Source organism: Pantoea sp. WMus005, from assembly GCF_013415305.1.
In the GTDB taxonomy this organism is placed as follows: Bacteria; Pseudomonadota; Gammaproteobacteria; order Enterobacterales; family Enterobacteriaceae; genus Pantoea; species Pantoea rara.
In genome coordinates this window covers 517,994-575,664 of sequence record NZ_JACBXU010000001.1, presented here as the reverse complement: position 1 = coordinate 575,664, position 57,671 = coordinate 517,994, and the positions used below count along the sequence as shown (strand labels likewise).

At 53.1% G+C, this 57,671-nt stretch carries 53 protein-coding genes, 1 tRNA gene and 1 other annotated feature (2 of these 55 running past the window's edge); of the genes, 27 read left to right on the top strand and 27 right to left on the bottom strand.

Annotated elements, in window-relative coordinates; translation table 11 throughout:
- The 3 genes from HZZ01_RS02500 to HZZ01_RS02490 all read left to right on the top strand — a co-directional run.
- On the top strand, window positions 1–162 hold the 3' portion of the coding sequence (locus HZZ01_RS02500) for a TetR family transcriptional regulator (RefSeq protein WP_179895367.1). Its footprint begins 471 nt before the window's first position; only the last 162 of its 633 coding nucleotides appear in the window; its start codon lies off the left edge, out of view; its stop codon occupies window positions 160–162.
- Window positions 163–245: 83 nt separating this feature from the next.
- Window positions 246–1,628 (top strand): D-arabinono-1,4-lactone oxidase, encoded by a 1,383-nt coding sequence (locus tag HZZ01_RS02495; protein WP_179895366.1) that lies wholly within the window; start codon window positions 246–248, stop codon window positions 1,626–1,628.
- Between the two features lie 12 nt (window positions 1,629–1,640).
- Complete coding sequence (locus HZZ01_RS02490; protein WP_179895365.1) at window positions 1,641–2,471, top strand: glycosyltransferase family 8 protein; 831 nt, start codon at window positions 1,641–1,643, stop codon at window positions 2,469–2,471.
- Between the two features lie 87 nt (window positions 2,472–2,558).
- Here HZZ01_RS02490 and HZZ01_RS02485 read toward each other — a convergent pair whose 3' ends face one another.
- Window positions 2,559–3,680, bottom strand: a complete 1,122-nt coding sequence (locus tag HZZ01_RS02485; RefSeq protein WP_179895364.1) for a Gfo/Idh/MocA family protein — start codon at window positions 3,678–3,680, stop codon at window positions 2,559–2,561.
- Between the two features lie 333 nt (window positions 3,681–4,013).
- Here HZZ01_RS02485 and HZZ01_RS02480 point away from each other — a divergent pair.
- From HZZ01_RS02480 to HZZ01_RS02465, 4 genes are all read left to right on the top strand, one after another.
- Window positions 4,014–4,089, top strand: a tRNA-Asn gene (locus tag HZZ01_RS02480).
- Between the two features lie 366 nt (window positions 4,090–4,455).
- Complete coding sequence (locus HZZ01_RS02475) at window positions 4,456–4,800, top strand: XRE family transcriptional regulator (protein ID WP_179895363.1); 345 nt, start codon at window positions 4,456–4,458, stop codon at window positions 4,798–4,800.
- Window positions 4,785–5,096, top strand: a complete 312-nt coding sequence (locus HZZ01_RS02470; RefSeq protein ID WP_179895362.1) for a HipA N-terminal domain-containing protein — start codon at window positions 4,785–4,787, stop codon at window positions 5,094–5,096. The genes HZZ01_RS02475 and HZZ01_RS02470 overlap by 16 nt, the downstream gene beginning before the upstream one ends.
- Window positions 5,093–6,115, top strand: coding sequence for a type II toxin-antitoxin system HipA family toxin (locus HZZ01_RS02465; protein ID WP_179895361.1), 1,023 nt, complete (start codon window positions 5,093–5,095; stop codon window positions 6,113–6,115). The genes HZZ01_RS02470 and HZZ01_RS02465 overlap by 4 nt, the downstream gene beginning before the upstream one ends.
- An 81-nt stretch (window positions 6,116–6,196) precedes the next feature.
- Here HZZ01_RS02465 and katG read toward each other — a convergent pair whose 3' ends face one another.
- Both katG and HZZ01_RS02455 read right to left on the bottom strand, forming a co-directional pair.
- Window positions 6,197–8,416 carry a catalase/peroxidase HPI gene (gene katG, locus HZZ01_RS02460; RefSeq protein WP_218928046.1) on the bottom strand — a complete coding sequence of 740 codons (2,220 nt, stop codon included), beginning with the start codon at window positions 8,414–8,416 and terminating at the stop codon, window positions 6,197–6,199.
- Between the two features lie 465 nt (window positions 8,417–8,881).
- The gene (locus HZZ01_RS02455; protein WP_179895360.1) at window positions 8,882–9,904 is read right to left on the bottom strand and encodes an LLM class flavin-dependent oxidoreductase; all 1,023 of its coding nucleotides are present in this window, start codon (window positions 9,902–9,904) and stop codon (window positions 8,882–8,884) included.
- 296 nt (window positions 9,905–10,200) lie between these two features.
- On the opposite strand from HZZ01_RS02455, the gene HZZ01_RS02450 reads away from it, so the two are divergent.
- The 3 genes from HZZ01_RS02450 (at window position 10,201) to HZZ01_RS02440 (ending at window position 13,204) form a co-directional block, all read left to right on the top strand.
- Window positions 10,201–10,974, top strand: a complete 774-nt coding sequence (locus tag HZZ01_RS02450) for a phosphate/phosphite/phosphonate ABC transporter substrate-binding protein (protein ID WP_179895359.1) — start codon at window positions 10,201–10,203, stop codon at window positions 10,972–10,974.
- Between the two features lie 126 nt (window positions 10,975–11,100).
- Window positions 11,101–12,015, top strand: a complete 915-nt coding sequence (locus tag HZZ01_RS02445; RefSeq protein ID WP_179895358.1) for a ketopantoate reductase family protein — start codon at window positions 11,101–11,103, stop codon at window positions 12,013–12,015.
- Window positions 12,016–12,142: 127 nt separating this feature from the next.
- Window positions 12,143–13,204 carry a LacI family DNA-binding transcriptional regulator gene (locus tag HZZ01_RS02440; protein WP_179895357.1) on the top strand — a complete coding sequence of 354 codons (1,062 nt, stop codon included), beginning with the start codon at window positions 12,143–12,145 and terminating at the stop codon, window positions 13,202–13,204.
- Window positions 13,205–13,292: 88 nt separating this feature from the next.
- Here the strand turns inward: HZZ01_RS02440 and tmaR are convergent, their stop codons facing one another.
- The 3 genes from tmaR to dacD all read right to left on the bottom strand — a co-directional run bounded on the left by tmaR (window position 13,293) and on the right by dacD (window position 16,256).
- Window positions 13,293–13,616, bottom strand: a complete 324-nt coding sequence (gene tmaR, locus HZZ01_RS02435) for a PTS system regulator TmaR (protein WP_179895356.1) — start codon at window positions 13,614–13,616, stop codon at window positions 13,293–13,295.
- A gap of 160 nt (window positions 13,617–13,776) precedes the next feature.
- Entirely contained in the window at window positions 13,777–14,835 is a 1,059-nt protein-coding gene (locus tag HZZ01_RS02430; RefSeq protein WP_179895355.1) for an FUSC family protein, read from the bottom strand.
- 257 nt (window positions 14,836–15,092) lie between these two features.
- Window positions 15,093–16,256, bottom strand: coding sequence for a serine-type D-Ala-D-Ala carboxypeptidase DacD (dacD, locus tag HZZ01_RS02425; protein ID WP_179895354.1), 1,164 nt, complete (start codon window positions 16,254–16,256; stop codon window positions 15,093–15,095).
- Window positions 16,257–16,836: 580 nt separating this feature from the next.
- Between dacD and sbcB the strand changes: the two genes are divergently transcribed.
- Window positions 16,837–18,264 carry an exodeoxyribonuclease I gene (gene sbcB / locus HZZ01_RS02420; RefSeq protein ID WP_179895353.1) on the top strand — a complete coding sequence of 476 codons (1,428 nt, stop codon included), beginning with the start codon at window positions 16,837–16,839 and terminating at the stop codon, window positions 18,262–18,264.
- A 60-nt stretch (window positions 18,265–18,324) separates the two neighbouring features.
- Here sbcB and HZZ01_RS02415 read toward each other — a convergent pair whose 3' ends face one another.
- From HZZ01_RS02415 to ltnD, 5 genes are all read right to left on the bottom strand, one after another.
- Window positions 18,325–19,680 carry a GntP family transporter gene (locus HZZ01_RS02415; RefSeq protein WP_179895352.1) on the bottom strand — a complete coding sequence of 452 codons (1,356 nt, stop codon included), beginning with the start codon at window positions 19,678–19,680 and terminating at the stop codon, window positions 18,325–18,327.
- Window positions 19,681–19,804: 124 nt separating this feature from the next.
- The gene (locus HZZ01_RS02410) at window positions 19,805–20,590 is read right to left on the bottom strand and encodes an HPr family phosphocarrier protein (protein WP_179895351.1); all 786 of its coding nucleotides are present in this window, start codon (window positions 20,588–20,590) and stop codon (window positions 19,805–19,807) included.
- Complete coding sequence (locus HZZ01_RS02405; protein WP_179895350.1) at window positions 20,590–21,234, bottom strand: aldolase; 645 nt, start codon at window positions 21,232–21,234, stop codon at window positions 20,590–20,592. Before HZZ01_RS02405 ends, HZZ01_RS02410 begins: the two co-directional genes overlap by 1 nt.
- Window positions 21,227–22,489 carry a 3-oxo-tetronate kinase gene (gene otnK, locus HZZ01_RS02400; RefSeq protein ID WP_179895349.1) on the bottom strand — a complete coding sequence of 421 codons (1,263 nt, stop codon included), beginning with the start codon at window positions 22,487–22,489 and terminating at the stop codon, window positions 21,227–21,229. The genes HZZ01_RS02405 and otnK overlap by 8 nt, the downstream gene beginning before the upstream one ends.
- Window positions 22,489–23,394 carry an L-threonate dehydrogenase gene (gene ltnD / locus HZZ01_RS02395; protein ID WP_179895348.1) on the bottom strand — a complete coding sequence of 302 codons (906 nt, stop codon included), beginning with the start codon at window positions 23,392–23,394 and terminating at the stop codon, window positions 22,489–22,491. Before ltnD ends, otnK begins: the two co-directional genes overlap by 1 nt.
- A gap of 267 nt (window positions 23,395–23,661) precedes the next feature.
- On the opposite strand from ltnD, the gene ygbI reads away from it, so the two are divergent.
- Entirely contained in the window at window positions 23,662–24,423 is a 762-nt protein-coding gene (ygbI, locus tag HZZ01_RS02390; RefSeq protein WP_179895347.1) for a DNA-binding transcriptional repressor YgbI, read from the top strand.
- Between the two features lie 49 nt (window positions 24,424–24,472).
- Here ygbI and HZZ01_RS02385 read toward each other — a convergent pair whose 3' ends face one another.
- Both HZZ01_RS02385 and HZZ01_RS02380 read right to left on the bottom strand, forming a co-directional pair.
- A complete protein-coding gene (locus HZZ01_RS02385) occupies window positions 24,473–25,831 on the bottom strand; it encodes an APC family permease (protein ID WP_179895346.1) in 1,359 nt (452 codons plus the stop codon).
- A 402-nt stretch (window positions 25,832–26,233) separates the two neighbouring features.
- A complete protein-coding gene (locus tag HZZ01_RS02380) occupies window positions 26,234–27,649 on the bottom strand; it encodes a glutamine synthetase family protein (protein WP_218928045.1) in 1,416 nt (471 codons plus the stop codon).
- Between the two features lie 204 nt (window positions 27,650–27,853).
- Between HZZ01_RS02380 and puuD the strand changes: the two genes are divergently transcribed.
- Genes puuD through HZZ01_RS02365 form a run of 3 tightly spaced genes read left to right on the top strand, consistent with a single transcriptional unit; the run spans window position 27,854 to window position 30,468 of the window.
- Complete coding sequence (gene puuD, locus HZZ01_RS02375) at window positions 27,854–28,621, top strand: gamma-glutamyl-gamma-aminobutyrate hydrolase (protein WP_179895345.1); 768 nt, start codon at window positions 27,854–27,856, stop codon at window positions 28,619–28,621.
- Window positions 28,614–29,171, top strand: coding sequence for an HTH-type transcriptional regulator PuuR (gene puuR / locus HZZ01_RS02370; protein ID WP_179895344.1), 558 nt, complete (start codon window positions 28,614–28,616; stop codon window positions 29,169–29,171). The genes puuD and puuR overlap by 8 nt, the downstream gene beginning before the upstream one ends.
- 19 nt (window positions 29,172–29,190) lie before the next feature.
- The gene (locus tag HZZ01_RS02365) at window positions 29,191–30,468 is read left to right on the top strand and encodes an FAD-binding oxidoreductase (RefSeq protein WP_179895343.1); all 1,278 of its coding nucleotides are present in this window, start codon (window positions 29,191–29,193) and stop codon (window positions 30,466–30,468) included.
- Window positions 30,469–30,637: 169 nt separating this feature from the next.
- Here the strand turns inward: HZZ01_RS02365 and HZZ01_RS02360 are convergent, their stop codons facing one another.
- On the bottom strand, window positions 30,638–31,465 hold the full coding sequence (locus tag HZZ01_RS02360; RefSeq protein WP_179895342.1) for an SDR family oxidoreductase: 828 nt from the start codon (window positions 31,463–31,465) through the stop codon (window positions 30,638–30,640).
- 179 nt (window positions 31,466–31,644) lie between these two features.
- On the opposite strand from HZZ01_RS02360, the gene hisL reads away from it, so the two are divergent.
- From hisL to HZZ01_RS02300, 12 genes are all read left to right on the top strand, one after another.
- A complete protein-coding gene (hisL, locus tag HZZ01_RS02355; RefSeq protein ID WP_100396937.1) occupies window positions 31,645–31,692 on the top strand; it encodes a his operon leader peptide in 48 nt (15 codons plus the stop codon).
- Window positions 31,668–31,788 (top strand) — a sequence feature (His leader region). It overlaps the preceding gene by 25 nt.
- 48 nt (window positions 31,789–31,836) lie before the next feature.
- Entirely contained in the window at window positions 31,837–32,736 is a 900-nt protein-coding gene (gene hisG / locus HZZ01_RS02350; RefSeq protein WP_179895341.1) for an ATP phosphoribosyltransferase, read from the top strand.
- 3 nt (window positions 32,737–32,739) lie between these two features.
- Window positions 32,740–34,044, top strand: coding sequence for a histidinol dehydrogenase (gene hisD, locus HZZ01_RS02345; protein ID WP_179895340.1), 1,305 nt, complete (start codon window positions 32,740–32,742; stop codon window positions 34,042–34,044).
- Complete coding sequence (hisC, locus tag HZZ01_RS02340) at window positions 34,041–35,117, top strand: histidinol-phosphate transaminase (protein ID WP_179895339.1); 1,077 nt, start codon at window positions 34,041–34,043, stop codon at window positions 35,115–35,117. The genes hisD and hisC overlap by 4 nt, the downstream gene beginning before the upstream one ends.
- A complete protein-coding gene (gene hisB / locus HZZ01_RS02335) occupies window positions 35,114–36,181 on the top strand; it encodes a bifunctional histidinol-phosphatase/imidazoleglycerol-phosphate dehydratase HisB (protein WP_179895338.1) in 1,068 nt (355 codons plus the stop codon). The genes hisC and hisB overlap by 4 nt, the downstream gene beginning before the upstream one ends.
- Complete coding sequence (gene hisH, locus HZZ01_RS02330) at window positions 36,181–36,771, top strand: imidazole glycerol phosphate synthase subunit HisH (RefSeq protein WP_008926061.1); 591 nt, start codon at window positions 36,181–36,183, stop codon at window positions 36,769–36,771. The genes hisB and hisH overlap by 1 nt, the downstream gene beginning before the upstream one ends.
- On the top strand, window positions 36,771–37,508 hold the full coding sequence (hisA, locus tag HZZ01_RS02325; protein ID WP_179895337.1) for a 1-(5-phosphoribosyl)-5-[(5-phosphoribosylamino)methylideneamino]imidazole-4-carboxamide isomerase: 738 nt from the start codon (window positions 36,771–36,773) through the stop codon (window positions 37,506–37,508). The genes hisH and hisA overlap by 1 nt, the downstream gene beginning before the upstream one ends.
- Complete coding sequence (hisF, locus tag HZZ01_RS02320) at window positions 37,490–38,266, top strand: imidazole glycerol phosphate synthase subunit HisF (protein ID WP_004571310.1); 777 nt, start codon at window positions 37,490–37,492, stop codon at window positions 38,264–38,266. The genes hisA and hisF overlap by 19 nt, the downstream gene beginning before the upstream one ends.
- Complete coding sequence (hisIE, locus tag HZZ01_RS02315) at window positions 38,260–38,871, top strand: bifunctional phosphoribosyl-AMP cyclohydrolase/phosphoribosyl-ATP diphosphatase HisIE (protein ID WP_179895336.1); 612 nt, start codon at window positions 38,260–38,262, stop codon at window positions 38,869–38,871. The genes hisF and hisIE overlap by 7 nt, the downstream gene beginning before the upstream one ends.
- A 114-nt stretch (window positions 38,872–38,985) precedes the next feature.
- Complete coding sequence (locus tag HZZ01_RS02310; protein ID WP_179895335.1) at window positions 38,986–39,462, top strand: YbaK/prolyl-tRNA synthetase associated domain-containing protein; 477 nt, start codon at window positions 38,986–38,988, stop codon at window positions 39,460–39,462.
- Window positions 39,463–39,528: 66 nt separating this feature from the next.
- Window positions 39,529–40,320, top strand: a complete 792-nt coding sequence (locus tag HZZ01_RS02305) for an ABC transporter substrate-binding protein (protein WP_179895334.1) — start codon at window positions 39,529–39,531, stop codon at window positions 40,318–40,320.
- A 106-nt stretch (window positions 40,321–40,426) separates the two neighbouring features.
- Window positions 40,427–41,725, top strand: a complete 1,299-nt coding sequence (locus HZZ01_RS02300; protein WP_179895333.1) for a succinylglutamate desuccinylase/aspartoacylase family protein — start codon at window positions 40,427–40,429, stop codon at window positions 41,723–41,725.
- Between the two features lie 35 nt (window positions 41,726–41,760).
- Here HZZ01_RS02300 and gndA read toward each other — a convergent pair whose 3' ends face one another.
- The 13 genes from gndA to HZZ01_RS02235 form a co-directional block, all read right to left on the bottom strand.
- Window positions 41,761–43,170 carry an NADP-dependent phosphogluconate dehydrogenase gene (gene gndA / locus HZZ01_RS02295; RefSeq protein ID WP_179895332.1) on the bottom strand — a complete coding sequence of 470 codons (1,410 nt, stop codon included), beginning with the start codon at window positions 43,168–43,170 and terminating at the stop codon, window positions 41,761–41,763.
- Between the two features lie 253 nt (window positions 43,171–43,423).
- Window positions 43,424–45,571 carry a glycoside hydrolase family 99-like domain-containing protein gene (locus tag HZZ01_RS02290; RefSeq protein ID WP_179895331.1) on the bottom strand — a complete coding sequence of 716 codons (2,148 nt, stop codon included), beginning with the start codon at window positions 45,569–45,571 and terminating at the stop codon, window positions 43,424–43,426.
- A gap of 34 nt (window positions 45,572–45,605) precedes the next feature.
- Window positions 45,606–47,624, bottom strand: coding sequence for a class I SAM-dependent methyltransferase (locus HZZ01_RS02285; protein ID WP_179895330.1), 2,019 nt, complete (start codon window positions 47,622–47,624; stop codon window positions 45,606–45,608).
- Window positions 47,617–48,990 (bottom strand): ABC transporter ATP-binding protein, encoded by a 1,374-nt coding sequence (locus HZZ01_RS02280; RefSeq protein ID WP_179895329.1) that lies wholly within the window; start codon window positions 48,988–48,990, stop codon window positions 47,617–47,619. Before HZZ01_RS02280 ends, HZZ01_RS02285 begins: the two co-directional genes overlap by 8 nt.
- Window positions 48,980–49,732 (bottom strand): ABC transporter permease, encoded by a 753-nt coding sequence (locus tag HZZ01_RS02275; protein WP_255434176.1) that lies wholly within the window; start codon window positions 49,730–49,732, stop codon window positions 48,980–48,982. Before HZZ01_RS02275 ends, HZZ01_RS02280 begins: the two co-directional genes overlap by 11 nt.
- Before the next feature lie 116 nt (window positions 49,733–49,848).
- Window positions 49,849–50,778 (bottom strand): glycosyltransferase family 2 protein, encoded by a 930-nt coding sequence (locus HZZ01_RS02270; protein ID WP_179895328.1) that lies wholly within the window; start codon window positions 50,776–50,778, stop codon window positions 49,849–49,851.
- A 1-nt stretch (window position 50,779) separates the two neighbouring features.
- Window positions 50,780–51,328, bottom strand: coding sequence for a dTDP-4-dehydrorhamnose 3,5-epimerase (gene rfbC, locus HZZ01_RS02265; protein ID WP_115764906.1), 549 nt, complete (start codon window positions 51,326–51,328; stop codon window positions 50,780–50,782).
- Window positions 51,328–52,209 carry a glucose-1-phosphate thymidylyltransferase RfbA gene (gene rfbA / locus HZZ01_RS02260; RefSeq protein WP_115764907.1) on the bottom strand — a complete coding sequence of 294 codons (882 nt, stop codon included), beginning with the start codon at window positions 52,207–52,209 and terminating at the stop codon, window positions 51,328–51,330. Before rfbA ends, rfbC begins: the two co-directional genes overlap by 1 nt.
- A gap of 44 nt (window positions 52,210–52,253) precedes the next feature.
- Window positions 52,254–53,141 carry a dTDP-4-dehydrorhamnose reductase gene (gene rfbD, locus HZZ01_RS02255; protein ID WP_179895327.1) on the bottom strand — a complete coding sequence of 296 codons (888 nt, stop codon included), beginning with the start codon at window positions 53,139–53,141 and terminating at the stop codon, window positions 52,254–52,256.
- A complete protein-coding gene (rfbB, locus tag HZZ01_RS02250; protein ID WP_179895326.1) occupies window positions 53,141–54,220 on the bottom strand; it encodes a dTDP-glucose 4,6-dehydratase in 1,080 nt (359 codons plus the stop codon). Before rfbB ends, rfbD begins: the two co-directional genes overlap by 1 nt.
- A gap of 432 nt (window positions 54,221–54,652) precedes the next feature.
- Entirely contained in the window at window positions 54,653–55,666 is a 1,014-nt protein-coding gene (gene galE, locus HZZ01_RS02245) for a UDP-glucose 4-epimerase GalE (protein ID WP_179895325.1), read from the bottom strand.
- 42 nt (window positions 55,667–55,708) lie between these two features.
- Window positions 55,709–56,611: a UTP--glucose-1-phosphate uridylyltransferase GalF gene (galF, locus tag HZZ01_RS02240; RefSeq protein WP_179895324.1), complete on the bottom strand. Its 903-nt coding sequence runs from the start codon at window positions 56,609–56,611 to the stop codon at window positions 55,709–55,711.
- 278 nt (window positions 56,612–56,889) lie between these two features.
- On the bottom strand, window positions 56,890–57,671 hold the 3' portion of the coding sequence (locus HZZ01_RS02235) for a lipopolysaccharide biosynthesis protein (protein ID WP_031591354.1). Its footprint extends 559 nt past the window's final position; the window shows 782 of its 1,341 coding nt (coding positions 560–1,341); its start codon lies off the right edge, out of view; its stop codon occupies window positions 56,890–56,892.

Sequence of the window (57,671 nt, the reverse complement as noted above, 5' to 3'; positions counted from 1 at the left end):
ACCATCGATGTCCATCGCCTTATCAGCAGTATCTGTGTTCATCACGTCTCAAACCGCTACACCTTCAATGCCCTGTTCAGCCCTGACAACAGCGAAGAAGAGAGTATCCGCCGCAATCGTCAGCTGGCTGTCACCGCAACCTTACGCTATATCCGCAAATAAATGCCCGCCAGTCGGGCTCCGCTTTTCCATAGTCTACGCTTAGTGATACTTGTCTTTTAAATGCAATAATAAGGAATGCTGTTGTGAGCAGAGATGCACGCCTCTATCCGCTTCGCCAGACACATATAAGACCCGATGATGATGCGCTGTGGAACTGGGCGCAGAACGCGCAGATCGGCCGTCGTCAGCAGGTTCAGCGTCCTGCCAGTGAAGCGGAATTACAGAGACTTATCCGGGAGTCACACGGCCAGATACGGGTGATCGGCAGCAAGCTGTCGCCAGGCCGGATGCTGCATGTCGCGGATGACGATGTGCTGCTCGATCTCAGCGCTCTGAGTGGCCAGCTCGCCAGTGATGAAGAGAGTGTGACCTTTGGTGGCGCGACCCCGCTTGAGCAGGTTTATTGCAGCCTGACCGAAATGAACCGCATGCTGGCTTCATCGCCAGGCGTGATTGCCATTCAGACGCTGGCGGGCGCGATGGCGACGGGCACGCACGGTCAGGGTTTGCAGCAGAGTTCGATTGCTGATGAAGCGCTGGCAATCAGAATGGTGCTGGCCGACGGCAGCGTGCGCGAGTTTGTCCGTGGCGACGCTGACTTCCCGGCGGCACAGGTTTCACTGGGGGCACTGGGTATTGTGACCGCGGTCACCCTGCGTACCCAGCCGTTTCAGATCTTCACCTGCCACAAAAATGCCGTGTCAGCCGATACGCTGGAAGACGATCTTCTGCGCTGGAACAACGACTATCCGCTGAGCAAAGCCTGGTGGTTTGTTGACGATAATCTGATGCACGTCTGGAACGCTCATGAGGCAAGTGACGAAGAGCGTCAGCGCTATGAAGCAGAGGGCCGCCAGGTGGTCGAGCATGACGGCGACGTTGATGAAAGTCTTAACGATACCATCGACCAGACGCTGGCGCATATGCACCGCGACACCCAGATCCAGGGAAAAGGTGGAAAACAATTTCGTACGGTTACTCGCTTTCGCGACTTCACCGATGTTACCGGTGACATTTACCAGCTCTTCTGTCGCGGCATTGCGGTGCCGCAGATCAATGTGGAAATCGGCGTGCCGCTGGCAAAAACCCCGGCGATCATTCGCCGCATCAAGCAATGGTATGCCGAAAGCCGTCCGCATATGCACTATCCGATTATCCTGCGCTGCACCGGCGCCTCGTCGGCCTGGCTCAGTCCGGCTGCCGGGCAGCCAACCTGCTTTTTCGGCTTTGTGGTCTATTACGCCGACGATGGTTCTCTGTCACAGGATGGACTGCACTTCCTGACCGAAGTGGAAAAACTGCTGGCCGAAGAGGGTGGACGCCCGCACTGGGGCAAGTATTACGACGAACAACGCTACAACTGGCGTGAAATCTATCCGCAGTGGGATGCCTTCCGCGCCCTGCGCAGCCAGCTCGACCCGAAGGGCCGACTGGGTAACGACTACATCACGCCACTTTTTGACTGATTGAGGAAAACTATGTTTGCCTGGGTAACGCTGTTAACACAACCCGATTATCTGGTGGGCGTGAAAGCGCTGCACCGTTCGCTGAAAGAGAGCCAGAGCCAGTGGCCGCTGGTGGTGATGACCACCTCGGCGATTTCAGACGCTGATTGTCAGATTCTGCAGAATGAAGGCTGTGTGATTAAACCGGTCGACCCCCTCTATCCGCGCGACGATCTGGATCAGCATTACGCCTCGGCGCAGTTCGGTGAAGTCTGGACCAAGCTGCGCGCCTGGCAGCTTACCGATTATCAGCGCGTGGTGTTTCTGGATGCCGATATGCTGGTGCTGCAGAACATGGACGAGCTGTTTACCCTGGATCTGGGTGATAACCCGCTGGCTGCCTGTCACGCCTGCCGCTGTAACCCCAACCAGATTGCTTCTTATCCGCCAGAATGGCAGCCTGAGCAGTGTCACTACACCTGGCAGGCACGGGGTGAGCAGGCTCCGGAAAGCGTCGACTATTATCTGAACGGCGGTTTTCTGGTGCTGAAGCCTGACAATGCCACGTTCGACGCACTGGAAAAGCGTATTGCCGCGATTGATGATCTCAGCGCTTATCCTTTCTCTGAACAGGATCTGCTGAATGAAGTGTTCGCGGAACGCTGGAAACCGCTCTCTTATATCTACAATGCGTTAAAAACGCTGCCCTTCCAGCACCGGGGACTCTGGCAGGATGAGGAGGTCAAGAACCTGCACTACATTCTGGCGAAACCGTGGAAGCGCGATCTCAACCAGCCCGAGAGCCAGCGCGATCGCTTTTATGCGCTGGATAAGTTGTGGTGGGAAAAAAGCGGCCTGATCTGATTCGGTCCGGGCGGGAAACCCGTGTTCCCGCCCTGCCCGCCTGCGTTAATCAAGAGAGCAGCAACAGTCTCTGCCTTTGCTTCTGCATTACACCTCAATCCAGCGTCGCTGCTCTGCTGAGTGGGCAATCGCTTCAAGCACCTTCTGCACCTGTAATCCCTCTGAGAAATCGGGCCACATGCGGTCACCTGCCGCGATACCATTAATCAGGTCACGGATCTCTACCGTTTTCTGATCGTTAAACCCGATGCCGTGTCCGGCAGAAACACAGAAGTTCGCGTAGTCCGGATGGGCCGGTCCGGTCAGGATTGTTTTGAAACCCTGCCGTCCGGAGGGATCGTCATGCAGATAAAGCGCCAGCTCCGCCATGCGCTCCTGGGTGTAGCGCAGCGTACCTTTGGTGCCGGTGACGACGTAGGTCAGCCCCATCTTTGCACCACAGGCGATGCGAGAGGTTTCAATGACGCCATGCGCGCCATTCGAGAAGCGTAGCAGCGCGCTGGCCTGATCTTCGTTCTCTACAGGTAACTGCCGGGCAGGCTCTTTCGGGTCGGGCCGTGAAGTGATGACCGTCATCATATCGCCACTCACTTCTGCAATGTCCCCCACCAGGTAGTGCGCCATATTGACGATGTGCGCTGCCAAATCGCCCAATGCACCAAGACCGGCCAGCGCTTTCTGGCAGTGCCAGTCGAGCGGCGTTTCCGGTCTGGCGAGATAGTCCTCGTTATGGGTGCCGTAAAAATGCACCACATCACCAATCTCGCCGCCTGCAATGATCTCTTTCGCCAGTTGGCTGGTAGGGTTTTTCATATAGTTGAAGCCGACCAGGGTTTTCACCCCTGCCGCTTCGGCGGCCGCCACCATCTCCTGCGCATCCGCCACGGTCAGCGACAGCGGCTTTTCTGAATAGACGTGTTTGCCGTGGCGTATCGCCTCCAGCGCCATCTCTTTGTGAAGGAAATTCGGCGCGCAGATATCCACCACATCAATGGCCGGATCGCTCACCAGCGCGTGCCAGTCGCCGGTGGAACGCGCAAAACCAAAGGTCGCCGCCTGACGGGCCGCCAGTTCAGGATTCACTTCAGCCAGCATCTCCCTTACGATTTCGCCTTTCAGCGCAAACACGGTGGGCGCCTGGGCATAAGCAATCGCGTGGCAGCGCCCGATATAACCGCTGCCGATCATGCCGATTCTGACTTTGTTCATTTCAACTCCAGAGATTCTGTTCAGGGTTGAAATGAAATCTACGTTTCGTTCTGGTTGCTGACAAAGCCAGAATCGGGACTTTGTGACGGCCATAAAAAACTATCCGGTTAAATCACGCGCACTGCCGTCTGACAAGGGCTATGGCTCACCAGAACACCTCATAAACACCTCAGTTTTGGCTGACGTTTATTGCTGTTCCCACACGTCCTGCGAGCCGTGCTTTCGAGGCTTAACACACCATTGTGGCGACTATTTCAGCAGTCACGCTAATTTATGAAAAAGAGCTTTGACATGGCCCGGCGTGGCCGTTACTATGCGCCCCGTTCAAACGATTCCTCTGTAGTTCAGTCGGTAGAACGGCGGACTGTTAATCCGTATGTCACTGGTTCGAGTCCAGTCAGAGGAGCCAAATTAAAAAAGCCTGCTTAGGAAACTAAGCGGGCTTTTTGCTTTTTCTTCTCCTGATAAAATGCCTGTGTCTTGTGAAGACTTTTATCCCTAAAATTAACGGTCCTTTCGTTATCTAACTGATGCTCAACTATTCAATTCAGCCATGACTGAAAGGGTCATTTCTGACACTTAACTTCTTACTCCTTTAATCAAAAGAACCAATAATCGCTTAAAAGGTCATAAATGACCTTTTATTAGCGCAATTTATCCTGCAGCTGTACAATTTTAGAACCAGATAAGCCAACGGTTCAAAAATGACCCATTTCGCTCTATAGTCGGATTATCCCGTATCAAAATCATGCTGAAAACACAGAAAAGGTCAAAAATGAACCTTAATGAAATTAAATCTTCGCTGATAAGCCTTTCTGAGTCAGAGCGGAGAGAGATACTGGCTGGGTTAGCGTTCAGTGAGGAGGCCGCAAGAGGGGCGATAAAAACGGTCGAACCGGACACCCGATCTGTTTTGAGTGCTCTGACTTTTCAGACACTGCCAGAACTACTGAGCAGTGAACTCAAACGACAAAACATCACCTATGAAGAGATGGCGATTCAGATCGGTGTATCACTCTCAACATTTAAACGACTGATCGCTAAGCCATCTTCTGCAAAAGCAATCAATCTTCATGCTTTGCTTAAAGAAATGGGTATAAAAGTATGGCTCGAAAAATAGAAGTATGGCTTTACAACAAACTGGCAGGTACGTTGAGTGAAGAACAAAATGGTTATACTTTCTGCTACCTGCCAGCCTATACCGGCTGTGCGATATCCCTCAGCATGCCGGTAAGGTCAGAGCCCTATTTAAGTGAAGAGCTACATCCCTTCTTTAAAGGTTTAGCGCCGGAGGGTTGGCTGCGAAAACGCTATTCTGAAATTCAAAAAATTGATGATAACGATTTCTTCGGTTTACTGATGAAAAATGGTAACGATATGCTTGGGGCCGTCGTCTTCAAAGAGATAACATCATGAATACACAGCGCTGCCTGATCACGTTGAACCTGCTTAAAGAATCGGAGTTGAAAACCGGCTACTCTTCAAAAGGCATCCGGCATCTGCTGGGCAGCCTTAACGTGGCTCTTAAGCTGCCTTTCACGCGCAGTCAGTTTATTCAGGAACTCCCCGAACGTCAGAAAGGGATGAGCATTTCAGGCTATCAGCCTAAGCTGTCCCTTCGCCTGGAAAAAGGCGAGCTGGTGGTCGTCAGCAATGACGGCACCTATATTCTGAAACCCTCTCCGGAAGAATATCCACATCTTGCAGAAAACGAGCATGCCACTATGTGTGTTATGCAGCGTCTGAAATTTGATGTTTCCCCGTTCGGGCTTATGGCATTCAGACATGATGAAAATCGGCCAGATGAACTGGCGTTCGTTATCAAAAGATATGACCGTACAGAATCAGGTAAAACGAGATTACATCAGGAACAGCTGGATGGCGCGATGGATCTCGGCGATAAATATGGCAGGGTTGATAATAATAAAACTATCAGTTACGAGAAAGCCGCTAAATTTCTGAATGCCAGAGTGAGCAATAGTTTAAAGAGTAAGCGAGACCTCTTTTTGCGCATCGTTTATGCGTATGTGCTGGGCAACAATGATTTTCATCTGCGCAATATCGGGATCATCCTGCCTGAAAAGAATTCTCCCTTTCTGGCCCCGATTTATGACTTTATCAGCGTGGTGCCCTACCCTGCAGCATTTGGTGAGTATTTAGCTTTGCCCCTACTTGAACGGGAAGAAAAGGATGCAGGAAACGCGCCGGGAATGAATTCAGAATATGGGGAATATCTGGGCGCTGACTTTATCCTGCTTGCGCAGGGCATGGATATTAATCCGGCTCTGGCGCGAAAATGGCTTTCCGGGGTGGTGACTCATCATCAGCTTATCATCGACACCTATACCGAAAGCCATATGCCTGAATCACAGCGGGTAGTCGTGCTTGATTATATTGCCCGAAGAATGACGTTACTGGCTGTGACCGAAATTTAAACATGACGCGGAACCGTTAATCAGCCCATAAAAAAACCCGCTGGCATCAGCGGGTTTCAGATTTCAGCACGTCAACAGCAATCAGAGGTCGAACCGATCCAGATTCATCACTTTGGTCCAGGCGGCAACAAAGTCTTTGACGAATTTTTCACGGGCGTCGCTGCTGGCGTAGACTTCCGCCGAGGCGCGTAACACCGCATTGGAACCAAACACCAGGTCAGCACGCGTGGCAGTGAAACGGGTTTCGCCGCTGACGCGATCGCGCCCAATGAATTTCTCATTGGTTGAATCGGTGGCTTTCCACTCGGTGCGCATATCCAGCAGATTCACGAAGAAGTCCGTGTTCAGCGAACCTACATGGTGCGTGAAGATACCGTGCTGGCTGCCATCAAAGTTGGCACCCAGCGCACGCAGCCCGCCCACCAGCACCGTTAACTCCGGCACGGTCAGGGTCAGCTGCTGCGCTTTGTCGATCAGCAGGCTTTCGGTGGTGGTTTTGCCGAATCCGGTGCCGTAGTTGCGGAAACCATCCGCACGCGGTTTCAGCAGATCGAACGACTCAATGTCGGTCTGATCCTGACGCGCATCGACACGGCCCGGCGTGAATGGCACGTCGATTGAAATGCCAGCCGCTTTCGCCGCCTGCTCAACACCGACCACACCCGCCAGCACAATGACATCCGCCAGTGAAGCCTTGTGGGCTTCGCGTTGAATGGCTTCCAGCGCTGGCAGTACGCGTGCTGCAACGGCATTAACGTCCCACTCACGCTGCGGCAGCAACGCCAGTCGGGCACCGTTGGCTCCACCCCGTTTGTCGCCACCACGGAAGGTCGATGCCGACGCCCAGGCAACGGAAACCAGCTCACTGACGCTGAGGCCGGATGCTGCAATCTTCTCTTTCAGCTGGGCGATATCTGCCACCGTTGGATGATAAACCGGTGCAGGCAGCGGATCCTGCCAGATCAGATCTTCCTGCGGCACTTCAGGACCAATGTAACGCGCTTTTGGCCCCATATCACGGTGAGTCAGCTTAAACCAGGCACGGGCAAAAGCTTCGTTGAACGCCTGCGGATCGTTGTGGAATCGACGCGAAATTTTTTCAAACTCCGGGTCGAAACGCAGCGTCAGATCGGTTACCAGCATGGTCGGTTTGTGTTTCTTAGTGGAATCGAACGCATCCGGGATAATGTCCGGCGCATCAGCTGCCACGAACTGGATGGCACCCGCCGGGCTGCGTGTCTGGACCCACTCATATTTGAACAGGTTCTCGAAGAAGTAGTTGCTCCACTGGGTCGGTGTCTGCGACCAGATCACTTCCAGGCCGGAGGTGATGGCATCCGCGCCAACGCCGCTGCCGTGGCTGTTGACCCAGCCCAGACCCTGCGCTTCAATCGGTGCGGTTTCAGGATCGACGCCGACGTGGCTGGCTGGTGCGGCACCGTGGGTTTTACCCAGGGTATGGCCACCCGCGATTAATGCCACGATCTCTTCGTCGTTCATGCCCATGTTGCCAAAGGTGGCGCGAATAGCCGGGGCCGCAGAAGCCGGATCGCCGCTGTGTTCCGGACCTTCCGGGTTCACGTAGATCAGGCCCATTTCAGTAGCACCCAGTGGCGACTGTGCCAGGGATTCCGGATGACGGTGTTCCAGCCACGCCGCTTCTTCGCCCCAGTTCACATCCATATCCGGTTCCCAGACATCGTCACGTCCGGCACCAAAGCCGAAGGTGCGGAAGCCTGAGTTTTCCAGCGCAACGTTCCCCGCCAGAATGTAGAGGTCGGCCCAGGAGATCTTCTGACCATATTTCTGTTTAATCGGCCACAGTAAGCGGCGCGCTTTATCCAGGCTGACGTTGTCTGGCCAGGAGTTTAAGGGGGCGAAACGTTGCTGACCACGGCCCGAACCACCGCGTCCGTCCACGGAGCGATAGGTTCCGGCACTGTGCCAGGCCATGCGGATGAACAAGCCGATATAGCTGCCCCAGTCAGCGGGCCACCAGGATTGTGATTCGGTGAGCAACCCTTTGATGTCAGCTTTCAGTGCAGAGTAATCTAATTTGGCAAATTCTTTACGGTAATCGAAGGATTCATCAAGCGGGTTCGAACGGGATGAATGCTGGTTCAGCAGGTCAACCCGAAGTTGATTAGGCCACCAGTCGCGGTTAGTTGTTCCGCCACCTGGCGCCTGATTTGGCTGCGCTGGCTTGCCCGCATGAAAAGGGCATTTGCTTTCAGGCGCTTCGCGATCGGCTTCAACAATAGGCTTTGCATCTTTTGCATCTTCATCAATGGAATTGCTCATGGTCACACCTCTTTGTGTATTTTCATCGCTACTCTATAGAGGATTTTCAGGATCGCACACCTGTCTGCTCCTATATGTTCGATAGCTTATGCCTTTGAATAAAAATATTTTAACAGCTTCCAGCGATGGCATAACCGGCAATTCCCTGCGTAATCCACAGCGAAGCGGCACAGACTGCCATCAGATTATTCCCACGGCGCCGGATGCACAATCAGCTTGTCGCTCTCCAGTGGGCAGAATGTGACGCCGCAGGCAAACCAGCTGCATGCTGAATCAGGTGGCACTAATGCGGACATGCGGGAGAGCCGAACGGGTTCGCCTGACGGCGGTAAGGAACGGAGTAATCAGATCTGATCAGAGAAGGCAGTGCAGAAGAACGCGTGAAAGCCACAGAGATGAAACGGCCACGGCATGGCGGGATGCTGTCAAGGCTGCAGCGCCCGTTTAAGGGCGCTGTGTCATCAATTAACGCCAGCCGAGTTCCGGGGCGACATACTTCAGAATCGCCTCAATCACATGGGCGTTGTAGGCGACACCAAGCTGGTTAGGCACGGTGAGCAGCAGCGTGTCAGCTTCGGCAATGGCCTCATCCTGCGCCAGTTGCTTAATTAACGCCTCTGGCTCTGCGGCATAGCTGCGACCAAAGATGGCGCGGGTTTTCTCGTCGAGGAAACCGACGGAATCCTGGTCGTTACCGCTGCGGCCAAAGTACGCGCGGTCCATATCATTCACCAGCGCAAAGATGCTGCGACTGACGGAGACGCGTGGCGCATGCTGATGCCCCGCCGCTTTCCAGGCCTCACGGTAGGCGCGGATCTGTTTCGCCTGCTGGATGTGGAAAGGCTCGCCGGTTTCATCATCTTTCAGGGTTGAACTTTGCAGGTTCATGCCCATTTTTGCTGCCCATTCAGCGGTGGCGTTAGAGCCGGAGCCCCACCAGATACGGTCACGCAGACCTTCAGAGAGCGGCTCAGGGCGCAGCAGTCCCGGTGGATTCGGAAACATCGGCTGTGGATTCGGCTTCGCAAAACCTTCGCCACGCAGTACTTCCAGAAACTCTTCGGTGTGACGACGGCCCATATCCGCATCGCTTTCACCCGCTTTCGGTTCAAAGCCAAAGTAACGCCAGCCATCGATCACCTGTTCAGGTGAACCCCGGCTCAGTCCCAGTTGCAGACGACCGTTGGAGATCAGATCTGCCGCGCTGGCATCTTCCACCATGTAGAGCGGGTTTTCGTAGCGCATGTCGATAACGCCTGTACCGATCTCAATCTTTTTGGTACGCGCTGCAACGGCAGCCAGCAGCGGAAATGGTGAGCTGAGCTGGCGGGCAAAATGGTGGACGCGGAAGTAAGCGCCATCAGCGCCCAGCTCTTCGGCGGCGACCGCTAAGTCGATCGATTGCAGTAATACATCCTGCGCTGTGCGGGTGGCAGACTGAGACGAAGGCGTCCAGTGACCAAAGGATAAGAAGCCAATATTTTTCATCTTTAATTCTCCTGACAGGCGATAAACGCCCGTGGACATAAGGCGATTTTTGATAGGGAAAGGTTACGCCCTCCGCGCGGCCACTGATAGTCAATATCTTTCAGCGCTATGTTCAGGATTTTCGACATAGCCTGCAGCTTATCCACGCTGTTTTTGACCAACTTTACTGTCACTCTCTGGGTTTCCGCTGTCAGGCACTGGCGCGCCCACTCTATTGCCGGGGCGCCAGTGGCGGCTGAATCTGAACTACCCTTCACTGCATCACGACTTTCCGGGAAACACAGCGGAGAAAACGCATGACTAATTTGCTCGCGTTGCCAATGTATGCGATTCATCCGCCTGCTACGCAGGCTCTGATGCAGGCCATGGTTGCCCTGCTGGCGCAACACGGCATAACCGCGAAGCCAGTCTGGCCTGACGATCTGCTGACACACTGGCAGGATGACCGGTTGTTGCTGAGCCAGACCTGCGGCTATCCGCTGGTCAGTCAGTTGCCTGAAGTGCAGCTGGTCGGCGCATTTCACTATCACGCACCGGGCTGCATCGGTCATGACTATCGCAGCTGGCTGGTGGCGCGGGATAAACAGGCGACACTGGCCGATTTTGACGGACAGCGGGCCGTGGCTAACAGCATGGACTCGCACTCTGGCTATAACGCGCTGCGCCTGATGGCCGCGCTTCAGGGTGTGGCGTTTTCACAGTTGTTGCTGAGCGGCGGGCATCGTCAGTCGCTGGCGGCACTGCGTGATTCACAGGCGGATATCGCGGCTATCGACTGCGTCAGCTGGGCGCTGCTGGCACGCTATGCGCCGGATGACCTGCGCGGCCTGCACATCATCGGTGAGACGCCAGCCGCACCCGGATTACCGCTGATTACGGCAGTTTCGACGTCAGCGGCCTGGCTTGCGACGTTACGCACGACGCTGCGTCAGCTGGTGAGCGATCCTGCCTGGCGTGACGTCTGCGACGATAACCTGATCGGCGGATTCAGCCCGGTACTGCGGGACGATTATCAGGGCGTGCTGGCGTGGGAGCAGCAGGCCGCTACGCTGGGCGTCACCCGTCTGTAATGCCCGGCGCTATTTCGCTCACCTGAACGGGAAATCTGATTTCTTAACATCATCAATGCCCTGCTAAGGCTGGTAAGCCTGGTCACGGCGTTTTAAGGTAGAGGTTTTCAGCAAAGGGAAAGTGAGATGCGCATTCTGATGGCAGGTGCCGGCGCGACCGGTGGATATTTTGGTGCCCGACTGGCTCAGGCGGGCCAGGATGTGACCTTTCTGGTACGCGCACGGCGTTATCAGCAGCTTCAGGCCAATGGTCTGGTGTTGCAGACGCCAGCGGGCACGGAGACGTTACAGCCACAACTGGCCCAGGCGAGCACGCTGACGGGACACTATGATCTGATCATCGTGACGGTAAAGAGCTTTGCGCTTGATCCGCTGATGGATGACATTGCACCAGCAGTCGGCCCGGACACGCTGATCATGCCGATTCTCAACGGCATCCGGCACATCGCGACGCTGCAACAGCGTTTCGGTGACGATAAAGTGATTGGCGGACTGTGCAAAATCAACGCCACGCTGGGCGACAAGGGCGAAGTGATCCAGATGACGCCGCTGCATCAGCTCTTATACGGCGCGCTGGATGGCAACAACGATGCGCGGCTGCAGCGGGTTGATGCGGCGCTGCGCGTCAGCCAGGTGGATACCCTGTTCAGTGAAAACATCATGGATGAGCTGTGGGAAAAGTGGCTGCTGCTGAGCACGCTCGGCGCAGTCTGCTGCCTGGCGCGCGGCAACACGCAGCAGATCCTCACCTCGCACGGTGGCGAAGCGCTGTTGCAGGGGATTTTCGCGGAGATTCTGTCTGTCATCACTGCCGAAGGTTATCAGCCACGTCCGGCGGTTACCGCCCGTATTTATGAGCTGTTAAATAACCCTTCCACACCAATGACCTCCTCCATGTACCGCGATCTCACCCAGGGTTTTGATATCGAAGCCGATCAGGTGATAGGCGATTTGTTGCTGCGGGCGAAAAGAAATGGCCTTGCCACACCCCTGCTGAATGCGGTGGATGTAAATCTGCAGGTTTATCTGCAACAGCGTTAAATAACCGCAGCCTGCGCTGATCGGGTGCTGGAATGGCCCCGACCACGTGGCGGTAAAAGTGTCCCCGACAGCAGCAGCGCAGCAGGAAAATTTGCTACACTCGTCGCTTCATCTTTTGGAGAGTTCCATGACTTCCCGCTCCGTGACCCTCGATGATGTCGCTCAACTGGCCGGCGTCTCATATCAAACCGTTTCACGTGTTTTAAATCGTTCTGAACAGGTGTCTGCCCGTACGCGGGAAAGGGTTGAGGCGGCAATGCAGCAGCTCAATTATGTGCCCAATCGGGTGGCGCAGCAGCTGGCAGGTAAAGCCACGCGCACGTTAGGTCTCGCCACCAGCGATCTGGCCCTGATGGCACCGGCGCAGATCGCCTCGGCGATTCAGCAACGGGCCGCCGAAGCGGGCTATCATCTGGTGATCGCCATGGACAGCGGTAACGATGCGGCCGCCACGGTGAATGAATTGCTGGCACAGCGGGTCGACGGGTTGCTGATTAACCTGCCGCTGGAGGCGGATGAGGCTCAGCAGATCCAGTTACTGTGTGGCAGCAAGCCGGTGCTGTTTCTGGATGTCGAACCTCAGGCGGCGGTCGCGCAGTGTCAGTACCCGAATGAATCTGGTGCGCGTGCTGCTGTCGAGCATCTGGTCGCGCTGGGCCATCGTGAGATTGGTCTGTTAAACGGACCGCTGCGCTCTGTTTCAGCCCGTCAGCGTGAAAACGCATGGCGTCAGGTGCTGGCCGAGCATCAGTTAACGCCCCACTGTTCCCTGCGCGGTGACTGGAGCGCGCAGTCAGGCTATCAGGCGCTACTGGCAACGCTGCCCGACGACCTGCCGCAGGCGCTGCTGGTCGCGAACGATCAGATGGCGCTGGGTGCTATGCGGGCATTGCATCAGTATGGCGTGGCGATACCGGGCGATATCTCAGTCATTGGTTATGACGATACCGCCGAGAGTGCTTGGTATCAGCCGCCGCTGACGACAGTACGGCAGGATTTGCATTTTCTTGGCGCGCAAAGTGTCGAGCGGATGCTGGCCCGGCTTCAGAGTGAGGAGGCGTCAGATATCGGGCTGGAAACCACGCTGGTGATCCGCGAGACCACCGCCCCGCCCGCTGATAAGCAGGTCGATTTAGTGGCGCTGTCACAGCAGTTACAGGGGATTGCGCGCAGGCTGGCAGGCAAATAAATCTGCGGTTATGCGGGCAATAAAAAACCCGCTCCACCAGAGTGGATACGGGTTCGCAGCGGACGTCAGGCGCGCAAGCGCCTCACAATCAGGCTTTCGGGTGTTCGCCACCCATCGCCTTGATCTTTTTAGACAACTCGCGACGCTCTTTAGACAGGTCAGCGTTTTTGATGATGTACTCATCCACGCGATCTTCATAATCCACACGCATGCTGGCGATGATTTCCTGAATAGCCTCAACGCTCATGCCCGGTTTGATATATTCGCTCAGGTTGTCGAGCAGCAGTACGCGCTTCTGGTTGTCGCGGATTTTCTTCTCATTGTCGACAATTTCACGCTGCAGTTTATTTTTGCGGCGGAACATACGCACGAACTCCAGTACGTCCTGAAATGACTGCTTGGCATTTTCCATGATGGCACCTTTCTTTGAGCCTGCTGACGCAGGGAGAGAGTCAAAACGATCAGCTTAGCGGCTAGCCCGCCAGGTAAGCAATTTTCACAGCTAAATTCAGACTGGCTCTTATCTTAGCGCAAAGAAACCCGGTTTCACATTAAGTCATTGTCTGAGGTGATTATTTGCGCAGCGCCATCCGCATCAGATCGGTCATCCGTTCCAGCTGTTTCGCCAGTTCCAGCGTCAGCCAGACGTAGCCGTAGATCGGCGTTTCTTCGAGGCCGTCGCTGCCCGCCTCGGCGATCAGCCGCCGCAGTTCGCCGCTGATTTCGTTCAGCTCATGGCTGTTGGCGATCACCTCTTCCGTTTCCCCCTCTATCGCCATCACTGACAGCGCCCGCAGTGTGTTTTCGGTCATCTGCTGGGTGCGGCGTAACGCAGGTGCGTTAAGCATAATCAGATGACTCTCGCGTGATGCCCACCAGGCATTAATCTGCATCTCAATGGTGTTAACCATATTACGGTTTATTGTCTGGATGGCTTCAAGCACCGACTTCGGGATGCGGGTCTCTTTGCTTGACGGCTCCAGCAGCGCCCGCATTTTGATCACGCTGGTCAGCAATTTACCCAGCGGCTTGTTGAGACGCGGCTTTTCAACCAGGTTGGGCGAAAAACCGGCGTGATAAATCTTCGCCATTTCTGCCAGCGCGTCAGAGAGCTGAATACGCCAGTGGATATAGGCCCGCTGCGCCCAGATTGCGGTAAACAGTAGCGCCATCAGCGATCCCAGTATCACATCCCCGCCGCGCCACAGTGCCATCGTGAAATCGCCGGTTGGCGCCCCCACGACCACGCTCAGCGTAATCCCGATCAAGAGTGCCATATAGGGGTGTTTGCCCAGCGTCAGGTAGCCGCTGATCACCATGATGATGCCGCACCAGGCCAGCATCATCGGCATTGAGATCAGCTCCAGCTTCAGGGCAATCAGACCCGAAATGGACCCCGCCACCGTGCCGCTGATGCGTTGCAGCGCGCGTGGAAAGACATTTCCCCAGGTGGAAATCGGCCCCATCACTACCACCAGCGTAATCAGTGGCCAGGTGCCTTCAGGGATATGGGTCGCCCGGACAAAAATAAAGCAGAGTATAAAGGCGATGGCGATGCGCACGCCGTGAACGGAACGGTAATGGCGATAAAACCAGAATTCCAGTTTTGATATAGGCTTATCAGGACGCAAAGTGACTTTCCGGTTGCGGTAACATATTGCGGCTATCTTAACCCTGAACGAGGCTCAGGCTTAGCGCGGGCGGGATTTTTCAAACAGTTTTGACGTTCGCTTACAATTATCAACATCCCTCTCACATAACCGCCCGCAAGTTAAAAACAACTGGCTACGGCTTTGTAACTTTTATCGGCACTCAGTCACCTGCATGGCGCATCCATGTGAAAACGGGCAGCCCACAGGCTACCCGTTTAGTGCTGCAAATCAGATAATCAGAACTTCTGCCTGAGATAATCCGTCAGGCGGGTAATAACACCTGCAGGTTCAACCGTACTCAGCGCCACCAGCGGATAGTGCGCAATCTGCTGATCTTTATCCATCACCTGAATTTCACCGATCACTTCGTTGGCTTTCAACGGCGCCTCCAGATCCTTGCGATCGATAACGTACTTCGCCTTCACGTTCTGCACTTCACTGCGCGGCAGCGACAGATAAATATCGTCTGCGGTGCCGACATCAACCTGATGAGGATTGCCATACCAGACGTTTTCGGTGCCAATCTTTTTACCGGCATGGAACAGCTGAACGGTATCAAAGGTGTTCTGGCCCCAGACCAGCAGTTTACGCGCCTGCTCTTCCCGGCCTTTCGCGCTTTTACCGCCCATAACGACGGCGATCAGGCGATGCCTGCCCACTACATTCGAGGCGATAATGTTAAAGCCTGCGGTCTCAGTGTGACCCGTTTTCAGGCCATCCACGTGCAGATTATTGTCCCACAGCAGCCCATTACGGTTGTTCTGGGTGATGCCGTTCCAGGTCAGTGTCTTCTCACTGTACATGGCATAAAAGTCAGGCTCACCATCAATAATGGCGCGTGACAGCTTCGCCATATCAAGCGCGCTGGAGAACTGGCCCGGCGCATCCAGACCATGTACGGTTTCAAAATGGGTGTTCTGAAGACCGAGTTTCTCAACGTAGTGATTCATCATGCCGACGAAGTTCGCTTCGCTACCCGCCACGTAATCAGCCAGCGCAACGCAGGCGTCGTTACCGGAATCGATGATCACACCACGGCTGAGATCGCGGACGCTCAGCTTATCGCCTGGCTTCAGGAACATCAGCGAAGAGCCTTTGAACACCGGATTACCCGCCCCCCAGGCATCTTTTCCGACCGTGACCATGTCATCGCGACTGATTTTTTTCTGGTCGATGGCGCGATCGACCACGTAACCGGTCATCAGCTTGGTCAGACTGGCGGGGTTGCGTCGTTCATCGGGATTGCCCGCCGTCAGGACCTGTCCGGTTGTGGCATCCATCAGCACCCAGGAAGCGGCATCAATGGCCGGAGGCGTCACAGGAAAGGAGATCGCATCAGCCTGTGCCAGCGAGGCCCAGAAAACAGTAACGGTAACGGTGAACAGCAGACGCCTTTTCAACACTTCATCCTTAATTGCACGGGAGAGAAAATTTCTAAAACGAAACGGAAACAGCCGCACGTTTTACGGCAAAAGCGTTGTGAAGGTTTGAATAAATTGAAAAAAAGTATGAACCGGGCTGGTGTCAGATGCCTGTGGTTTGTCAGCTTACGGCAGTCAGCTGGCGTCGTCAGGAAAGAGAAGATGCAGGTGTAGTCGTGTGAAATAGCCTGGGCGTAGTCAGCCCAGGCATTGAAAAAATGCGAAACGGCTTCCGGTTTCCGAATGGCATCAGTCTTCAGCAATAGGGGTTTATGCGTCTGAAGCTGCGATTGTTGCTGCCTGGCGGCAAAAACAGATGTCAGGCTGGCTAAACCCTTAACTTCAGGCGTGCCGGAATATGGTTTACCATACAGGGATGGCGTCAGGCGCAGCCATGGGCCGCTATAATGACACTGTATGGCTGAACCCCGGTCAGCGCACATCAGACAGAACGATCATAACGCACCCTGCTGCGCGCAGAGAGATTCAGAGCGAACAGAAAGCCGGTGACTCGCTTTCTGTTCATAAAGTCAGTGAACGCAATGAACGGATATGAAATTTGAATAACGACCGCGTACAGCCCACTTTCCTCTTCCACGATTATGAGACCTTCGGCACCAGCCCGTCTCGTGACCGGCCAGCCCAGTTTGCCGGCCTGCGCACCGACAGTGAGTTTAATCCGGTTGGCGAGCCTGAAGTGTTTTACTGCCGCCCTCCTGATGACTATCTGCCCCAGCCTGAAGCCGTGATGATTACCGGCATCACCCCACAGATAGCGATGAGTCGGGGCGTGATCGAAGCAGCGTTCGCTGAACGCATCCACGGGCTGTTCACCACGGAGCAAACCTGTGTGGTGGGCTACAACAATGTGCGTTTCGATGATGAAGTGACGCGTAATATCTTCTATCGCAACTTTTATGACCCTTACGGCTGGGCCTGGCAAAACGGCAACTCACGCTGGGACCTGCTGGACGTGATGCGCGCCTGTTATGCGTTACGCCCCGAAGGGATCAACTGGCCGGAAAATGAAGAAGGCTTTCCCAGCTTCCGGCTGGAGCATCTGACCAAAGCGAACGGCGTATCCCATGAAAATGCGCATGATGCGATGTCCGATGTGTACGCTACGCTGGCGATGGCGAAACTGGTCAAAGAGAAGCAGCCCAAACTGTTTGAGTTTTTGTTTACCCATCGTAACAAAAACAAGCTGATGAACCTGATCGACATCCCGCAGATGAAGCCGCTGGTTCATGTCTCCGGCATGTTCGGTGCCGCGCGGGGTAACACCAGCTGGATCGTGCCGCTGGCCTGGCATCCTGATAACCGTAACGCGCTGATTGTGGTGGATCTGGCGGGCGATATGTCGCCGCTGCTGCAACTGGATGCCGACACGCTGCGTGAGCGTCTTTATACGCCGAAAAACGATCTCGGCGATCTGCCCCCTGTGCCGGTCAAACTGGTGCATATCAATAAGTGTCCGGTGCTGGCCCCTGCCAGTACGCTGCGCCCGGAAGATGCGGCCCGGCTGGGCATTGATCGTCAGCACTGTCTGGCGAATCTGGCGCTGCTGCGTCAGCAGCCGGATGTACGGGAAAAACTGGTCACGCTTTTTGCCGAAGCGGAGCCATTTACGCCGTCAGACGACGTGGACACGCAACTCTATGATGGCTTCTTCAGTGATGCCGACCGCGCGGGGATGAATATTATCCGCCAGACCGCGCCGGCGAATCTGCCTGCGCTGGATCTGAGCTTTGAAAGTGAGCGCGTGGCGAAACTGCTGTTCCGTTACCGGGCGCGTAATTTCCCCGGCACGCTGGATGATGCCGAGCAGCAACGCTGGTTGCAGCATCGTCGTGAAGTGCTGAACGCTGAGCGGGTGCAGGCGTTTATGCAGGAGCTGGAGGGACTGGCCAATCTGCATGAAGCTGATGCAGAAAAGGTGGGGCAGCTGAAAGCGCTTTATCTGTATGCGCAGGAGCTGGTTTCCTGAATCACGAAAGCAATCTGACCTGGCATCCCCTGCCGGGTCAGATTGTCTGATGTCAATTAATCAGAGCACGGTCCACGCCAGCCAGGTCAGCGCAAAACCGCTTAATCCCATTATTGTCGTCAGCACCGTCCAGGTGCGTAAACCATCGGCGACGGATAATCCGAGATAACGGGTCACCACCCAGAAACCCGCATCATTGACATGCGACAGTCCCAGGCCGCCGAAACAGGCCGCCAGCGTGACCAGAACCCGTTGCATATCCGTCACGCCGGTTACCGCCTGCGTCAGCAAACCGCTGGTGGTCAGGATGGCTACTGTGGCTGAACCCTGTGACGCGCGTAGCGCCAGCGACAGGATAAACGCAGCCGGCACCAGCGGCAGGTGCAGCGTTTCAAGTGTGACCGCCAGCGCTTTACCCACGCCCGACTCCACCAGCACTTTGCCGAATGCTCCACCCGCACCGGCCACCAGAATCACGCTGGCGGAGGTGGGAATGGCCCGGCCAGTCAGATCTTCCAGCTTATCTTTGCTCCAGCCACGCCGTACGCCCAGCAGCCAGGCCGCCAGACCAAACGCAATCAGCAGAGCAATCGGTGGCGTACCGATCACGGTCATGACGTTACGCAGCAGACTCCCCTCAGCCAGCAGCGTATGGGATAGCGTTCCCAGTACAATCAACACAATCGGCACCACAATCAGACCGCTGATGGTCAGTGCGCCGGGCGGTGCTGGCTCATTTTTCTTTTCCTGTCCCTCAGGCTTCGCCATCTGCAACTGTTCCAGCACGTCGACCGACAGATGATAATGGCGACGGTTCATGACCTTCGCCACGTAGTAACCGATGATCCCGACCGGCACTGAAATCGCGATACCCAGTATCATCAGCCATCCCATGTCGGTGTGCAGGATCCCGGCCGCAGCCGCTGCGCCCGGATGGGTTGGCAGCGCCACATGCACCGTCAGCATTACGCCCGCCATTGGCAGGCCAAACTTAAGCGGTGAGACACGCGCCACTTTGGTGAAGCCATAAATCAGCGGGATGACGATGATAAAGCCCACTTCGAAAAACACCGGAATACCCAGAATAAAGGCCGCCATGGTCAATGCCGCAACGGTTCGCTTCAGCCCCAGCGTTTTACTGAAGCGTTGCGCCAGCGATTCAGCCCCGCCCGAGGCTTCAATTATTGCGCCGAGCATGGCACCCAGCACGATGATGATGGTGATGTGACCGAGCAGTCCGCCCATCCCGGTGATAATCGTTTCCATGATTTTTTCAGCCGGAATGCCGGTTGCGATAGCCACCAGCAGGCTGACAATTAACAGGGCGACAAACGGATGAACTTTGGCTTTGATGACCAGCAGCAGCAGAATCACGATGCTGGCGGTCGCTATGGCTAACAGCAGTGCGGTGGACATAGTAAACCTCAGAAATTGTTATATTTTTTGGGTTATCGGCGTAGAGAAATAGCAGGTGCAGGGCAAGAAAAAGGCAAGCCGCCTCCTACCGGTGCCGAAACACCGGTTTTTACAGCGCGTTAAATCAGGCTTTTATCTTCCAGGGCGCAAACCAGCCAAGGCCCTCGGTCGTGTTGCCGCGCGGGATATACTCGCAGCCCACCCAGCCGGAATAGCCAACCTCATCCAGCAGTGAGAAGAGCCAGGGATAATTAACTTCCCCCTCATCCGGCTCATGGCGATCCGGTGCCGACGCAATCTGTACGTGGCGATAGCGTCCGGCATAGTGGCGAATCAGATGGCTGAGGTTGCCGTCCACCCGCTGCGCATGGAACAGGTCGAGCTGAGTGAAGACATTGGGCCGGTCGATCTGCCCGACCATCTCCAGTGTCTGATACTGACTGGCATAGAGATAGTTGGGTTTCGTTGTCGGGTTGAGCGCTTCAATCAGCAGGATGATGCCGTGCGGCGCAAAGCACTCAGCCGCATAACGCATGTTGCTGATAAAGGTCTCAACATAGCGCTGGCGGTCGGCACCGGGTGGCACCGTCGCAGCCATGATGTGAACCTGCGGACAGTTCAGTGCAAGCGCATAGCTCAGGGCGCGATCGATATCCGCCTTTGCTTCTGCTTCCCGTCCGGGGATGGCGGAGACGCCCCACTCGCCCGCCGCGACGTTGCCCGGGGCAGTATTGAACAGCACCAGTTGCAGCTGGTTATCATCGAGCCACTGTTTTATCTGCGCAGCGGGATAGTCATAAGGAAACAGAAATTCGACCGCCGTGAAACCGGCTTCAGCCGCTGCAGCGAAGCGTTCAGCAAACGGAAATTCTGTGAACTGTGTCGAGAGGTTAGCAGCAAACTTCGGCATTATCGGCTCCTTAATTCCGCCACTTCGGCATCATCGAGATAACGAATCGGGCGGTCGCCCAGGGTAAAGATCAATCGGGCGGTCTCTTCCAGCTCTTCGGTGTTATCTGCCGCTTCCTGTAATGACTTGCCCACCACCACCGGACCGTGATTCGCCAGCAGGAAAGCGCGGTAGCGCGGGGCCAGCGCCGCCAGATCCTCAGCCAGTCGTCCATCACCCGGCTTGTAATACGGCACGACCGGCACGTCACCGACCCGCATCACCACATAGGGGGTAAACGGGCGAATGCAGTTGTCCGGGTCCAGCCCCTGTAAACAGGAGAGTGCTGTCAGGTAGTGACTATGCAGATGCACCACCGCCCTGCACTCAGGATTATTCAGGTAGAGCGCGCGGTGAAACGCTATCTCTTTGGAGGGTTTATCGCCGGAGAGCCATTCACCTTCAGGCGTCACTTTCGACAGCCGGTCACTCTTTAATTCACCAAGGCAGGAGCCGGTAGGTGTCGCCAGCAGATTGCCATCCTCCAGCAGCATCGAGAGGTTGCCCGCCGAGCCGGTGGCATAGCCGCGCTGAAAGAACGAGGCGCCAAGACGTACCATCTCGTCACGCGCCTGCTGCTCCGCTAAAGAAAAAGTGTCAGTCATAAGTGAACTCCGTTTGCGCGCGGCGGAAGAAATCTTCGTCGCCAAAATTTCCCGATTTCAGCGCCAGAGAGAGCGGCTGATGAATGTCGCGAACCCAGGGCACGCCGGGCGAAATCGTCGGGCCGATGTGAAAGGCCGTAACACCCAGGCTCTGCGCGACCACGCCGGAGGTTTCTCCGCCCGCCACGATAAAGCGCTGCCAGCCGCGCTGTTTCAGCTCGCGGGTAACCGCCGCGAAAAGTTGCTCAACGGCCTCGCTGCTGCGCTGCGCACCATAGCGCTGCTGAATCACCTGCAATTGGTGCGCGTCGGCGGTGGCAAAAAGCATCGGTGCCAGCGTCTGCTGACTGTTTGCTTCCACCCAGTCGCACAGCTGACGGGCATAATCCCCGACATCTTCCAGACAGTGTTCAATCTCTACTTCGCAGGCCGGTGCCAGCTGGCGGTACGCGGCCACCTGACGATTGGTCATCTGCGAGCAGGAACCGGAAAGCACCACGGTGCGATCGCCCTGTGGACGGCCTGCCTGCTCCGCCTCAGCGTCGGTCTCCGCCGTCGCCCACTGACGTGCCAGACCGATAGCCAGCCCGGACCCGCCGGTGACCAGCCGCATCTCACTCAGCGCCGCGCCCAGCGTCAACAAATGCGCCTGATGCAGAGTGTCAGTCACGACATAGTTGATCCCCTGCGCCGCCAGCTGGCCCAGTGCCTGACGCACTGACTCTGCGCCCTGATCGACCTGCGCCGCCGCGATCAGCCCGGCTTTGCCTGTCGCCTGCGACGTCATCAGACGCAGCAGGTTGCTGTCGTGCATTGGCGTGACCGGATGATGCCGCATCCCGGAATCTGACAGCAGCTGGTCGCCAACAAAGAGATAGCCCTGGTAGACGGTGCGCCCATTCACTGGCAGCGCCGGACAGATGACCGTCTGCGTTTCACCCAGTGCTTTCATCAGGGCGTCAGTCACAGGCCCAATATTGCCCTCTGTGGTGCTGTCAAAGGTGGAGCAATATTTGAAATAAAAGCGCTCGCAGCCCTGCTTCTGCAGCCATGCCAGCGCAGCCAGCGACCGGGTAACCGCCTGCTCTGCGGGGCAGGACCGGCTCTTAAGACTGACCACAATCGCCTGTGCCTCGGTGATTTCTTCACTGACGGGGATGCCGTTGAACTGAATGGTGGTCAGCCCGTTCTGCACCAGAAAACTGGCGATGTCCGTGGCACCGGTAAAATCGTCTGCTATGACACCAAGACGCATCAGTGTTTCTCCCTGGCCTGCGGCAGCGTGATGCCGCTGAAGATTTTAATCACGGCGCTGTCATCTTCACGGCCATAACCGGCGTTACTGGCTTCGGTGAACATATTGAGTGCGGTTGAGGCCAGCGGCAGCGGGAAGTGCAGCGACTTCGCGGTATCGGCCACCAGGTTGAGGTCTTTCACAAAGATATCGACCGCCGATTTTGGGCTGTAGTCGCCGTCTACCACATGTCGCATGCGGTTTTCGAACATCCATGAATTGCCCGCCGCATTGGTGACGACTTCATACATGGTTTCCAGCGGGATGCCGGCACGCGCCGCCAGCGCCATCGCTTCTGCGCCCACCGCGATGTGAACTCCCGCCAGCAACTGATGAATAATTTTGACCGTTGAACCCAGGCCGATCTCACTGCCCACGCGATATACTTTGGCCGCGACGGCATCCAGCACCGGTTGCAGTTGTGCAAAGGCCGCGTCACTGCCTGAGGCCATCACGGTCATCTCACCGCTGGCCGCTTTGGCCGCGCCGCCAGAAACCGGGGCATCCAGCATCAGCAGCTGGTGTTCGGCGAGCCGCTTTTCAATCTGTTGCGCATCCAGAGCGGACAGCGTGGAAGAGACCATCACTACCGTGCCTGGACGCAGTTTTGCAGCCAGTCCCGCTTCACCGAACAGAATGGCGTTCACCTGCTGCGCATTCACTACCAGCAATAAAATGGCATCGAGCTGGTCAGCGAAGGCTGAGGCGGATGGCTGCGCATCGCGCGCGCCAGCCTGGCGTAAACGCTCAAGTGCTTCCGGGTTTAAATCGACACCCCAGGTATTAAGACCGGCACGCAGACAGGATTTCGCGGCACCCATGCCCATAGAACCTAACCCGATAACACAGATGTTTTCAGCTGGCACGTTACGCCTCCACTGTTAAATTAAGTGATTATTTGTTTGTTACTGTTAATCCTGCCAGCTTCCTGTCGGTAAAAATGTGCCCGGCCTCACAAAAAACCATTACCCTTGTGAACGAGAACAATTTTTAACATCACCGTATACTCAGCCACAACGGCACCGAACCCCTGAAAAAGCAGGCATCGTTGTGATTTCAGCTGTTATTTTTTGTTCTGGTTAACTGGCAGATACTTTATAATGTGAAAAAATGATAATTATCAGGGAGCCGATATGATTCCGGTTGAACGTCATCAGCAGATTCTGGCGCTGGTTGCCGATCGTGGCGTGGTGAGCATTGCAGAACTCACAGAGCGGCTGGGTGTGTCACACATGACCATACGCCGCGATGTACAGAAACTGGAGGAGCAAGGTGCGGTGTTATCGGTTTCGGGCGGTGTGCGCTCTGCTGATCGGCTGGCGGCTGAACCGTCACATCTGACGAAAAGCGCGCTCTACAACGATGAAAAGCGCGCCATTGGTCGTACCGCAGCGCGGCATATACCGCGTAACAGCTGCATCTATCTGGATGCCGGGACCACGACGTTAGCACTGGCAAGAGAGCTGGTGGATCGGGATGATTTGCTGGTGGTGACCAATGATTTTATGGTGGCGAATCTGCTGATGGAGGCGAGTCAGTGCCGGGTTATTCATACTGGCGGCACCGTATGCCGGGAGAACCGCTCGTGTGTCGGCGAGTCGGCGGCACGAAGCCTGCGTCATCTGGCCATCGATATTGCCTTTATTTCCGCTTCCTGCTGGGGGCCGCGAGGCTTGTTTACGCCGGATGAGGATAAAGTCACGGTGAAGCAGGCAGTGAGTGAGGTCAGCAGCAAACGCGTGTTGCTGAGTGACAGTTCGAAGTACAACAGGATTGCGACGTTTCTGGCGTTACCGCTGGAGAAGTTTGATGTGGTGGTGACCGACAAAAAGCTGAGTGATGCAGGGCAGGAATGGCTGAGTGCGGGTAGCTGGGAGCTGATACTGGCCAGTTAAACGGTTGCCGCCTTTCCGGAAGACCAGGAAGGCGGCAACGTTAGCGCGATTAAACTTCTTCGCTGAACTGCGGCACCGGATTACGGAAGCTGCGGGTCACAAAGGCCAGGTAGATAATCCCGATGGCGGCCCAGATCAGGCCCAGCTCCATAGAACTCTCTTCCAGGTTTACCCACAGCGCACCGACCGTCAGTGCACCCAGCAGCGGCAGGATCAGATACTGAACGTGATCTTTCAGCGTACGGTTACGCTTCTCACGGACCCAGAACTGCGCGATCACCGACAGGTTCACGAAGGTAAACGCCACCAGCGCACCAAAGTTAATCAGCGCGGTTGCCGTCACCAGGTCAAAGTTAATCGCCATCAGCGCAATCGCACCGACCAGCAGCACGTTGAGCGACGGGGTACGCCATTTTGGATGGATGTAACCGAAGAAACGCTCCGGGAACACGCCATCACGCCCCATCACATACATCAGACGCGATACGCCAGCGTGCGCTGCCATACCGGATGCCAGCACCGTGACCACCGAGAAGATCAGGATGCCGACCTGCAACGCTTTACCAGCCACGAACAGCATGATTTCAGGCTGTGAGGAGTCCGGATGCTGGAAGCGAGTGATGTCCGGGAAGTAAAGCTGCAGGAAGTAAGACGCCGCGATAAAGATCACCCCCCCAATCAGCGCAGTCAGGAAAATGGCGCGCGGGATGGTGCGTTCTGCATCTTTGGTCTCTTCCGACAGCGAACTGATGCCATCAAAGCCGAGGAACGAGAAGCAGAGTATCGTCGCACCGGTAATCATCGGCACCACATGCGCATTCTCAGACCAGAATGGACGGCTGCTCACCAGCGTGCCGGAGCCGACGCCGCTTGCCACACCGTAGATCACCATCGCGGTAATCCCGACCATGACAACCACCTGCAGCACCACAATCACACTGTTGAAGTTCGCAACAGTTTTGATGCCCTTAAGGTTAGAGAGCGTCATAAATCCGACCAGCAACACCACGAAAATCCACGACGGAATGCCCGGCACCAGTGATTCGAAATAGTTTTTAGCCAGCAGGATGTTGATCATCGGCATGAACAGGTAGTCCAGCAGAGATGACCAGCCGACCATAAAGCCGACGTGCGGACTGATCGCCTTCTGAGCATAGGTATAAGCGGAGCCCGCAGAGGGGAAGCGGCGTACCAGCTTACCGTAACTCACGGCAGTGAACAGAATCGCAATCAGCGCGAAAGCATAAGCGGTGGCGACGTGACCCTCGGTCAGACCAGAAACGATGCCAAAGGTATCGAACAGGGTCATAGGCTGCATGTAGGCTAAGCCCATCATGACGACCGGAAGTAACGTGAGTGTTTTTTTGAGCTGCGCACGCTGCGGTGCGGCGGAGGTATTAAGCGACATGCTTCAGTCCCCCCTGTACAACAACCTGGCTGGGCTGGGTCACAGGGCAACTGCGCATTACGCGACAGGGAGTAAGGTTAGCGGTTAACGCGGCGCCGTAGTCATCACGAAAACGCGTACCAGCGTTGGCTGGCAGAGTGAAAAACATCCCCATCTTTTAATCCTCAATCTCACGCTTACGCGTGTTTTCAGTGTTTATCTATCCGGGTGCGTGCCCGGCCTCGGTTAAGTCAGCAAAAACGCTTTTATAAAACAGGATGCAAAAAAATAACCGGCGCGTGAAGCGTCGGTTATCATCTGATTTTGCAGGCCGCGTATTCTGCCCTAACCGGTGGCAGGAATACAAGCCGCTGGGGCATGTTATGCAAAAAAAGCGCGCATAAATACCCGATAACCGGCGTTTCAGGCGTTTTTCAACATCCAGTCGATTTCCGTAGACGTAATCAGCCGCTCAAACTGCATCAGTTCATGATGCTTGCAACTGTGCCAGACCCTGGCAAAACGCTCGCCCAGTAACTTCTGCAACGGATAACTGCTGTCAAATTCATACAGTGCATCGCTCTGGCGGATGGGCAGTGCCAGCCCCTCAGCATGGTGGCCGTTACCGGTGACCGGATGCGGTAGCGGCAACTGGGTATCCAGCCCGTGCAGCATCCCGGCCAGGATAGCCGATACCACCAGATAGGGGTTAGCGTCTGCACCCGCCACGCGATACTCAATACGGTGATTGTCGATATCACCGCAGGGCACGCGCAGCGCGACAGTCCGGTTGTTATGGCCCCACGAAGCCTGTAACGGCACATAGGCGTCCGGGACAAAGCGGCGATAGGCGTTCACATTGGGTGCCAGCAGCGCCATCGAAGCCGGCATCAGGTCGATCATGCCGGCCAGCGCCCGTTTCATCAGCGGAGAATCGCTGCCGTCGTCACAGGCGAAGGCGTTGTGGTCCGCGGCATCCAGCATGCTGATATGCACATGCATCCCGCTGCCCGCATACTCCTCATACGGCTTGGCCATAAAGGTCGCGGTCATACCGTGATTTTCCGCCACCTGACGAATCAGGCGCTTCAGTTGCACCGCGTGGTCGCAGGCACGCAGCACGTCGCGGGTATGATGCAGGTTAATTTCAAACTGTCCGGGCGAGGCTTCCGCCAGCGCGCCATCGGCCGGGATGCCCTGCTGACGCGCCAGATCGTCGATATCGCGCAGCACATCGGCGAAGTGATCGAGGTTATCCACCGAATAAACCTGGCTCTGCATATTGCGTTCATCACTGCCGGGCGAACACGGTGGCTGAATAAAGCCCTCAGCATCGCGCTTTTTGTCCACCAGATAGAACTCCAGCTCTACCGCTACCACCGGGAACAGACCTCGGTTACGCAGCTGTTGCCACAGCCGGTTAAGGACATTCCGGGGTTCAACGTCAAAGGGAGTGCCATCTTGGTTGCACATGGTTAACAACAATTGCGCAATGTGTTGAGGGTCAGAAGCAGAGGGAACTAAGGTACCGGAGACGGGCAGGCAAAGATTATCGGGTTCGCCCAGTGACTGGCCGAGTCCCGCTTCTTCTACTGTGTTGCCGAGGATATCCATGGCAAACACAGAGGCGGGGAAATAACACCCTTTTTCCAGCTTAGACAGCGCAGAGATAGGAATGCGCTTGCCGCGGAATACACCATTTAAATCATTTAACAGGATGTCGACGTACTGCGTTTCAGGATGGCGCTCCAGCCAGGTTTTCACCTCATGCTGGAACGCGCTGGTTCGCTTCTCTTCACTGTGAAGCATAAAGTCTTCTACTTCTACCAGGTTAGTCATGATCTCACCCGCCCCTATTAGGTTTGCGTAATGCTCAAAATAACAGCCACACCACTAACATAGCGCCAACATAAAAAGTGTGCAAATGTAACAAATCTGTTTGAAGAACAACCACCGGATTGCTAGATTGAAAAAATATTGCACACTTAACCGCCAGACGTGCCCTTTCGGTAGATATTTCGACCAGCGATGCGAGGACGTGAGATGGGCATTATTTTTGACAAGCCGTTGATTGGCGTAGTGATGTGCCAGAAAGATCTGGGGGGTCACTTAACCCAGACGGTCCACAACAAGTACATGGATGCGATTGTCCTTGCGGGTGGCGTGCCGCTGGCCCTGCCCCACAGTCTGATGCATGCCCCTCATCTATTAGAAAACGCTATGGCTGTTCTGGATGGCCTGCTGCTGACTGGCAGCCCCAGCAATATCGAACCCTGGCATTATGGCGAAACAGGCGAAGAGCCGCATGCCGATCCCGGCCGGGACCGTCTTGCCTTTCAGTTGGTTACCTGGGCCACCAGCCACAAAATGCCGATGTTCGGGATTTGCCGTGGTATGCAGGAGCTGGTGGTGGCCAATGGGGGTGCGCTGTGGAGGGAGGTCAGCGGGCAGCCGCCGTTTCAGCGTCATCATGAAGATGAGACGCTGCCACTGGATCAGCAGTACGCGCCGGCACATCAGGTCTCTATCGAACCGGATGGCGTGCTGGCGACCTTACTCGACAGTGATAGCCCGCTAAGGGTCAATTCTCTGCATCATCAGGGCGTACGTGAGCCAGGCCCGCAACTGCGCGTTGAAGCGCGCGCGCCGGATGGCCTGATTGAGGCGGTGAGTCTTCGCCATCATCCCTTTGCCCTGGCGGTGCAGTGGCATCCCGAGTGGCAACCGGAAAGCACGGCAGGATCGCAGGCGTTGTTCAGCGGCTTTATTCAGGCCGCCATTCGCTATCACAGGGGAAAAGCAGATGAGTGATGCCACGCTGGCACCGGGACGACGGCTGGCGCAGATCCGGCAGACGATGGGGCTGTCGCAACGTCGGGTTGCCGAACTGGCCGGACTGACCCACAGCGCCATCAGCACCATTGAGCAGGATAAGGTCAGCCCGGCGGTCAGCACGCTGCAGAAGCTGCTGAAAGTTTATGGACTGTCGTTGTCAGAATTCTTCTCGGAACCTAAAGCGGATGCGGAGCCGAAGGTGATTGTCCGTGCCAGCGACCTGCTTGAGATTGGCAGCCAGGGTGTTTCACTGAAGCTGGTCGACAACGGTCGTCCGCAGCGTACGCTGGGTATGCTGCTGGAAACCTATCAACCCGGCGCAAGCACCGGCGAGAAGCTGCGTCATCCCGGCGAGGAGACCGGTACTTTGCTGGAAGGAGAAATTACGCTGGTCATTAACGGACAGCAGTTTCATCTCTCTGCGGGAGAGAGCTATGTAATTGATACTGGCTTACCGCACAGCTTCACCAACCGTGCTGAAATTCCCTGCCGCATTGTCAGTGCCCATACGCCAGCCAACTTTTAGGCGCATTCCGGAGAGTGTTATGAATTATGTGGAGAGTTATTACGCAGCGACTGCCAATCCGCATGCGCCCTGGCCGACCTTACAGGACAGCATTCAGTGTGACGTCTGTATTATTGGCGGCGGTTTTACCGGTCTCTCAGCGGCGCTGCATCTGACCGAGGTCGGCTACGACGTGGTCGTGCTTGAAGCGGCCCGCGTTGGCTTTGGTGCCAGCGGGCGTAACGGTGGTCAGGTGGTGAACTCCTACAGTCGCGACGTGGATGTGATTGAGCAGCGCTACGGCAAAGAAAGCGCCCGCATGCTGGGCGGCATGATGTTTGAAGGCGCTGAGATTATCCGCGATCGCATTAAGCGGTATGCGATTGAGTGCGACTACCGGCCTGGCGGCGTGTTTGCAGCCCTGAATGCGCGCCAGATGGCGCATCTGCAGAAACAGAAAGCGTTGTGGCAACAGTATGGAAATTACGATCTGGAATTGCTGGACGAACGCGGCATTCGCCGCGAAGTCGCCACCGAACGCTACGTTGGTGGACTGCTGGATCGGCGCGGCGGTCATCTGCATCCGCTGAACCTGGCACTGGGTGAAGCAGAGGCCATCCGGCGTCATGGTGGACGCATCTATGAGCAGTCCGCCGCGACAGAGGTGGTTTATGGCACGCCTAACCGGGTGAAAACCGCTCAGGGCGAGGTCAGCGCGACGTTTGTGATCTTCGCCGGTAACGCCTATCTGTCACCGCAACTGGAGCCTCGCCTCAGCAGAAAAAGCATGCCGTGCGGATCGCAGATTGTGGCAACCGAGCCGCTGACGCCTGACCAGGCGTTGTCGCTGATGCCGAATAACTACTGTGTGGAGGATTGCAACTACCTGCTGGATTACTTCCGTCTGACCGCCGACAACCGGCTGCTGTATGGCGGTGGCGTCGTCTATGGCGCGCGCGAACCGGCGGATATTGAAGCGTTAATACGACCCAAGCTGCTCCGCACTTTCCCGCAGTTACAGAACGTGAAGCTGGACTTCAGCTGGAGCGGCAATTTCCTGCTGACTTTGTCGCGTATGCCGCAGTTTGGCCGGCTGGAAAAAAATGTCTATTTCATGCAGGGCGACAGCGGTCACGGCGTGACCAGCACGCATCTCTCCGGCAAGCTGATCAGCGAAGTGTTACGCGGCGACGCCGAACGGTTTGATGCCTTCGCCCGCCTGCCTCACCTGCCGTTTCCTGGTGGCCGGCGCTTTAAAGTGCCGCTGACGGCGATGGGCGCAGTGTGGTATGCGCTAAGGGATCGATTAGGGGTGTGAGACTGAGGGCCAGACTTTGCTGTCTGGCCTGGTGAACACCGGTCTGGCTGCGGGGCACATTCTGCTCTGCAGATGACGCTTTAAAAGTATGTTGTAACTATGAAGGCAATTCAAAGGCGGCGATAATCCAGCGGGGGCGCCCTGCCCCCGCAACAATCCTTGCCGCTTGTTATTCCAGCGGCATCTTCACCGGATCGTCATAGCGGTACTCAAAACCGAGTTCGCTACAGATTCGCGAACCATCAATCAGCTTGCCACTGTCTTTGACGGCTTCTGGCGCGAACTGCGGCGGTTGCAGGCCAAGCTGGCGCGTAACCGCAGGATAGAAGGTGTCACGCGTCGGATGTTTTGGCGCACTAAGGTTGTAAACCCGCCCTCCTTTCGGCGACTGCAGCAGCAGCGTAATCGCCTCGACCACATCATCCAGATGCACCAGATTCACGCCCTGCGAGCCATTCGCTACATCCTGCTTACCCGCCAGGAAGCGGCCCGGATGGCGTTTTGGCCCCACCAGACCGGACAGACGCAGAATATCTACGCTGGTCCCAGGCAGATCGTGCAGCCAGTTCTCCAGTTTAACCAGCGTCTTTCCCGCCACCGTTTCTGCCATCAGCGGGCTGTTTTCCCGCTTAACGCCGGAGCTGCCGCCATAAACTGACGTTGAGCTGGTAAAGATGATGCGCGGCACTTTATACACCAGCGCGGTGTCGACCACATTCTGCACCGCCTGCAGATAGGCCTCGCCACCTTCTGCGGTCCGGCTGGCGGGCAGCGTGACGATCAGCGCATCTACATCGAACAGCGGCTCAATATCGGCGGCATCACACAGCAGTTCCGGCGTCAGTTCCAGCTGGAACGCCTCAATGCCGCAGCGGCGTGCGGCTTCAACACCATCTGGCGTGGTTTTGCTGCCGGTGACCTGCCAGCCTCGCGCGGTTAACGCCGTGGCCAGCGGCATACCCAACCAGCCCAGTCCCACAATCGCGACCTTCTTCATTTTGACTCCTGACGTGAAACATCAACCCTGACTTCACCGTAGTTTGCCCCCGGATTGCAAACCAGAACAACCTGTTTCAGCGCTTTCCGAACCGCCTGTTTAAAAAAGTGTTGCCAAGCGCAGCCATCTTCGCTAGGTTAAACCCCACAAATGAATACTCATTCATCGACGAGATTATTATGACACGCGTTCAGTTCAACCATCATCACCACCATCATCCTGACTAGTCTTTCAGGCGATTGGTGCTGGAAGACTTTCAAGATCTTCCAGTGGTGTGAACGCAAGAGAACCCCCGGAAGATCGTCTTCCGGGGGTTTTTTTATGGGCTGACGTAACCACACATTCAGGACAGGATTAAGAGGACAGGAACCATGTTAGATAACACCCGTTTACGCATAGCTATGCAGAAATCCGGCCGTTTAAGTGATGATTCACGCGAACTGCTGGCGCGCTGCGGCGTTAAAATCAACCTTCAGCAACAGCGCCTGATTGCGTTTGCGGAGAACATGCCGATCGACATCCTGCGTGTGCGTGATGACGATATCCCTGGCCTTGTGATGGATGGCGTAGTGGATTTAGGCATCATCGGTGAGAACGTGCTGGAAGAAGAGCTGCTTTCGCGCCGTGCCCAGGGTGACGATCCGCGTTACTTTACGCTGCGCCGCCTGGACTTCGGCGGCTGCCGTCTGTCGCTGGCGATGGCGACAGACGCCGAATACACCGGCCCGGAATGCCTCGATAAATCCCGTATCGCCACCTCCTATCCACACCTGCTCAAACAGTACCTCGACAAGAAAAACGTCAGCTTCAAAACCTGTTTACTGAACGGCTCTGTAGAAGTGGCGACCCGCGCCGGTCTGGCAGACGCCATCTGCGATCTGGTCTCCACCGGTGCCACGCTGGAAGCCAATGGCCTGCGCGAAGTAGAAGTGATCTACCGTTCAAAAGCGGTGTTGATTCAGCGTGACGGCGAGATGCCTGCCGCCAAGCAGGAGTTGATCGACAAGATGATGACGCGTATTCAGGGCGTGATTAAAGCGCGTGAATCGAAGTACATCATGCTGCACGCGCCGAGTGAACGCCTGGAGGAAGTGATCAGCCTGCTGCCTGGCGCTGAGCGCCCGACCGTCCTGCCGCTGGCAGGCGATGTCAGCCGCGTGGCCATGCACATGGTCAGCAGCGAAACTCTGTTCTGGGAAACCATGGAAAAACTGAAAGCGCTGGGTGCCAGTTCAATTCTGGTGCTGCCTATTGAGAAGATGATGGAGTAAGCCATGGCCTTTTCTACCCCGATTGACTGGCAGCAGTGCACCCCCGAACAGCAGCAGGCGCTGCTGTTACGTCCTGCCATCGCAGCGTCTGAAAACGTCACACTGACAGTGCGTAATGTGCTGGAGCAGGTAAAGCTGAACGGTGATGACGCCCTGCGCGAGTTCAGCGCCCGCTTCGACAACGCGCAGGTGGAAAACCTGCGCGTGACGCCGCAGCAAATCGCAGAAGCCAGCGCTCGCCTGAGTGACGAGCTGAAGCAGGCGATGGCCGTCGCGGTGGGGAATATCGAAACGTTCCACAATGCGCAGATTCTGCCGCCGGTGGATGTGGAAACGCAGCCTGGCGTACGCTGCCAGCAGATCACCCGCCCGGTGAAATCAGTCGGACTCTATATTCCTGGTGGCTCCGCCCCGCTCTTCTCTACTGTGCTGATGCTGGCGACACCTGCCCGTATCGCCGGTTGTGGCCGTGTCGTGCTCTGTTCACCCCCGCCGATTGCCGATGAAATCCTCTATGCCGCGCAACTGTGCGGTGTAGAGGAGGTATTCCAGGTGGGCGGCGCGCAGGCTATCGCCGCGCTGGCCTTCGGCACTGAAACCGTGCCGCGCGTCGACAAGATTTTTGGTCCGGGCAATGCCTGGGTGACCGAAGCGAAACGTCAGGTGAGTCAGCGTCTTGATGGCGCGGCGATTGACATGCCCGCCGGTCCGTCAGAAGTGCTGGTGATTGCTGATGAAGGTGCCACCCCCGCGTTTGTCGCGTCTGATCTGCTCTCACAGGCCGAACATGGCCCCGACTCGCAGGTGATTCTTCTGACGCCGTCGTTAAAGCTGGCCGACGCGGTCGCGGTGGCGGTTGAGCAACAGCTGGCGCAGTTGCCGCGTGCGGCCACGGCGCGTCAGGCGCTGGAGAGCAGCCGCCTGATTGTGGCCCGCGACCTTGAGCAGTGTGTCGCCATCTCTAATCTTTACGGCCCGGAACACCTGATTCTGCAGACCCGCCAGCCGCGCGAACTGGTGGAGTCAATCACCAGCGCCGGTTCGGTATTCTTAGGCGACTGGTCGCCGGAGTCCGCAGGCGACTACGCTTCGGGCACCAACCACGTGTTACCGACCTACGGTTATACCTCGACCTGTTCCAGCCTGGGCCTGGCCGATTTCCAGAAACGCATGACGGTGCAGGAGCTGACGCCGCAGGGCTTCCTGAATCTGGCCGCCACGATTGAAACGCTGGCCGCCGCCGAGCAGCTGGATGCCCACAAAAATGCCGTCACCCTGCGCGTTGCCGCACTGAAGGAGCAAGCATGAGTCAGGATATTGAGCAGCTGGCGCGCGCCAATGTGCGCGCTCTGACGCCCTATATGTCGGCGCGTCGTCTGGGGGGTAACGGCGATGTCTGGCTCAATGCCAACGAGTTTCCGCTGCCGGTGCCATTTGAGCTGTCGCAGCAGACGCTGAACCGCTATCCGGAATGTCAGCCGAAAATAGTGATTGAGCGCTATGCCGCTTACGCAGGATTAACGCCGGAGCAGGTGCTGGTAAGCCGTGGCGCAGATGAAGCCATCGAACTGATCATGCGCGCCTTTTGTGAGCCGGGGCAGGATGCGATTCTGTTCTGCCCACCGACCTATGGCATGTACAGCGTCAGCGCCGAAACCATTGGCATTGAATACCGTACCGTCCCGGCGCTCAGCGACTGGCAGCTGAATCTGCCTGCTATTGCGGAACAGCTGGATGGCGTCAAAGTCGTTTATCTTTGCAGTCCGAACAACCCGACCGGCAACCTGATTAATCAGGACGACATCCACCAGCTGCTGACAATGACTGCCGGTAAAGCGCTGGTGGTGGCCGATGAGGCCTATATTGAGTTCTGCCCGCAGGCAACGCTGACCGGCTGGCTGAAGGATTATCCGCATCTGGTGATCCTGCGTACCCTTTCAAAAGCCTTTGCGCTGGCGGGCCTGCGCTGTGGCTTTGCGCTGGCGAATAAGCCGGTGATCGACCTGCTGATGAAGGTGATCGCGCCCTACCCGCTGGCCACGCCGGTGGCCGATGTGGCCGGTCAGGCACTGAGTGAACAGGGTATTGCGTTAATGCGTGAACATGTTGCAGAGCTGAATGCGAACCGCAGCTGGCTTCTGTCCGAACTGCCTCAGCTGGCCTGCGTTGAGCAGGTTTTCCCCAGCGAGACCAACTATGTGCTGGCGCGCTTTACCGATTCACCAAAAGTCTTCAAAACCTTATGGGATCAGGGCATTATCCTGCGTGATCAGAACAAAAATCCGGGCCTGTCGGGATGCCTGCGCATCTCCATCGGCACGCGTGAAGAGTGCGAACGAGTGATCGCCGCGCTGCAAGCCTTTTCTGTGGAGCAAGCATGAGCCAGAAGACCCTTTTTATTGACCGTGACGGTACATTAATCTCTGAGCCGCCTGAAGATTTTCAGGTGGATCGTCTGGATAAGCTGGCCTTTGAGCCAGACGTTATCCCGGCGCTGCTGGCGCTGCAGGCCGCCGGTTATCGTCTGGTGATGATCACTAACCAGGATGGTCTTGGCACCCCCAGCTTCCCGCAGGCCGATTTCGAGGGCCCGCACAATCTGATGATGCAGGTTCTGACCTCGCAGGGCATCGCGTTTGATGATGTGCTGATCTGCCCGCATATGCCGGATGATCACTGCGACTGCCGCAAGCCGAAAACCAAAATGGTGGAAGCCTGGCTGGCAGAGGGTGCGCTGGATACTGCCAGCAGCTATGTGATTGGCGATCGTCTGACCGATGTGCAGCTGGCGGAGAACATGGGCATTCAGGCTATCCGCTACGGCGCTGATGGCCAGAGCTGGCAGACCATCCAGCAGCGTCTGACCCAGCGCGATCGCCATGCGCTGGTGCAACGCAACACCAAAGAAACCCAGGTGCGGGTTGAACTGTGGCTGGACCGCGAAGGCGGCAGCAAAATTAATACCGGCGTGGGTTTCTTCGACCACATGCTGGACCAGATTGCAGTGCACGGCGGCTTCCGCATGAATATCGAAGTGAAAGGCGATCTCTACATTGACGATCACCACACGGTGGAAGATACCGGTCTGGCGCTGGGCGAAGCGCTGCTGAAAGCGCTGGGCGACAAACGCGGCATCGGCCGTTTTGGTTTTGTGCTGCCGATGGATGAATGTCTGGCGCGCTGTGCGCTGGATATCTCCGGCCGTCCGCACATCGAGTTTAAGGCGGAGTTCAACTATCAGCGCGTGGGCGACCTCAGCACCGAGATGGTTGAGCACTTCTTCAGCTCGCTCTCTTACGCCATGATGAGCACCCTGCATCTGAAAACCAAAGGCAAGAACGACCATCACCGCGTCGAAAGCCTGTTTAAAGCCTTTGGTCGTACGCTACGCCAGGCGATCCGCGTTGAGGGCAATACCCTGCCGAGCTCGAAGGGAGTGCTGTGATGAACGTGGTGATCATGGATACCGGTTGTGCCAACCTCTCCTCGGTGAAATGGGCGATTGAACGTCTGGGCTATACCCCGGAAGTGAGCCGCGATCCTGATGTGGTGCTGCGCGCCGACAAACTGTTCCTGCCAGGCGTGGGCACCGCACAGGCGGCAATGAATCAGCTGGAAGAGCGTGACCTGATCGATCTGGTGAAAGCCTGCACCCAGCCGGTGCTGGGGATTTGCCTGGGTATGCAGCTGCTGGGACGCGGCAGCGATGAAAACGGTGGCGTGCCGACGCTGGGCATTATCGATGAGCCGGTGTCATTAATGGACACCCACGGACTGCCGCTGCCGCACATGGGCTGGAACCAGATTACCGCGCAGGCGGGCAATCATCTGTTCCGTGGCATCGATGAAGGTTGCTACTTTTACTTCGTCCACAGCTACGCGATGCCGGTCAACGCCAGCACCATCGCCCAGTGTCACTACGGTGAAGCCTTCACGGCAGCGGTGCAGAAAGATAACTTCTTCGGCGTCCAGTTCCATCCGGAACGCTCGGGTAAAGCGGGCGCACAGCTGCTGAAAAACTTCCTGGAGATGTAATGATTATCCCCGCGTTAGATTTAATTGACGGCAAAGTGGTTCGTCTGCATCAGGGCGATTATGGTCAGCAGCGCGATTACGGCAGCGATCCGCTGCCCCGTCTGCAGGATTATGTAAGCCAGGGCGCGACCGTGCTGCATCTGGTGGATTTAACCGGTGCGAAAGATCCGGCGAAACGCCAGATTGCGCTGCTGAAAACCCTGCTCAACGGCGTTGATGTCACGGTACAGGTCGGTGGTGGCATTCGCAGCCGGGACGATGTTCACGCGCTGCTGGAAGCCGGCGCAAGTCGTGTGGTGGTTGGTTCCACCGCGGTGAAACAGCCTGAAGAGGTAAAGCAGTGGTTTGCGGAGTTTGGCGCAGAGGCGATTGTGCTCGCGCTGGACGTACGCATTGATGCCAGCAACCGCAAGGAAATAGCGATCAGTGGCTGGCAGGAAGCGGCGGGCGTAACGCTGGAAGAAGTGATTACTGATTTTCAGCAGGTGGGTCTGAAGCACGTGCTGTGCACCGACATTTCGCGCGACGGCACCCTCAGCGGCTCCAATGTTTCACTCTATCAGGAAGTCACGGCGCGCTTCCCGGCAATTGCTTTCCAGTCCTCGGGGGGCATTGGCGATCTCAATGATATCGCCGCCCTGCGCGGCAGCGGCGTTCAGGGCGTAATTGTCGGACGTGCGCTGCTGGAAGATAAATTCACAGTTTCGGAGGCGATCGCATGCTGGCAAAACGGATAATTCCCTGCCTGGACGTACGTGACGGCCAGGTGGTTAAAGGCGTACAGTTTCGCAATCACGAGATCATCGGCGACATCGTGCCGCTGGCGCAGCGCTATGCTGCCGAAGGTGCTGACGAACTGGTGTTCTATGACATCACCGCCTCATCTGATGGCCGCGTCGTCGATAAAAGCTGGGTGTCACGCGTTGCGGAAGTGATCGATATTCCGTTCTGCGTGGCAGGCGGTATTAAAACGCCGGAAGACGCGGCGCGCATTCTGGAGTTTGGTGCGGATAAGATTTCGATTAACTCACCAGCGCTGGCCGATCCCTCACTTATCACCCGCCTCGCGGATCGTTTTGGCGTGCAGTGTATTGTGGTCGGCATCGATACCTGGTTTGACGAAGCCAGTGGCAAGTATCAGGTGAATCAGTACACCGGTGACGAAGCGCGTACCCGCGTGACACAGTGGGAAACGCTGGAGTGGGTGCAGGAAGTGCAGAAGCTGGGCGCCGGCGAGATCGTACTGAACATGATGAATCAGGATGGCGTGCGTAACGGCTATGACCTGGTGCAGCTGAAGAAAATGCGTGAGGTCTGCAACGTCCCGCTGATCGCCTCTGGCGGCGCAGGCACGATGCAGCACTTCCTTGACGCGTTTACTGAGGCAAATGTGGATGGTGCTTTAGCCGCCTCAGTATTCCATAAGCAGATTATTAATATTGGCGAGCTGAAGAGCTTTCTGATCGACAACGGAGTGGAGATTCGCGCGTGCTAACTGAACAACAACAGGCTCTTCTCGATTGGGACAAAACACAGGGCATGATGCCGGTCATCGTTCAGCACAGCGTCTCAGGCGAAGTGCTGATGCATGGCTACATGAACCCAGAGGCGCTGGAAAAAACGCTGGCAGAAGGCAATGTCACCTTTTTCTCCCGCACCAAAAACCGTCTGTGGACCAAAGGCGAGACCTCGGGCAACTTTTTGCAGGTGGTGAGCATTACGCCTGACTGCGACAACGACACGCTGCTGGTGCTGGCGAACCCGATTGGCCCGACCTGCCATCTGGGCACCACCAGCTGCTTTTCACCGGCCGTACCGGAATGGACCTTCCTCTATCAGCTGGAAGAGCTGCTGGCGTCGCGCAAAACGGCCGACCCTGAAAGCTCCTACACCGCACGGCTTTACGCCAGCGGCACCAAGCGCATCGCGCAGAAAGTGGGCGAAGAAGGCGTTGAGACCGCGCTGGCGGCTACCGTCAACGATCGGGATGAGCTGACCAATGAAGCGTCAGACCTGGTTTATCACCTGATGGTGTTGTTGCAGGATCAGGATCTGGACTTCAGTGCCGTGATCAACAACCTGCGCGCCCGCCATAAGTAACGGTGCAATAACCTGCTCAGAATTTCGTTTTTATACGGATTCTGAGCAGAATCCTTCTCAATCCTCACCCCCATCCCGCACAATAACGGCGACTCAAACCTCAGGGAGAGAACCGTGACCACCCATGAAAAATTAATTGCCCTGCTCGACCAGTACCAGGCTCGCTATCGTCTGATGGAGCATGAGGCGACCGGTAAATGTGAAGCCGTTGCGGCAATACGCGGCACCGAAATCGGCCAGGGTGCGAAAGCGCTGGTCTGTCATGTGAAAGGCAATGGCGTGAAACAGCATGTGCTGGCGGTTTTACCGGCCGATCAGCAGGCCGATCTGGGCAAAGTCGCGGCAGCGGTCGGTGGACGACGTGCCTCACTCGCCAGTCCGGCGGAGACCACGCTGCTGACCGGCTGCGTGTCTGGCGCTATCCCGCCGTTCAGCTTTCATCCCGACCTCAGGCTGGTGGTTGACCCCGCGCTGTTTGAACGTTATCCGGAGATTGCGTTTAACGCCGGGCTGCTGGAGCGCTCAGTGATTCTGAACACCGAAGATTACCGGACGCTGTGCACGGCTGACGTGGTGAAGATAACGCAGTAATTGCCATCCCGGCAGGCCGGCGATACTCTGCATAATCACTCATCACGACAGAATAAGAGCAAAATCATGAACATTTTCACTCAACGCCTGCGTCAGACGCTGGCTGTGGCCGTTATGACAGGCTGCGCTTTTGGCGCGCAGGCGAAAATCGAGCAGGTGCGTTTTGCGGTCGATCCAACCTATCCGCCGTTTGAATCGAAAACGCCGCAGGGTAAGCTGGTGGGTTTTGATATCGATCTGGGCAATGCGCTCTGTACCCAGATGCAGGCGAAATGTGTCTGGGTCGAAAGCCAGTTCGACGGCATGATCCCGGCACTGAAGGCGCGGAAATTTGATGCCATTCTGTCCGACATGGGCATTACCGAAGAGCGCCTGAAGCAAATCGATTTTACCGTGCCGCTCTATGACACCCACACCCAGCTGATCGCCCGTAAAGGCGCAGGCATACTGCCAACGGTTGAGTCCCTGAAAGGCAAAACAGTCGGCGTGGAGCAGGGAACGGTACAGGAGCGCTATGCACTGGCGAAATGGCAGCCCCATGGTGTGAACGTTGTGCCTTATGGCGATCAGGCACAGGTGGAAAGCGATCTGGTTTCAGGCCGGCTGGATGCTGTCTTCACTGATGCGGCACAGGCGGCCATTGGCTTCCTGAAGCATCCGCAGGGCAAAGATTTTGAACTGGCTGGCCCGATTATTCAGGATCCGATTATTGGGCCCGGGACGGCAATTGGCCTGCGCAAAGGTGATGCTGAACTGAAAACCGCGCTGGATAACGCCTTCACCGAAATCAAAAAGAACGGCACGTTTGACCAGATTCAAAAGCGCTACTTCGCTACGGATATCTCTATCCAGCAGTAACCTCGCGATCGCCCTTTTTCGTCCTCACCGCGATCCAGAACTATACTTTAACTTTTTCAGGACGGCGCGCTGTCGTCCTTTGCCGATTAAAGGACATTAACACGGTATGCATCAACAACATCATCCACTGTTAAGCGCCTCTTTAGGCACCCAGCGTGAAATTATCAGTTTCCATTTTGCTCCGGACAACGAGCGTCAGGTGTATATCCAGGCTGCGTTGCATGGTGACGAACTGCCCGGTATGGCGGTGGCGTGGTTTCTGAAACAGCGACTGCAGGCACTGGAGTCCGCCGGACAGCTCAAAGCCGCGTTTACGCTGGTTCCGGTTGCGAATCCTCTGGCGCTGGGACAGCACTGGCATGGCACGCATCTGGGTCGCTTCCATACGCTCTCGGGTCAGGATTTTAACCGCCGTTTCCCGTCACTGGGCACCACACTGGCCGCTGGGCTGGCTGAGAGTCTTACGCAGAGTGAGACGCAGAATAAGAGCCTGATCCGTGAGGCAATTGATCGTCATTACCGCGATACCGTGCCGAAAACTGAGCTGGATGCGCAGCGCTACACGCTGATGCGGATGGCCAGTCAGGCGGATCTGATGATTGACCTGCACTGTGACTGGGAAGCCGTACCGCATCTCTACACCACGCCCCATGCCTGGCCGGACATTGAGCCGCTGGCGCGCTGGTTGGGCAGTGAAGTCCAGCTGCTGGCGCAGATCTCTGGCGGTGAGCCGTTTGATGAGGCCTGCTGTGAACCCTGGCTGACGCTGGCAGAGCGGTTTGGCAAAGATTACCCGATGCCGCGTGGATTGCTGCCGGTGACGCTGGAGCTACGTGGTGTGCGTGATGTTTCGCCTGAACAGGCGGAGAAAGATGCGGAGGCCATTATTTCGTCGCTGCAGGAAGGCGGTTATATCGGCTACAGCGAACCGTCGATTTCAGTGGAAGTGGCCGCACCCGTCATTGGCGGTGATGAGCTGGTCCCGGCGAGCGCGGGCGGTGACGATATCGTGGCAATCAATGACGGGCCGATTGGATTAAACGTACCCGACCTGGCTGAAGCACCGGGAGAGACTGGCGTAATCAAAGAGCGTCACAGCGAAGGATCGGCGGCGGCTTCCCCTGCCCTGAAAAATCCACCTACGCCGTTAGCGGGCTGTGAATACATTCATTCACCGGTGTCAGGTCTGATTCTGCATCGTAAGCCACTGGGCGCACTGATTCGTCCGGGAGAAGTGGTGGCTGAGATTGTCGATCCAGTGACCGACCAGATCACGCCTCTGGTGGCAGAATATGGCGGTATTCTCTATGCGAGACACTGGGTGAGATTTGCAACGGCAGGCATGCTGGTGGTGCGGCTGGCGGGTGAGAAGGAGATTCGGAGCGGGGATTTGCTGGTAGGATAAAAAAAGGGCTTCCCGAGGGAAGCCCTTTTTAGTGCTTAATCTAACCACTCGGTGTGGAACACACCGTCTTTATCAATGCGCTTATAAGTATGCGCACCGAAGTAGTCACGCTGCGCCTGAATCAGGTTGGCAGGCAGCACTTCTGAACGGTAGCTGTCGTAGTAAGCAATCGCCGCAGAGAAGGTCGGAGTCGGGATGCCGTTCTGAATCGCGTAAGAAACCACATCACGCAGCGCCTGCTGATACTGATCCGCGATATCTTTGAAATATGGCGCCAGCAACAGGTTAGCGATGCCTGCATCTGCTTCATAAGCATCAGTAATCTTCTGCAGGAACTGGGCACGGATGATGCAGCCAGCGCGGAAGATTTTAGCGATTTCACCGTAGTGCAGATCCCAGTTGTTCTCTTCTGACGCTGCGCGCAGCTGTGAGAAGCCCTGCGCATAAGAGACGATTTTACCCAGGTAAAGTGCACGACGAACTTTCTCGATGAACTCTGCTTTGTCACCGGTGAACGCTTTAGCCTGTGGCCCGCTCAGTACTTTAGAGGCTGCCACACGCTGCGTTTTCAGTGAGGAGAGATAACGAGCGAAGACGGACTCAGTAATCAGTGACAGAGGTTCACCAAGATCAAGTGAGCTCTGGCTGGTCCATTTACCGGTGCCTTTGTTAGCGGCTTCATCCAGAATTACATCAACCAGGTATTTACCTTCTTCGTCTTTCTTGGTGAAGATATCTTTGGTGATGTCGATCAGGTAGCTGCTCAGCTCGCCGTTGTTCCACTCGGTGAAGGTTTCAGCCAGCTCTTCGTTGTTCAGGCCCAGTGCGCCTTTCAGCAGAGCATACGCTTCTGCGATCAGCTGCATGTCACCATACTCAATGCCGTTGTGAACCATCTTCACATAGTGGCCCGCGCCGTCCGGACCGATGTAAGCCACACAGGCTTCGCCATCTTCTGCACGTGCTGCAATCTTATCCAGAATCGGTGCAACCAGCTCGTAGGCTTCTTTCTGGCCGCCAGGCATGATGGATGGGCCTTTCAGTGCGCCCTCTTCACCACCGGAAACACCGGTACCGATGAAGTTAAAGCCCTGGTCAGACAGCTCTTTGTTACGACGGATGGTGTCTTTATAGAAGGTGTTACCGCCGTCGATCAGAATATCGCCTTTATGCAGATGTGGAGTCAGCGAGGCGATAGTCTTGTCAGTCGCTTCACCCGCCTGAACCATCAGCAGGATACGACGAGGTTTTTCCAGCGATTCGACAAACTCTTCAACGGTATAGAAAGGAGCAAGCTTCTTGCCCTGGTTCTCGGCGATGACTTCATCAGTCTTTTCGCGTGAACGGTTGAAGATTGAAACAGTGTAACCGCGGCTCTCAATGTTAAGAGCCAGATTGCGGCCCATCACTGCCATACCTACAACGCCGATCTGTTGCTTGGACATTACATACTCCTGTCTGTGGTCTCGCATGGTGTTACCCGTAACACCACTTTGTAAGTGATCAGTATGTTAACTCAGGATAGCGGATTAGAGGTAATGAATGGTGCGGTCGCGTGATGAAATTATGTTAAGAAAAATCAACCTAATAGGTTAGTGATACTAAACGCGGTTTATCAGTTCAAAAGGCATAAAAAGTTAAAAAACAATGTTAGCCAGCAGGCATCAACCTTAATGAGCATTGATGCCTGACGAACAGTTAAAGTGAGGTAATATCAACCACTTTAAAACCTTGTGCATTAGCTACTGCACCAGTGACCCTTTCGACACTGTGAGCAAGAGTGCCATCTAGCTGACCCGCCTCAAGTTCAAACTCTTCTTCATCCAATAAATTGCTGGCTAAAGGATCGAGAGCATCTTTCCTGAACCAGAACATTGAACCAGCCGGGAAGCTGGTTTTAAATGTTTTAAACAATTCTGGTGAATCCATTCTTGTAAAGAGCTTTTCGAGCCAATATCTGTTGCCCAAATTTATTTCAGGAATGGAAAGATCAGTAATGGAATTTCTTGGTGCAATTATTCCTATATCATCATGAAGCTCAAAATGGTTGATGATTTTGGAGACATGTTCGCGAGATCCAAGAAGATCTGCGAAAAGACTTTCACGCCATTGCTGGCCATCAACCCGATGAGGTGATTTTTTAGTATGAACTTTACAAATATATTTATAACCGAAACCATCAGCGACTTTGAGCGCCTTTATGAAAGGTCGAATATCCCGTCCCCGATTATCCACCATCACAAAAAACACATTAGCAAATGATGCTTTTATTTTCTCAAGAGTGCTTAATTTAACATCACTTCGCATGGTAATAATGAGATCAAGCTTATCTTGATACTGAGCAATATATTTTTCGACCAATTCGCAAGCCAAATCTTCATAATAAGCATGCAGAATAACAGCAGATTTGAAGCGGGGTTTAAATTCCTGATTAATATCTGCAATAAGTTGATTATCGCAATCATATTTCAAGAGTGAATTACGCAAAATATTTGCTGTAGCATGTAAATATGCATAGCCATTATGACGATCAGGCTCAAGATGTGCACCTTCAGCCCATTCATTCCAGGCGTTGACAAACACAAGGCGTTCTTCAGGTTTGCGTTTCATTGTGGTTTTAATAGCACTATCAAGCCACTTAGCATAGAGCTCAGGTTTAGCATTATAGAAAGAGAAACCTTGAGTAGGCTTTCTGGCTTCATTATCCCATGATGGCATTACTGCTTTGAAACAGGTGAAATTCTCATTATCAATCTTACCTGCTCGCAACGCCAACTCTTCGTAGTCATACACCCGACCAGAAAAGTTCTTATTTAATGGCGTGATGCTATCCGTAATATCTTTTGCGCCAATTTGATGAGGTGGGAATTCAACAATAGCATCAAAGTCATAAGGTTGCGGACTTGAGACATCAAAGGCATTGACGACAACCAGGTAAAGACCGGGTAATCCATTTTTAATGGCATGCTCACGCCAGCGTTTACCCGTCTCCTTGGCATCAGGAAGTGAGCTTGCACGATAAAGAATAAGCAGCGGCTTACCATCCACTCTAATATAACGCTCATCCTTAAGTGCAGGCATGATATCATCTAAAAAGGCAATATCATCTTCTGGAGAATGATTTTGAGAAATCAAAACATCATTTTCAAGGCCGTCCCAACGACGTGTCCAGTTCTCATTAGCCCAACATAAACAAAAATCAATATCGAGCGATTTATCCTTAAGAAAATTCTGTACAGGCGTTTCCATGAGACGCTTTCCACCAAACCAGTAATGATGGAAGCAAAAACCGTTGACCCCATACTGCTTAGCAAGATCAATTTGCTGGCGCATGACCTGGGGTAAACGTAAATCATAAAATCCGAGTTCGCCAGGTAAGCGTGGCTGCTGATGCCCAAGATATTGCGGCCTTGCTTTAGTCACATTTGTCCATTCAGTAAAACCTTCACCCCACCACTCGTTATTTTCTTTGAATGGATGAAATTGCGGGAGATAGTAGGCAATAACCTTTACGGGTAAATCAATACCTTCGAGACTATCAAGCGCCTTAGGTACATAATGGCTTTGTTCGTTAACTTTCAATGAAGCTTTTTTGAAATCAGTTTTTAACCAAGCCTCAATTAGCGAAGACCTATCGTTGATAGACGTTTCATCAAAGGTATTTGCAGAATTAGGATTATAAGCATAAATGCCAGGGTTATTATTCTTATAGGCTGACTGTAGTCTGCTATAGACAGCTTTAACTCCTTCTTCCCTATAAAGCTTCGAGACCAGTTTAATACGATATTTTAAAAGATCGCGATCTCCAGAGGATAACATCTTTCTTGCAAAACGATAGATTTTCAACGTCAACACCCTTATCTGATTTCAGATTGCCAGTTTAATATTTATTCAGCGATTTAGCAGACCGACTGAAAAATGAAGCTAATTTCCATGCTCTTGATGAAGTGATTTTCTGTAATTTATCCGTCTTTACTTTAATCTCTTCCGTAAGTTTTTCTTCTCTGGATTTTTGCTCAGCGGCAACGCTAAGAAGATTGTCAATTTGCGCCTGCAACCGCGAACAGGATTCTTGTGCATCTATCAACTCTTTCTCTTTTACATCCAATAAAGTATTCTTACCAAATATCTCTTCGCCTTTCTCCTTAATCTGCTTTTCGACATCCTTAATTTGATTTTCAACATTGGTTACAGTTGATGAGAGATCCTGATTAGAATTATAGACTCTGGCGAGTTCGCTTTTATAATCATTCAAGAAATCACGGACAACGAAAAACGAATTTTTATAGCGCTCAAAAAGATCATTATTATCAACGTTTACTACTTTCGAAACCAGAGCAACCTCTTGTTTTAAGTATTCATTAAAATGCTCTTCGGTTAGCTCTGGGAAAATTTGCGTTACTATAAACTTTGTGGTGGTAAATACATTAGAATCTGACAAATCTTTTGTAGGAGCGATGGATGTCACTCGTAATAATGAGTTGAACACGCCTCTGAAAACCAAATATGAAAGCATCAATGGCGTATCAGAGCTTAATTCCAAATCAAATATTTTGTAACCTTGCTCCGTTTTAATAATATTAAACGGAGTTGCGTCCAGATATTCAGGAGGAAGCTCAGTGTTCCATGTCCAGGAATCCGAATCATTTCCAGTAATCAGTGCTTTACTAATCCAGAGTTTGGCCCATTCAACAACAGTGCTTAGTTGCCATCCGTGTTTATTTATAATACTTACCAAGCTTAACCACAGGCTTTCACCTTGATGGAAAGGCTCTTCGTTAATAAACTCACCAGAGATTTTGTAACTTTCAATCTTATAATTGCCATTAACTTCAAGAAACTTTATTTTCTTCTGACTATCGTTAATTCTGGCATCGGAATAGTACCATGCTAATGTATTATCGCTTTCGTGACTTACCTGTGCGACCGAAGCGATCATCAAAAACGAATTTGACAAATCCGATGCAAGCTCATTATTCCAAATTATTTTAGTTGATTCTTCTAATGAGAATGTATAAGAATCCGGTGCCTGAGCATCCTTATGATGGACTTCGCTTACTAAAGGATAAATTACAGAACTTCGTTTTTGATGTCCATAAGGAGTAATCACCAGAGTAGGAAGCTTATAGTCAGGAAAAGGCAAAAATTCCTCAACGTTGCTAAATCCTACATTTTTCATCATTTGGAGTAGTTCCACTCTACCAAAAGTGCGGACACCATTAATATGATAGGCATTGTTGATACCCACCATTGGTATACCCAAATGATCCTCCTTGGCCCCGGACAAGTACTTCATGCCGAGTTGGTTCTCAATGGCTACAAATAATGAACCATCTGATGTTAATCTCTTCTTGCAGAATGACAAAAGTGATAACTGCCCCTCACTCCCCAAGAAACATTGAGCATATTCAAGGACGCCGATTAACAAGACATAATCAAATTCACCAATATCTGGAATTTTATCGCTAGAACAATTGATTACAGTAACATTTGATAAGTCTTTGCAGCGATTGCGTGTTATTGATGCCCTTCTTTTACTGCCTTCGATGGCAATGACTTCAGCGCCAGCTTCAGCTATGAAACGTGTTATCGCACCACAGCCACATCCAATCTCCAGAACACGCTTACCCTTGAATTTTTTCCCGAAAGGTCTCAGTAAGTTAGATCTTTTTGAAGTTAAATGATATTGTGAAGGCCAGTCTTTTATATACCCAGCGAGCTCCTGCGAAAGCACGGAACAGTCCTGAGCCTTGGTAACGACATCTAAAATATAGTTTTCGTGATAATCGCCGTCATTATAATTGAATTCCTGCTGATCTTTTTCGATCCAGATATTAATTTCAGCATCATAAACAAAATCAGACGATAACAGTACCGTTGAAAGTTTTTCTTTATTCACAGTTAATCGAAGCCTCTAAATTTACCAGACCTAAAAACTCTGGGGTAGGTTCTACTGTAATATGAATTGAATCATATCTCCGATCGTGCGGAACTACCTCTCCTGATGTATCATAGCTGGCAAGGCCTATTGAAATAAAATAGTCGCCCTGGAAAAGGCGCATTGGCATTTCAATATTAACTATATGTGACTTTCCTTCTTCTCCAACTTCAATAAAAGGTATTTCTAATATATTTGTGTTGGTATTATAAATTGTCACCCCCTCTTTGGTTTTAACAGCAAAACCAAATATAGGCCTGAAAATGGTCAAGTTGAATTTAACAAGAAACTTAAGTTTGATACTTCCATTACCCGATACACTGAACGGATAGAGGTGCTCACCTTGAACGATTGAGAAATCCTGAATCTCAGCAGCCCTGTCGCCCCAGCGGAATTCGTTGGAATTGTAATTATTACGTTTTTCGAAGCCATTTTCTTCTAAAGCGACGACAGGCTCAATCTCCTGACTTACATTAAACCTTTCAGTCTGGTCTTTTTCAATCTTGCTGGCTGACTTAAGATGATTATCCTCTTTGCTTCGCTTCGCATTGGATGAGGATGACTTTCCAAAAAGTAGATCGAGATACTTATTAACAATATCTTTTGGAGCACCGTTATCTACAATTGAACCATCGTTAAGTAGTATTGCTTTATCACAGTGGGTAATGATCTGTTCAGTTGCATGGGATACAAAAAGAATTGATGTACCATCATTTTTAAGTTGTTTCAGTCTGGCAAAGCATTTTGCCTGAAACTTAGCATCCCCGACGGCTAATGCCTCATCAACAATTAATATCTCTGGATCAATTTGCGCCTGTACAGCAAATGCAAGACGAACCATCATTCCGCTTGAATAAGTTTTAACAGGGTTATTAATAAAATGCCCAATGTCGGCAAAAGATAAGATATCATCTAACTTAGTATCAATTTCTTCTTTAGTCAGACCTAAGAGTGCACCGTTTAGATAGACATTTTCACGTCCAGTAAAATCGCCATTAAATCCAGCCCCTAATTCAAGTAAGGCAGCGACACGTCCTTGAATATTTACAGATCCTTGGGTAGGGGACAATGTGCCTGCAATAATCTGCAATAGAGTTGACTTACCGGAGCCATTTCGTCCGACCACACCCAGTGTTTCGCCTTTGGGTAAATTAAAACTTATATCCTGAAGCGCCCAAAATTCTTCATGGTATACCCGGGGTACTTTACCAAGTTTACGTTCAATATTAGGTACTATAAATTGCTTGAGTCTTCTGACAGGACTATCGAAGACCTGATAGCATTTGCTAACATCGATTATTTCTAATGCATTATCTTTAGATAACATCAGCAAATCCCTTACGTGTTTTCTGGAACCAGAAGTAACTAAACCATAATATTACTGTTGAGATACAACCATATATTAACAGTCCATTAAAATCAGGCAGCCTACCCCAGATAACAACTTCCCTGGTTTGCTCGATTATGAATGTCAATGGATTGGATAATATGATGACCTGATATTTCTGAGGCACAGAAGAAAGTGGATAAAAAACAGGCGAAAGGAAAAGTATTACCGTAATTAACAACGTTATAAACTGTCCCAAATCCCTGATAAATACGCCCAGCGAAGAAATCAAAAAACTTAAAGCTAATACTAAAATCAATACGGGAATAAATACAACAGGAAGCAATACCGCCGTCCAGTGGATATATCCATTCGCAAAAGTAAATGCCAGTAACAGTACAAAAATGTTGATTAACGCCTGAAAGCATGCAGACAACAAAGCTATTACAGGAAAAGAATCAAGTGGGAAAACAACTTTTTTGACATAATTAGCATTGTTAAGTATTAACGTGGGTGATTTAGTCAGCACCTCGCCAAATATTCCATGCACAATTAGCCCAGCGAAAAGGATAATAGCAAACTGTGCTTTTGACTCATTTGCCGCAGCATTCCCCCAGCGTGCATTAAACACTTCTGAAAACACGAGTGTATATACAGCCAGCATAAAAACAGGGTTTATGAAAGACCAGAAGATGCCCATCACCGACCCTTTATATCTGCTTATAACATCGCGTTTGGTCATTTCGAAAATAATATGTCTATTAATATAGGTATTCTTGCATAACGACCACAGGGATGTATCGTGTTTAGTATTCTGCTGCAAAATTTCACCTTTTAACGAATAAATTTATCTATCCATTATAATTTCTTCAGGATAATGGCAACATATAGACCTAATGTACCTAAAAAAGTTTGTCGGTACATGTCTAATTTCCTGAATACATACAGTCTTTTAAATAAATTACTATTCCTGGCCTCATTAAAGCTATCAAGAATACATTTATTCTCCGGGGTAATATTTACGTCTGTTTTATTCAAAGCGTAAATATTGGAGTCTATCCACTTCTTAAAATGCCCATCCAGAAGACCCGAAATGCGTTTAAACCTGGCCAGCCAGCCTAAATTCGAGCCAACTATATTATTAGTATGTTGCCGATAACTAATAGATGGTTTCGGATCGTAGAAAATATTTCCACCTACAGCTGTAATGACTATATATATCCACCAATCGTGAGATATAATTTCTACATCTCCAGGCGTTTTATTAATGATATTTCTGGCGGCTCGATTCAATACCATCGTATTACCGCCAGCTATACTTTGGATAAGGGCATTTTTAAAAGAAGGAGGTTTACTAAATAGTGGCGACTCACCTAAGTGGAGACAATTTTCATCAACCAACGATGTTCGACCACAATAAACAGATGGAGTATTGCAATCATAACCAGATAGAATAGATACACTCATGGTTAACTTGTTGGGCATCCACTCATCATCCTGATCACAAAAAGCGTAATAGTCGAAATTATCACCGCTCTTTTCAAGTAATGATAAAAAGTTCCAGGCAAATCCCTTGCCTGGACCATTGAATATAACAAAACGCTCACTGCCCAACTTGTCCTGATAAGATCGTAATATATCAAGAGTCCCATCAGTTGAGCCATCATCCGAGACAAACACCGTCCACTCGGTTTCAGTCTGATTTATAATAGAATCAATCTGTTGCCTTATATATTGGCTTCCATTGTAGGAACATAAAAGAACAGCGATGCTTGATGTTTTATCCATTTCAGTCGAAAGTTTCTGCGTTGTTAAGCAATACGCCATCTTTATCTTTGCCAGATAAAGTCATTTCTTCAACTTCAGGCCATTCAATATTTATCTGTGGATCATTCCACAAAATACTTCTCTCAGACTGTGGCGCATAATAATTTGTGGTTTTATAAATAAACTGTACGCGTTCTGATAATGTAATAAAACCGTGAGCAAAACCTTCTGGAATCCAGAGCTGACGATTGTTTTCAGCGCTTAAATGCACACCTACCCACTGTCCGAATGTCTCTGATGAACGTCTGATATCAACAGCCACATCAAATACTTCACCTTCGACGCAACGCACAAGTTTACCCTGCGCATGCGGGTCAAGTTGATAATGCAGACCTCTCAACACGCCTTTTTTGGACATGGAGTGATTGTCCTGAACAAAATCGACATGACGACCAACAGCTTTATCAAAAATTGACTGATTGAAGCTTTCCAGGAAAAATCCGCGATCATCGCCAAACACTTTAGGCTCAATGATCTTCACATCAGCAATTTTAGTATCAATAATGTTCATTATAAACGTCCTTCAACCAGAGCCATCAAGTACTTGCCATAGTCATTTTTGAGATAAGGTTTAGCCAGTTCTGCCACCTGTTCACGATCGATGAATCCCATTCTGTATGCGATTTCTTCCGGGCAGGCAACTTTTAAGCCCTGACGTGACTCAATAGTCTGAATAAAATTGTTTGCTTCCATCAGGCTCTGATGCGTACCGGTATCAAGCCAGGCATGACCGCGCCCCATAATTGATACTGAAAGTTTGCCCTGCTCCATGTAGATACGGTTGATATCCGTAATCTCCAGTTCACCGCGGGGTGACGGTGCAAGGTTTTTTGCCATTTCCACAACACTGTTGTCATAGAAATAAAGACCGGTCACGGCATAGTTGCTGCGTGGATGTTCAGGTTTTTCTACCAGAGAAATGGCTTTACCATCTTTATCAAATTCAACAACGCCATAACGCTCTGGGTCAGTGACGTGATAGGCAAAAACGGTTGCCCCATCATCTTTTAATGATGCCGCTTCAAGTTGCTTGTAGAGATCGTGACCATAGAAAATATTGTCGCCAAGAATCAGTGCGACTGAATCGTCACCAATAAACTCTTCACCAATGATGAAGGCTTGCGCCAGTCCATCCGGACTTGGTTGTACTTTATACTGAATGGAGATGCCCCACTGGGAACCATCACCTAACAGGCTCTCAAAACGCGGTGTGTCCTGCGGCGTACTGATGATCAGGATATCGTTGATCCCTGCCAGCATTAGCGTACTGAGGGGATAGTAAATCATCGGCTTGTCGTAAACTGGCAACAATTGTTTGCTGACTGCCATGGTTACAGGGTAAAGACGCGTTCCAGAACCACCTGCGAGAATAATACCTTTATTCTTTTTCACTATTTCACCTTAATTGGCCAGGCCGCTATTGCGGCCTGCTTCTATTAAATAAGAGTTTCAAGCAACATACGTTCAACGCCGACCGTCCAGTCGGGTAAATTCAGACCAAAGGCCTGTTGAAACTTCTCTGTATTCAGTCTCGAATTAGCAGGTCGCTTAGCCGGCGTAGGGAATGCACTGGTTGGCACAGCATTGATCGCCTGTACTTGCAGTTCGATGCCTTGTGCTTTCGCAAACTCTATCACTTTAGATGCATAAGCATGCCAGGTCGTCTCACCTGCAGCAATGAGATGATAGGTACCAGCAACAGCAGGCTTGTTCAGTGCCACTCTGATTGCATGAGCCGTGCAGTCAGCAATCAACTCCGCGCCAGTAGGCGCGCCAAACTGATCGTTTATCACTGACAGGGATTCCCGATCTTTTGCCAGTTTCAGCATCGTTTTGGCAAAGTTATTGCCTTTAGCTGCGTAGACCCAACTGGTGCGGAAGATGAGATATTTCGTCATATTGCTGACGATGGCCTCCTCCCCTTCCAGCTTCGTCTGTCCGTAGATATTCAGCGGAGCGGTTGCATCATCTTCGCTCCAGGGTCTATCACCTGAACCGTCAAAAACGTAATCTGTTGAGTAGTGAACCAGCCACGCGCCGATTTCCTCAGCTGCCTGTGCCAATGCATCAATAGAGGTTGCATTGACCAGGCGCGCTTTATCTTGCTCAGATTCAGCTTTATCAACAGCAGTGTAAGCCGTGGCATTCACGATCACGGTGGGTCTGAGCTTGCGGACTGTCTCGGCGATGCCAGCAGGATTTTCAAAATCACCACAGTAATCAGTTGATTGACGGTCAACGACAGTCAATTTTCCAAGCGGGGCCAGCGCTCGTTGTAACTCCCAACCCACCTGACCATTTTTACCAAAAAGCAGAATATCCATTAGCTACGTTTCTCGTAGTTTTGTTCAATCCAGTTCTGGTATGCACCACTCTTCACATGCTCAACCCACTGTGAATTGTTTAGGTACCATTCAACCGTTTTCTTCAGACCTGTTTCAAACGTCTCTTCCGGTTTCCAGCCAAGATCTTTCTCAATCTTCGCGGCGTCGATCGCGTAGCGACGGTCATGCCCTGGACGGTCCTGAACGTAAGTGATTTGATCGCTATAAGGTGTCGCTTTTGGACGCAGCTCATCCAGCAGCTCGCAGACTTTCATCACAACATCGAGGTTTTTCTTTTCGTTATGACCGCCGATGTTATAAGTCGTGCCGGTTTTTGCATTTTTCACTACGGTATAGAGCGCGCGCGCGTGATCTTCAACATAAAGCCAGTCACGAATCTGGTCGCCTTTGCCATAGATAGGTAACGGTTTGCCTTCAAGCGCGTTGCTGATAATCAGCGGGATCAGTTTTTCCGGGAAATGGTAAGGACCGTAGTTGTTCGAGCAGTTGGTCACAATCACCGGTAATTTATAGGTGCGGCCCCAGGCGCGAACCAGATGATCGCTGGCTGCCTTGGTTGAAGAGTAAGGGCTGCTGGGTGCATAAGGGGTTTCTTCAGTAAACAGCGGCAGTTCACCGTCCATTTCGTCCGGATGCGGTAAATCGCCATAAACTTCATCTGTAGAGATGTGATGAAAACGGAATGCTGCTTTACGTTCTTCAGGCAATGCGTTCCAGTACTGACGGGTCGCTTCTAACAGTGCGTAGGTGCCAACCACGTTGGTCTGAACAAACTCGGCCGGGCCGGTAATCGAGCGGTCAACATGGCTTTCAGCGGCCAGATGCATAATGGCATCAGGCTGAAATTCATTTAATGCTTCAGTGATAGCCTGGCCGTCGCAGATATCGATCTGCTTAAAGGTGTAGCGTGGATTACCGCTAACCTCTTTCAACGATTCAAGATTGCCTGCATAGGTTAGTTTATCAACGTTAATGACTTCATCATTCGTATTGTTGATAACATGACGCACAACCGCTGAACCGATAAAACCTGCACCACCAGTGATAAGTATCTTCATAACGTGTTTATTCCTGACAAGCTATCTGAGGCATGGGCGCCTGAATAAAAAGCAGACAATCATAGGCGTTTTCAGGGCACGCTACCGCCCCTGGGTTACAGCTCCCACGATGCTGATTATCTTTGACCGAATGAGTGTGCTGACAACATAAACCTGCCAGATGTTCAGCATTCAGTTGATTGATATCACTTTATTAATGAAATTGTTTAAGTGGGTTTATCATTCAACAATCGTAAATTCTATCACTCAGGTATAGCTATTACGAATAAAATGCGATTATGTGACAGGTGTTAGTTCAACTAATGAGCATTTTATCGGGCAGGTGATGGTTGCTGATGCGTCAGAGTGATGCAATCAGAATTTTGAGAAAGGTCTGATGAGATAATTCAAATCAAAGATAAGAAAGGCGAACCTGAGTTCGCCTTTTTGATGTTACCGAAACCCATCCGGGTTCTTGCTCTGCCAGTTCCACGTATCGCGCATCATCTCATCGATGCCGCGCGTCACGCGCCAGTCGAGCGTCGTGTTTGCCAGGGAGGCATCGGCCCAGAACGCAGGCAGGTCGCCGTCACGACGTGGTTTGATTTCGAAAGGAATCGCTTTACCAGACGCCTTCTCAAACGCTTTGATCATCTCCAGCACGGAGAAGCCTTTGCCGCCGCCCAGGTTGAAGGCGGTGTAGCCTTCCACTTTGCTCAGATGATCCAGTGCTTTCAGGTGCCCTTCCGCCAGGTCAACCACGTGGATGTAGTCACGCAGGCAGGTACCGTCTGGCGTATCGTAATCGCCGCCAAACACACCCAGCTTCTCCAGACGACCAATCGCGACCTGTGCAATGTACGGCAGCAGGTTGTTCGGAATGCCGGCCGGATCTTCACCAATTTCGCCTGACTCATGCGCGCCAACCGGGTTGAAGTAACGCAGAGCAATCGATTTAAACTTCGGCTCTGCTTTAGCGAAGTCGCGCATCACGAATTCGGTCATCAGCTTAGACGTGCCGTAAGGACTGGTGGTGCCGCCAATCGGCGTGGTCTCAACGTATGGAACCGGTGCATCTGCGCCATAGACGGTCGCTGATGAGCTGAAGATGAAGTTCCAGACGCCAGCATTACGCATCTCTTCCAGCAGTACCACGGTGCCCGCTACGTTGTTCTCGTAGTACTCCAGCGGCATACGGGTCGATTCACCTACGGCTTTAAGGGCTGCAAAGTGGATAACGGCTGAAATGCTGTTGGAGGCGAACAGGTCACGCAGACAGGCACGGTCACGGATATCGCCTTCAACGAAGGTCGCTTTTTTACCCGCCAGTTTCTCAACGCGGTTAATCGCTTCGCGTGAGGCATTGCAGAGGTTATCCAGAACCACAACATCATCACCGCGCTGCAACAGCGCCAGTACCGTATGGGAGCCGATATACCCTGCTCCACCCGTTACTAAAATTGCCATGTGAGCTCCTTTCAATCTGCCGCGCAGAACGCGGCGAATTTATTACTTTTGTTTTGCGAGGATGGTCTGGATAGCTTCGCGGAAATCACGACCCTGTGCGTTGCTGCGCAGGCCGTAAGAGACAAACGCCTGCATGTAACCGAGTTTACGACCGCAGTCGAAACTGTGACCGGTCAGCAGCGAAACATCAACGGTTTTGTGTTTGCTCAGGCTGGCAATCGCATCGGTCAGCTGGATACGGCCCCAGGCACCTGGCTCAGTGCGTTCCAGTTCCGCCCAGATATCAGCAGAAAGCACATAGCGGCCGACTGCCGCCAGATCGGAGTTCAGTCCGGCAGTATCTTCTGGCTTCTCAACGAAATCGGTAATGGTGCTGATGTCACCAGGGTGATCAATCGGCTCTTCAGTGGTGATCACCGAGTACTCAGTCAGATTGGACGCTGGCATATGCTGCGCCAGGACCTGGCTGTGGCCGGTCTCTTCGAAACGGGCAACCATCGCAGCGAGGTTATAACGCATGTGGTCAGCAGTCGAATCATCCAGCAGGATGTCTGGCAGCACGACCACGAACGGATTATCACCGATCATCGGGCGGGCACAGAGAATCGAGTGGCCCAGGCCCAGCGGCTGCGCCTGGCGCACGTTCATGATGGTTACGCCTGGCGGGCAGATAGACTGCACTTCGCTCAGCAGCTGGCGCTTCACGCGCGCTTCCAGCAGTGCTTCCAGCTCATAGGTGGTGTCGAAGTGGTTTTCTACCGCATTTTTCGATGCATGCGTGACCAGCACAATCTCTTTAATGCCCGCGGCAACACACTCGTCAATGATGTACTGGATCATCGGTTTGTCGACGACAGGCAGCATCTCTTTCGGAATGGCTTTAGTCGCAGGGAGCATATGCATACCGAGGCCCGCAACCGGGATTACTGCTTTAAGCTTGGTCATATTTATTCCGTTTAATAAAATGAAGATGTGGGTCGATTATGCAGGATCGGCCGGAAGAGCAAGTATAATCTTTATCTGAAAAGCGGACAGTAACTCTCTGTCGTAACTTGGAAATTCGGCATTTTGCCCATTGCCAGCGACGACATAAACTGAGTAAAGACAATCAGTAATCGAATATCGCCACTGCGATTTCTCTCCACGGTTACCAGGTGGCTGAGGCCAGCCATAAATGAAAACGGGCGACCCTGAGGTCGCCCGTTGATATATCTGTGCTGTAATCAGAGCCAGCCTTCAAACCACTCCGGCATCACAAACAGATTAAAGTGATTCACCAGCAACATGATGCCGACAAATACCACCGACACCGCCACCCATTGCCGGGCATAAGGAATAAACCGAATGCCAATAACCGGTTTAATGAAGAACGGATGAGCCAGTGCCGAAATCAGGATCTGCGAGATAGAGAGCGTCAGCGCCACATAGAGCACGTTTGGCCAGATAAAGGTGGTCGCCAGCACCGCCAGAACCACAATACTCGCCACAATGTTCCAGTAGAACTCAACATTGGTCCGTCCGTTGGCCTGCGAAATCGCGCCAGTCAGCCCCCCCATTGGTCGCAGCATACCAAACAGCAGCATCAGCGGGATCAGGTGATAGACCTGCTCATGCGATGCGCCATACAGGACACGCACAATGACGGGTGACAGGATGCCAATCGCCAGGTACATCGCGCTGCTGAACAGCATGATCCCCAGCGTGCCCTTCAGGAACAGCTTCTTCAGCTGCTCGGCATCGTGCTGTTTCTCAGCAAAGCGCGGCAGTGCCAGGCGGTTGATCACCGGCGTCACCAGCTTCAGCGGTTGCAGCACCAGCTCTTTCGCCAGCGAGTACACACCCAGCATCTCAGCGCCCATCACTTTACCGACCACCAGGGCATCGGCCTGGGTGCGCAGCTGGTTAATGGTCTGCGAACCAAGCTGATAGCTGCCGTAGCGAATCGCGCCAATGAAGGTCGCTTTGTCAAACTCCCAGGTCGGCCGCCAGGACTTCTCACCCAATG

Bases quoted from the DNA above. Each gene is read 5' to 3' on its own strand.
- HZZ01_RS02490 (WP_179895365.1), top strand. From the start codon at position 1,641: ATGTTTGCCTGGGTAACGCTGTTAACACAACCCGATTATCTGGTGGGC.
- HZZ01_RS02485 (WP_179895364.1), bottom strand. From the start codon at position 3,680: ATGAACAAAGTCAGAATCGGCATGATCGGCAGCGGTTATATCGGGCGC.
- HZZ01_RS02475 (WP_179895363.1), top strand. From the start codon at position 4,456: ATGAACCTTAATGAAATTAAATCTTCGCTGATAAGCCTTTCTGAGTCA.
- HZZ01_RS02470 (WP_179895362.1), top strand. From the start codon at position 4,785: ATGGCTCGAAAAATAGAAGTATGGCTTTACAACAAACTGGCAGGTACG.
- HZZ01_RS02465 (WP_179895361.1), top strand. From the start codon at position 5,093: ATGAATACACAGCGCTGCCTGATCACGTTGAACCTGCTTAAAGAATCG.
- katG (WP_218928046.1), bottom strand. From the start codon at position 8,416: ATGAGCAATTCCATTGATGAAGATGCAAAAGATGCAAAGCCTATTGTT.
- HZZ01_RS02455 (WP_179895360.1), bottom strand. From the start codon at position 9,904: ATGAAAAATATTGGCTTCTTATCCTTTGGTCACTGGACGCCTTCGTCT.
- HZZ01_RS02450 (WP_179895359.1), top strand. From the start codon at position 10,201: ATGACTAATTTGCTCGCGTTGCCAATGTATGCGATTCATCCGCCTGCT.
- HZZ01_RS02445 (WP_179895358.1), top strand. From the start codon at position 11,101: ATGCGCATTCTGATGGCAGGTGCCGGCGCGACCGGTGGATATTTTGGT.
- HZZ01_RS02440 (WP_179895357.1), top strand. From the start codon at position 12,143: ATGACTTCCCGCTCCGTGACCCTCGATGATGTCGCTCAACTGGCCGGC.
- tmaR (WP_179895356.1), bottom strand. From the start codon at position 13,616: ATGGAAAATGCCAAGCAGTCATTTCAGGACGTACTGGAGTTCGTGCGT.
- HZZ01_RS02415 (WP_179895352.1), bottom strand. From the start codon at position 19,680: ATGTCCACCGCACTGCTGTTAGCCATAGCGACCGCCAGCATCGTGATT.
- HZZ01_RS02410 (WP_179895351.1), bottom strand. From the start codon at position 20,590: ATGCCGAAGTTTGCTGCTAACCTCTCGACACAGTTCACAGAATTTCCG.
- HZZ01_RS02405 (WP_179895350.1), bottom strand. From the start codon at position 21,234: ATGACTGACACTTTTTCTTTAGCGGAGCAGCAGGCGCGTGACGAGATG.
- otnK (WP_179895349.1), bottom strand. From the start codon at position 22,489: ATGCGTCTTGGTGTCATAGCAGACGATTTTACCGGTGCCACGGACATC.
- ygbI (WP_179895347.1), top strand. From the start codon at position 23,662: ATGATTCCGGTTGAACGTCATCAGCAGATTCTGGCGCTGGTTGCCGAT.
- HZZ01_RS02385 (WP_179895346.1), bottom strand. From the start codon at position 25,831: ATGTCGCTTAATACCTCCGCCGCACCGCAGCGTGCGCAGCTCAAAAAA.
- HZZ01_RS02380 (WP_218928045.1), bottom strand. From the start codon at position 27,649: ATGACTAACCTGGTAGAAGTAGAAGACTTTATGCTTCACAGTGAAGAG.
- puuD (WP_179895345.1), top strand. From the start codon at position 27,854: ATGGGCATTATTTTTGACAAGCCGTTGATTGGCGTAGTGATGTGCCAG.
- puuR (WP_179895344.1), top strand. From the start codon at position 28,614: ATGAGTGATGCCACGCTGGCACCGGGACGACGGCTGGCGCAGATCCGG.
- HZZ01_RS02365 (WP_179895343.1), top strand. From the start codon at position 29,191: ATGAATTATGTGGAGAGTTATTACGCAGCGACTGCCAATCCGCATGCG.
- HZZ01_RS02360 (WP_179895342.1), bottom strand. From the start codon at position 31,465: ATGAAGAAGGTCGCGATTGTGGGACTGGGCTGGTTGGGTATGCCGCTG.
- hisG (WP_179895341.1), top strand. From the start codon at position 31,837: ATGTTAGATAACACCCGTTTACGCATAGCTATGCAGAAATCCGGCCGT.
- hisD (WP_179895340.1), top strand. From the start codon at position 32,740: ATGGCCTTTTCTACCCCGATTGACTGGCAGCAGTGCACCCCCGAACAG.
- hisC (WP_179895339.1), top strand. From the start codon at position 34,041: ATGAGTCAGGATATTGAGCAGCTGGCGCGCGCCAATGTGCGCGCTCTG.
- hisB (WP_179895338.1), top strand. From the start codon at position 35,114: ATGAGCCAGAAGACCCTTTTTATTGACCGTGACGGTACATTAATCTCT.
- hisH (WP_008926061.1), top strand. From the start codon at position 36,181: ATGAACGTGGTGATCATGGATACCGGTTGTGCCAACCTCTCCTCGGTG.
- hisA (WP_179895337.1), top strand. From the start codon at position 36,771: ATGATTATCCCCGCGTTAGATTTAATTGACGGCAAAGTGGTTCGTCTG.
- hisF (WP_004571310.1), top strand. From the start codon at position 37,490: ATGCTGGCAAAACGGATAATTCCCTGCCTGGACGTACGTGACGGCCAG.
- HZZ01_RS02305 (WP_179895334.1), top strand. From the start codon at position 39,529: ATGAACATTTTCACTCAACGCCTGCGTCAGACGCTGGCTGTGGCCGTT.
- HZZ01_RS02300 (WP_179895333.1), top strand. From the start codon at position 40,427: ATGCATCAACAACATCATCCACTGTTAAGCGCCTCTTTAGGCACCCAG.
- gndA (WP_179895332.1), bottom strand. From the start codon at position 43,170: ATGTCCAAGCAACAGATCGGCGTTGTAGGTATGGCAGTGATGGGCCGC.
- HZZ01_RS02280 (WP_179895329.1), bottom strand. From the start codon at position 48,990: ATGTTATCTAAAGATAATGCATTAGAAATAATCGATGTTAGCAAATGC.
- HZZ01_RS02275 (WP_255434176.1), bottom strand. From the start codon at position 49,732: ATGACCAAACGCGATGTTATAAGCAGATATAAAGGGTCGGTGATGGGC.
- HZZ01_RS02270 (WP_179895328.1), bottom strand. From the start codon at position 50,778: ATGGATAAAACATCAAGCATCGCTGTTCTTTTATGTTCCTACAATGGA.
- rfbC (WP_115764906.1), bottom strand. From the start codon at position 51,328: ATGAACATTATTGATACTAAAATTGCTGATGTGAAGATCATTGAGCCT.
- rfbD (WP_179895327.1), bottom strand. From the start codon at position 53,141: ATGGATATTCTGCTTTTTGGTAAAAATGGTCAGGTGGGTTGGGAGTTA.
- rfbB (WP_179895326.1), bottom strand. From the start codon at position 54,220: ATGAAGATACTTATCACTGGTGGTGCAGGTTTTATCGGTTCAGCGGTT.
- galE (WP_179895325.1), bottom strand. From the start codon at position 55,666: ATGGCAATTTTAGTAACGGGTGGAGCAGGGTATATCGGCTCCCATACG.
- galF (WP_179895324.1), bottom strand. From the start codon at position 56,611: ATGACCAAGCTTAAAGCAGTAATCCCGGTTGCGGGCCTCGGTATGCAT.